The sequence below is a fragment of the Pseudomonas panipatensis genome (genome assembly GCF_900099785.1).
Classification (GTDB): domain Bacteria; phylum Pseudomonadota; class Gammaproteobacteria; order Pseudomonadales; family Pseudomonadaceae; genus Pseudomonas; species Pseudomonas panipatensis.
Genome location: NZ_FNDS01000011.1, coordinates 1 through 55,389, shown reverse-complemented (window position 1 = coordinate 55,389; position 55,389 = coordinate 1). Strand labels below are relative to the sequence as shown.

53 protein-coding genes and 3 pseudogenes are annotated in these 55,389 nt (G+C 64.2%); 30 read left to right on the top strand and 26 right to left on the bottom strand.

The window, feature by feature from the left end; all coding sequences use genetic code 11:
- Nucleotides 1–127 precede the first annotated feature (127 nt).
- The 4 genes from BLQ74_RS22275 to BLQ74_RS22260 all read right to left on the bottom strand — a co-directional run bounded on the left by BLQ74_RS22275 (nucleotide 128) and on the right by BLQ74_RS22260 (nucleotide 3,142).
- Nucleotides 128–817 (bottom strand): VIT1/CCC1 transporter family protein, encoded by a 690-nt coding sequence (locus tag BLQ74_RS22275; protein ID WP_090266627.1) that lies wholly within the window; start codon nucleotides 815–817, stop codon nucleotides 128–130.
- Between the two features lie 151 nt (nucleotides 818–968).
- Entirely contained in the window at nucleotides 969–2,216 is a 1,248-nt protein-coding gene (locus tag BLQ74_RS22270; protein WP_170842848.1) for an AI-2E family transporter, read from the bottom strand.
- A 93-nt stretch (nucleotides 2,217–2,309) separates the two neighbouring features.
- Nucleotides 2,310–2,804: an outer membrane lipoprotein gene (locus tag BLQ74_RS22265; protein WP_090266619.1), complete on the bottom strand. Its 495-nt coding sequence runs from the start codon at nucleotides 2,802–2,804 to the stop codon at nucleotides 2,310–2,312.
- A gap of 179 nt (nucleotides 2,805–2,983) precedes the next feature.
- Nucleotides 2,984–3,142 (bottom strand): DUF3309 family protein, encoded by a 159-nt coding sequence (locus BLQ74_RS22260; RefSeq protein ID WP_090266616.1) that lies wholly within the window; start codon nucleotides 3,140–3,142, stop codon nucleotides 2,984–2,986.
- Nucleotides 3,143–3,452: 310 nt separating this feature from the next.
- Here BLQ74_RS22260 and BLQ74_RS22255 point away from each other — a divergent pair, with 310 nt between their 5' ends.
- The 3 genes from BLQ74_RS22255 (at nucleotide 3,453) to BLQ74_RS27770 (ending at nucleotide 4,164) form a co-directional block, all read left to right on the top strand.
- Complete coding sequence (locus BLQ74_RS22255; protein WP_090266612.1) at nucleotides 3,453–3,701, top strand: hypothetical protein; 249 nt, start codon at nucleotides 3,453–3,455, stop codon at nucleotides 3,699–3,701.
- Nucleotides 3,698–3,907: a CsbD family protein gene (locus BLQ74_RS22250; protein WP_090266609.1), complete on the top strand. Its 210-nt coding sequence runs from the start codon at nucleotides 3,698–3,700 to the stop codon at nucleotides 3,905–3,907. Before BLQ74_RS22255 ends, BLQ74_RS22250 begins: the two co-directional genes overlap by 4 nt.
- A gap of 95 nt (nucleotides 3,908–4,002) precedes the next feature.
- The gene (locus BLQ74_RS27770) at nucleotides 4,003–4,164 is read left to right on the top strand and encodes a BON domain-containing protein (protein WP_244507247.1); all 162 of its coding nucleotides are present in this window, start codon (nucleotides 4,003–4,005) and stop codon (nucleotides 4,162–4,164) included.
- A 178-nt stretch (nucleotides 4,165–4,342) separates the two neighbouring features.
- On the opposite strand, the pseudogene BLQ74_RS22240 reads toward BLQ74_RS27770, so the two are convergent.
- Nucleotides 4,343–5,059, bottom strand: a pseudogene (locus BLQ74_RS22240) (Crp/Fnr family transcriptional regulator); the annotation flags it as partial.
- Nucleotides 5,060–5,208: 149 nt separating this feature from the next.
- Nucleotides 5,209–6,861, bottom strand: coding sequence for a phosphoglucomutase (alpha-D-glucose-1,6-bisphosphate-dependent) (gene pgm, locus BLQ74_RS22235; protein WP_090266602.1), 1,653 nt, complete (start codon nucleotides 6,859–6,861; stop codon nucleotides 5,209–5,211).
- 527 nt (nucleotides 6,862–7,388) lie between these two features.
- Here pgm and BLQ74_RS22230 point away from each other — a divergent pair.
- The gene (locus tag BLQ74_RS22230; protein WP_090266599.1) at nucleotides 7,389–7,658 is read left to right on the top strand and encodes a hypothetical protein; all 270 of its coding nucleotides are present in this window, start codon (nucleotides 7,389–7,391) and stop codon (nucleotides 7,656–7,658) included.
- A gap of 304 nt (nucleotides 7,659–7,962) precedes the next feature.
- Here the strand turns inward: BLQ74_RS22230 and BLQ74_RS22225 are convergent, their stop codons facing one another.
- The 4 genes from BLQ74_RS22225 to BLQ74_RS22210 all read right to left on the bottom strand — a co-directional run bounded on the left by BLQ74_RS22225 (nucleotide 7,963) and on the right by BLQ74_RS22210 (nucleotide 11,579).
- A complete protein-coding gene (locus BLQ74_RS22225) occupies nucleotides 7,963–8,301 on the bottom strand; it encodes a hypothetical protein (protein ID WP_090266596.1) in 339 nt (112 codons plus the stop codon).
- A gap of 120 nt (nucleotides 8,302–8,421) precedes the next feature.
- Entirely contained in the window at nucleotides 8,422–8,871 is a 450-nt protein-coding gene (locus tag BLQ74_RS22220) for a hypothetical protein (protein ID WP_090266593.1), read from the bottom strand.
- A gap of 54 nt (nucleotides 8,872–8,925) precedes the next feature.
- Nucleotides 8,926–9,138, bottom strand: a complete 213-nt coding sequence (locus BLQ74_RS22215; RefSeq protein ID WP_090266590.1) for a glycine zipper 2TM domain-containing protein — start codon at nucleotides 9,136–9,138, stop codon at nucleotides 8,926–8,928.
- Between the two features lie 353 nt (nucleotides 9,139–9,491).
- Nucleotides 9,492–11,579 (bottom strand): bifunctional DedA family/phosphatase PAP2 family protein, encoded by a 2,088-nt coding sequence (locus tag BLQ74_RS22210; protein WP_090266587.1) that lies wholly within the window; start codon nucleotides 11,577–11,579, stop codon nucleotides 9,492–9,494.
- A gap of 350 nt (nucleotides 11,580–11,929) precedes the next feature.
- On the opposite strand from BLQ74_RS22210, the gene BLQ74_RS22205 reads away from it, so the two are divergent.
- Together BLQ74_RS22205 and BLQ74_RS22200 are read left to right on the top strand one after the other, a co-directional pair.
- Nucleotides 11,930–12,823, top strand: coding sequence for a LysR family transcriptional regulator (locus tag BLQ74_RS22205; protein ID WP_090266581.1), 894 nt, complete (start codon nucleotides 11,930–11,932; stop codon nucleotides 12,821–12,823).
- A gap of 249 nt (nucleotides 12,824–13,072) precedes the next feature.
- Nucleotides 13,073–13,924 (top strand): aldo/keto reductase, encoded by an 852-nt coding sequence (locus BLQ74_RS22200; RefSeq protein ID WP_090266578.1) that lies wholly within the window; start codon nucleotides 13,073–13,075, stop codon nucleotides 13,922–13,924.
- A gap of 131 nt (nucleotides 13,925–14,055) precedes the next feature.
- Here BLQ74_RS22200 and BLQ74_RS22195 read toward each other — a convergent pair whose 3' ends face one another.
- The 5 genes from BLQ74_RS22195 to BLQ74_RS22175 form a co-directional block, all read right to left on the bottom strand.
- Nucleotides 14,056–14,280, bottom strand: coding sequence for a formate dehydrogenase subunit delta (locus BLQ74_RS22195; RefSeq protein WP_090266575.1), 225 nt, complete (start codon nucleotides 14,278–14,280; stop codon nucleotides 14,056–14,058).
- The gene (fdhF, locus tag BLQ74_RS22190) at nucleotides 14,277–17,153 is read right to left on the bottom strand and encodes a formate dehydrogenase subunit alpha (RefSeq protein ID WP_090266572.1); all 2,877 of its coding nucleotides are present in this window, start codon (nucleotides 17,151–17,153) and stop codon (nucleotides 14,277–14,279) included. Before fdhF ends, BLQ74_RS22195 begins: the two co-directional genes overlap by 4 nt.
- Entirely contained in the window at nucleotides 17,150–18,709 is a 1,560-nt protein-coding gene (locus BLQ74_RS22185) for a formate dehydrogenase beta subunit (protein ID WP_090266568.1), read from the bottom strand. Before BLQ74_RS22185 ends, fdhF begins: the two co-directional genes overlap by 4 nt.
- The gene (locus BLQ74_RS22180) at nucleotides 18,703–19,185 is read right to left on the bottom strand and encodes a formate dehydrogenase subunit gamma (RefSeq protein ID WP_090266565.1); all 483 of its coding nucleotides are present in this window, start codon (nucleotides 19,183–19,185) and stop codon (nucleotides 18,703–18,705) included. Before BLQ74_RS22180 ends, BLQ74_RS22185 begins: the two co-directional genes overlap by 7 nt.
- Before the next feature lie 342 nt (nucleotides 19,186–19,527).
- A complete protein-coding gene (locus BLQ74_RS22175) occupies nucleotides 19,528–20,181 on the bottom strand; it encodes a hydrolase (protein WP_090266561.1) in 654 nt (217 codons plus the stop codon).
- A 192-nt stretch (nucleotides 20,182–20,373) separates the two neighbouring features.
- On the opposite strand from BLQ74_RS22175, the gene BLQ74_RS22170 reads away from it, so the two are divergent.
- The gene (locus BLQ74_RS22170) at nucleotides 20,374–21,330 is read left to right on the top strand and encodes a GlxA family transcriptional regulator (protein WP_483153932.1); all 957 of its coding nucleotides are present in this window, start codon (nucleotides 20,374–20,376) and stop codon (nucleotides 21,328–21,330) included.
- Between the two features lie 172 nt (nucleotides 21,331–21,502).
- The gene (locus BLQ74_RS22165; protein ID WP_090266555.1) at nucleotides 21,503–22,891 is read left to right on the top strand and encodes an ATP-binding protein; all 1,389 of its coding nucleotides are present in this window, start codon (nucleotides 21,503–21,505) and stop codon (nucleotides 22,889–22,891) included.
- Here the strand turns inward: BLQ74_RS22165 and BLQ74_RS22160 are convergent.
- Nucleotides 22,857–23,240 carry a helix-turn-helix domain-containing protein gene (locus tag BLQ74_RS22160; protein ID WP_244507246.1) on the bottom strand — a complete coding sequence of 128 codons (384 nt, stop codon included), beginning with the start codon at nucleotides 23,238–23,240 and terminating at the stop codon, nucleotides 22,857–22,859. The genes BLQ74_RS22165 and BLQ74_RS22160 overlap by 35 nt on opposite strands.
- A 207-nt stretch (nucleotides 23,241–23,447) precedes the next feature.
- Between BLQ74_RS22160 and BLQ74_RS22155 the strand changes: the two genes are divergently transcribed.
- Genes BLQ74_RS22155 through BLQ74_RS22145 form a run of 3 tightly spaced genes read left to right on the top strand, consistent with a single transcriptional unit; the run spans nucleotide 23,448 to nucleotide 26,749 of the window.
- Nucleotides 23,448–24,017: an antibiotic biosynthesis monooxygenase gene (locus tag BLQ74_RS22155; protein ID WP_090266553.1), complete on the top strand. Its 570-nt coding sequence runs from the start codon at nucleotides 23,448–23,450 to the stop codon at nucleotides 24,015–24,017.
- A 51-nt stretch (nucleotides 24,018–24,068) separates the two neighbouring features.
- Entirely contained in the window at nucleotides 24,069–24,887 is an 819-nt protein-coding gene (locus tag BLQ74_RS22150; protein WP_090266548.1) for an alpha/beta fold hydrolase, read from the top strand.
- Nucleotides 24,888–24,907: 20 nt separating this feature from the next.
- Nucleotides 24,908–26,749, top strand: coding sequence for an amidohydrolase (locus BLQ74_RS22145; protein ID WP_090266545.1), 1,842 nt, complete (start codon nucleotides 24,908–24,910; stop codon nucleotides 26,747–26,749).
- 42 nt (nucleotides 26,750–26,791) lie between these two features.
- Here the strand turns inward: BLQ74_RS22145 and BLQ74_RS22140 are convergent, their stop codons facing one another.
- Genes BLQ74_RS22140 through BLQ74_RS22125 form a run of 4 tightly spaced genes read right to left on the bottom strand, consistent with a single transcriptional unit; the run spans nucleotide 26,792 to nucleotide 29,160 of the window.
- Nucleotides 26,792–27,259, bottom strand: coding sequence for a DoxX family protein (locus BLQ74_RS22140; protein ID WP_090266541.1), 468 nt, complete (start codon nucleotides 27,257–27,259; stop codon nucleotides 26,792–26,794).
- Between the two features lie 11 nt (nucleotides 27,260–27,270).
- On the bottom strand, nucleotides 27,271–28,026 hold the full coding sequence (locus BLQ74_RS22135) for an HvfC/BufC N-terminal domain-containing protein (RefSeq protein ID WP_090266537.1): 756 nt from the start codon (nucleotides 28,024–28,026) through the stop codon (nucleotides 27,271–27,273).
- Nucleotides 28,023–28,856, bottom strand: a complete 834-nt coding sequence (gene bufB / locus BLQ74_RS22130; protein WP_090266534.1) for an MNIO family bufferin maturase — start codon at nucleotides 28,854–28,856, stop codon at nucleotides 28,023–28,025. Before bufB ends, BLQ74_RS22135 begins: the two co-directional genes overlap by 4 nt.
- Nucleotides 28,857–28,872: 16 nt before the next feature.
- Nucleotides 28,873–29,160: a BufA1 family periplasmic bufferin-type metallophore gene (locus BLQ74_RS22125; RefSeq protein WP_090266531.1), complete on the bottom strand. Its 288-nt coding sequence runs from the start codon at nucleotides 29,158–29,160 to the stop codon at nucleotides 28,873–28,875.
- Between the two features lie 232 nt (nucleotides 29,161–29,392).
- On the opposite strand from BLQ74_RS22125, the gene BLQ74_RS22120 reads away from it, so the two are divergent.
- A complete protein-coding gene (locus BLQ74_RS22120; protein WP_090266529.1) occupies nucleotides 29,393–29,980 on the top strand; it encodes a sigma-70 family RNA polymerase sigma factor in 588 nt (195 codons plus the stop codon).
- Nucleotides 29,967–30,608: a DUF1109 domain-containing protein gene (locus BLQ74_RS22115; protein ID WP_090266526.1), complete on the top strand. Its 642-nt coding sequence runs from the start codon at nucleotides 29,967–29,969 to the stop codon at nucleotides 30,606–30,608. Before BLQ74_RS22120 ends, BLQ74_RS22115 begins: the two co-directional genes overlap by 14 nt.
- Nucleotides 30,609–30,615: 7 nt before the next feature.
- Here the strand turns inward: BLQ74_RS22115 and BLQ74_RS22110 are convergent.
- Both BLQ74_RS22110 and BLQ74_RS22105 read right to left on the bottom strand, forming a co-directional pair.
- Nucleotides 30,616–30,978: pseudogene (locus BLQ74_RS22110) on the bottom strand (hypothetical protein); the annotation flags it as partial.
- A 198-nt stretch (nucleotides 30,979–31,176) separates the two neighbouring features.
- Entirely contained in the window at nucleotides 31,177–32,469 is a 1,293-nt protein-coding gene (locus BLQ74_RS22105) for a tyrosine-type recombinase/integrase (protein WP_170842847.1), read from the bottom strand.
- Nucleotides 32,470–33,298: 829 nt separating this feature from the next.
- On the opposite strand from BLQ74_RS22105, the gene BLQ74_RS22100 reads away from it, so the two are divergent.
- Genes BLQ74_RS22100 through BLQ74_RS28230 form a run of 3 tightly spaced genes read left to right on the top strand, consistent with a single transcriptional unit; the run spans nucleotide 33,299 to nucleotide 37,082 of the window.
- The gene (locus BLQ74_RS22100; protein ID WP_090266516.1) at nucleotides 33,299–35,122 is read left to right on the top strand and encodes a Mu transposase C-terminal domain-containing protein; all 1,824 of its coding nucleotides are present in this window, start codon (nucleotides 33,299–33,301) and stop codon (nucleotides 35,120–35,122) included.
- A 10-nt stretch (nucleotides 35,123–35,132) separates the two neighbouring features.
- Nucleotides 35,133–35,987, top strand: a complete 855-nt coding sequence (locus tag BLQ74_RS22095; protein ID WP_090266514.1) for a TniB family NTP-binding protein — start codon at nucleotides 35,133–35,135, stop codon at nucleotides 35,985–35,987.
- Nucleotides 35,988–37,082 carry a TniQ family protein gene (locus BLQ74_RS28230; RefSeq protein WP_425287512.1) on the top strand — a complete coding sequence of 365 codons (1,095 nt, stop codon included), beginning with the start codon at nucleotides 35,988–35,990 and terminating at the stop codon, nucleotides 37,080–37,082. It abuts the gene before it with no gap.
- 4 nt (nucleotides 37,083–37,086) lie between these two features.
- Here BLQ74_RS28230 and BLQ74_RS22085 read toward each other — a convergent pair whose 3' ends face one another.
- Both BLQ74_RS22085 and BLQ74_RS22080 read right to left on the bottom strand, forming a co-directional pair.
- Nucleotides 37,087–37,974, bottom strand: coding sequence for a tyrosine-type recombinase/integrase (locus tag BLQ74_RS22085; RefSeq protein WP_139199103.1), 888 nt, complete (start codon nucleotides 37,972–37,974; stop codon nucleotides 37,087–37,089).
- A 138-nt stretch (nucleotides 37,975–38,112) separates the two neighbouring features.
- On the bottom strand, nucleotides 38,113–39,270 hold the full coding sequence (locus BLQ74_RS22080; protein WP_090266505.1) for a site-specific integrase: 1,158 nt from the start codon (nucleotides 39,268–39,270) through the stop codon (nucleotides 38,113–38,115).
- 87 nt (nucleotides 39,271–39,357) lie between these two features.
- Here BLQ74_RS22080 and BLQ74_RS22075 point away from each other — a divergent pair, with 87 nt between their 5' ends.
- Nucleotides 39,358–40,227 carry a DNA-binding protein gene (locus BLQ74_RS22075; RefSeq protein ID WP_090266502.1) on the top strand — a complete coding sequence of 290 codons (870 nt, stop codon included), beginning with the start codon at nucleotides 39,358–39,360 and terminating at the stop codon, nucleotides 40,225–40,227.
- A gap of 356 nt (nucleotides 40,228–40,583) precedes the next feature.
- Here the strand turns inward: BLQ74_RS22075 and BLQ74_RS27765 are convergent, their stop codons facing one another.
- A complete protein-coding gene (locus BLQ74_RS27765) occupies nucleotides 40,584–40,811 on the bottom strand; it encodes a class I SAM-dependent methyltransferase (RefSeq protein ID WP_280139891.1) in 228 nt (75 codons plus the stop codon).
- Between the two features lie 24 nt (nucleotides 40,812–40,835).
- Nucleotides 40,836–41,015: pseudogene (locus tag BLQ74_RS27760) on the bottom strand (IS5/IS1182 family transposase); the annotation flags it as partial.
- A 952-nt stretch (nucleotides 41,016–41,967) separates the two neighbouring features.
- Between BLQ74_RS27760 and BLQ74_RS22065 the strand changes: the two are divergent.
- The 13 genes from BLQ74_RS22065 to BLQ74_RS22005 form a co-directional block, all read left to right on the top strand.
- On the top strand, nucleotides 41,968–43,305 hold the full coding sequence (locus tag BLQ74_RS22065) for an NAD(P)/FAD-dependent oxidoreductase (protein WP_090266498.1): 1,338 nt from the start codon (nucleotides 41,968–41,970) through the stop codon (nucleotides 43,303–43,305).
- A 29-nt stretch (nucleotides 43,306–43,334) separates the two neighbouring features.
- Nucleotides 43,335–44,762 carry a gamma-aminobutyraldehyde dehydrogenase gene (locus tag BLQ74_RS22060; protein ID WP_090267045.1) on the top strand — a complete coding sequence of 476 codons (1,428 nt, stop codon included), beginning with the start codon at nucleotides 43,335–43,337 and terminating at the stop codon, nucleotides 44,760–44,762.
- 102 nt (nucleotides 44,763–44,864) lie between these two features.
- Nucleotides 44,865–45,893 carry an ABC transporter substrate-binding protein gene (locus BLQ74_RS22055; protein ID WP_090266494.1) on the top strand — a complete coding sequence of 343 codons (1,029 nt, stop codon included), beginning with the start codon at nucleotides 44,865–44,867 and terminating at the stop codon, nucleotides 45,891–45,893.
- 16 nt (nucleotides 45,894–45,909) lie between these two features.
- Nucleotides 45,910–46,932 (top strand): ABC transporter substrate-binding protein, encoded by a 1,023-nt coding sequence (locus tag BLQ74_RS22050; RefSeq protein ID WP_090266489.1) that lies wholly within the window; start codon nucleotides 45,910–45,912, stop codon nucleotides 46,930–46,932.
- Nucleotides 46,933–47,001: 69 nt separating this feature from the next.
- The gene (locus BLQ74_RS22045; protein ID WP_090266485.1) at nucleotides 47,002–48,078 is read left to right on the top strand and encodes an ABC transporter ATP-binding protein; all 1,077 of its coding nucleotides are present in this window, start codon (nucleotides 47,002–47,004) and stop codon (nucleotides 48,076–48,078) included.
- Nucleotides 48,075–48,959 (top strand): ABC transporter permease, encoded by an 885-nt coding sequence (locus tag BLQ74_RS22040; RefSeq protein ID WP_090266482.1) that lies wholly within the window; start codon nucleotides 48,075–48,077, stop codon nucleotides 48,957–48,959. Before BLQ74_RS22045 ends, BLQ74_RS22040 begins: the two co-directional genes overlap by 4 nt.
- 4 nt (nucleotides 48,960–48,963) lie before the next feature.
- Entirely contained in the window at nucleotides 48,964–49,785 is an 822-nt protein-coding gene (locus BLQ74_RS22035) for an ABC transporter permease (protein ID WP_090266480.1), read from the top strand.
- Entirely contained in the window at nucleotides 49,782–51,251 is a 1,470-nt protein-coding gene (locus tag BLQ74_RS22030; protein WP_090266477.1) for a 2Fe-2S iron-sulfur cluster-binding protein, read from the top strand. The genes BLQ74_RS22035 and BLQ74_RS22030 overlap by 4 nt, the downstream gene beginning before the upstream one ends.
- Complete coding sequence (locus BLQ74_RS22025; RefSeq protein WP_090266473.1) at nucleotides 51,248–52,417, top strand: NAD(P)/FAD-dependent oxidoreductase; 1,170 nt, start codon at nucleotides 51,248–51,250, stop codon at nucleotides 52,415–52,417. The genes BLQ74_RS22030 and BLQ74_RS22025 overlap by 4 nt, the downstream gene beginning before the upstream one ends.
- Nucleotides 52,418–52,502: 85 nt before the next feature.
- On the top strand, nucleotides 52,503–53,294 hold the full coding sequence (locus BLQ74_RS22020) for an IclR family transcriptional regulator (protein WP_090266469.1): 792 nt from the start codon (nucleotides 52,503–52,505) through the stop codon (nucleotides 53,292–53,294).
- 115 nt (nucleotides 53,295–53,409) lie between these two features.
- Nucleotides 53,410–54,444, top strand: coding sequence for a zinc-dependent alcohol dehydrogenase (locus BLQ74_RS22015; RefSeq protein ID WP_090266465.1), 1,035 nt, complete (start codon nucleotides 53,410–53,412; stop codon nucleotides 54,442–54,444).
- Between the two features lie 31 nt (nucleotides 54,445–54,475).
- Nucleotides 54,476–54,835: a RidA family protein gene (locus tag BLQ74_RS22010; protein ID WP_090266461.1), complete on the top strand. Its 360-nt coding sequence runs from the start codon at nucleotides 54,476–54,478 to the stop codon at nucleotides 54,833–54,835.
- A gap of 3 nt (nucleotides 54,836–54,838) precedes the next feature.
- A partial coding sequence (locus BLQ74_RS22005; RefSeq protein WP_139199102.1) for an aldehyde dehydrogenase family protein occupies nucleotides 54,839–55,389 on the top strand: 551 nt, incomplete at its 3' end.

The window sequence follows — 55,389 nt, the reverse complement described above, 5'->3', positions numbered from 1 at the left end:
CTATTCCCTGGAGCTTCAAACCTGTCCGCGGTTCGATCGGTGGTGATCCCATCCTTTAAGGATAGATCAGGCGAAAGCGGCGCCCCGTGCCGGCCGGCGGCAATCGAGCGGGCCGCCGGCGCGACACTCAAGCGGACACCCCGAACAAGGCGCCGACGCCGGCGGTCAAGGCCATTGCCAGCGCGCCCCAGAAGGTCACGCGCGCAGCGGCGGTCATCACCGAAGCGCCGCCCACGCGGGCGGCGAGGGAGCCGAGCAGGGCGAGAAACACCAGGGAGCTGGCCGAAACCGCCCACATGAGCGCGGATACCGGCAGCAGCATGACGACCAACAGCGGCAGCACCGCCCCCAGCGAAAAGGTGGCGGCCGACGCCAGGGCAGCTTGCACCGGGCGCGCGGCAAGGGTATCGGATATGCCCAGTTCATCGCGCCCATGTGCGCCAAGCGCATCGTGCGCCGTCAACTGGGTGGCGACCTTGGCGGCCAGCTCCGCATCGAGTCCACGGCGAACATAGATGGCCGCCAGTTCCGCGTGTTCATGCTCGGGGAAGGCCGCCAGCTCGCTACGCTCCCGCTCCAGATCGGCATGCTCGGTGTCGGCTTGCGAACTCACCGAAACGTACTCGCCGGCTGCCATCGACATGGCCCCGGCGACGAGGCCGGCAACGCCGGCGACCAGGATATTCGCCGATGTCGCCCCCGCGGCCGCCACCCCCAGGATCAGGCTGGCCGTGGAGACAATGCCGTCGTTGGCGCCGAGAACCGCCGCACGAAGCCAGCCGACGCGCTGCGTTCTGTGTCGTTCCAGGTGCCTCATGACGGCCACCCCGCTGCAAGCCGGCGGAGGGTGATCCGCAGCCTTGGCAAGGCGGGCCGTCGAGTGGGGCGTGGCAGTGGCGATGCCCTGTGTGTGCTGCGCTTCATGGGTCATTCCCTGGGAGTCGAGAGGTTCGCGTCAGGTGGCAAGATTAGCTGTCCACACCGGGACCGGCAGGTGGCTCCGGCTTGGCCGGCGAGCTGCGTTCTTCCTTGTGTCGATCGGTGGCGATTTCGACGGCGATGGCCGCGGCCTGCTCGGCAGGCATGCCTTCGCTCCGCCGCTCATACTCCGCCTCGCCGCGCTCGTCGCTCTTGCGCGTCGTCACGTCGGCCGCTTGTTCCTGCTGCCCCGGCAGCTCGACCCGCAGCTCCTGGATGAGCATCAGCAGCGCCGCCGCCACGGGCAGGGACAGCAGCGCCCCCGGTATACCCAATAGAACGCCGCCGGCCAAGAGCGCGAAAAAGATCACCGACGACGGCAGGCGCAACGCGCGTCCATAGATGTGGGGCACGATCAAGCGGTTCTCGACCTCCTCGTAGGCGAGCATCAGCAGCAGCACGATGCTGGTGACGGTGAAGCTCTTGCTGAGCGTGACCCCCACCACGGCGACCAACACCAGCAGGCTGCCGATGTAGGGCAGGATGTCGGCGGCGCCGGCGAACACCGCGATGGCCAGGGCGTTGGATACACCGCAGGCGGTCAACAACGCGAAGACGAACAGGGCCATGCAGGCCGAGGTGATCACTTGCCCGCGGATGTAGCCACCGACGATGGTTTCCAGGTTCAGCATGACTCGGGAAAGGCGCACGTGGTGGGACATGGGCAGCAGCAGAAACAGGCCGCCGCGCAGGCGATCCCGGTCGAGCATGATGTACAGGGCGAGAAACACGGCGCTGAGGATATACGCGAAGATCGCCACCACACTGCCGGAAAGCTCTAGCACGCTCGAGACGCTCAGCGTGACCAGGTCGCCGACGCGCAGCTCGCGGAGCATGTCCGCCAGGGGGTTGGTCAGGTGGAAGCCTTCCAGCCAGCCGGCCAGGCGCTCGCGCATGGCCGCCTGTTGATCGACGAGGCTGCTTACCTGCGCGATCAGCGCCGGAATCGTCAGGGTGATGAACAGCACGCTAGCCAGCATCAGCCCGCTGAACACAATGGCGATGCCCAGCCCTCGGCTGATGCGGCGTGCCTCGAAGAAGCGGACCGCGGGGCTCACGCTGCCGACGATGATGAGTGCGGAGACCAGCACCAGGACCACCGGCAGAATCCGATTCAGCACCCACAGGCCGGGGATGATGAGGGCCAGGAGAATCAGGGTGCGCGCAGAGAGTTCGATGCGAATCACCCGGCGCGGCTTTTCCTCCGGAGGGCGTTCATCGGGGGCGCCAGTGGACACCATTTCACCTCCGTTCCCGCAGGACCCTCGGGATCGTCGTGCGGCCTGCGCTGATGTGGCATGCACGCTCCAGGCTGCAAGACTGGCCGCGCATCAGTAGCGACGGATGCTGCCGTTTTCGATCCTGACCCGATCGCCCACTCTCAAGCCGCCGGTGCTGCTCTGGTTCAGCGTCTGATAGGAGCCATCGTCCATGCGGACCCTGATGTTGTAGCTGGTGGTCGGCGCCTGATTGCCTTTCTCGATCTGGTGCCCGATGTAGGCGCCACCCGCCGTGCCGGCGACCGTCGCGGCTGTCTTGCCAGTCCCTGATCCGACCTGGCTGCCGGCGATACCGCCGACCACGGCACCTGCCAGGGTGCCCAGGCCGTACCCCGTTCCGCCGATGCCTTGGTAGCTTTGCTGGACGGCGTCGATGGATTGCACCACGCCGGTACCGGAGTAGGTCGAGTTCGCCGGTGCGCTGGTTTGACCGTTGTAGGTCGTTGGACTCGAGCTGCCTCCGTTGGGATAAAGCGGCGCGCAGGCGCTGAGGGCAAGGGCGCAGACCAAGCCGACGATGAGGCTGGGGCTGATCATGATCCTCATGGCACATCTCCTCTACTGATGGTTACCAAGGGCGCCATGCCATGCTCAGTCGCTGCGGTAGGCCGCATCCTCACCCGATCTGCGAAGGAGCGAGGGCTGGCGAACAAGCACCTGGAAGAGGCCCGACCATTGAACCGCTCACGCCCGTTGGGGCATGGCTGCGCTGAGGGGCTTGCGGATCACAGGCGTCCCATCAGTACCAGGATGAGGACGATGATCAACACCAGGCCCAGTCCGCCACTCGGGTAATAGCCCCAACTGCGGCTATGCGGCCAGGTGGGGAAGGCGCCGATCAACAAGAGGATCAGCAGGATCAACAGTATCGTCCCCATGCCCATGGCGATCTCCTTCTGTGGGTGAATGCAACGCGCTGGCAAAACTGCGCCGCACCGAAGTGCGTATGAAAAGTCTGAGTTCAAAGGGGACTTGTTTCAGTTCGATAGCGCACATTGAGTGGCATGTATTGCGGCGTTGCATGGCGGGCGAGCCGCGGCGCGGATGGGGACGGAGGTTTATTCGTCGCCACGCCACGCTGACGCTCGAACGACTAAGTGCGTCGGCGCACCGACGCGCCGGTGCTGGCCTGCCACCGTTGCGCTCCCGGTTTCTTGCAGTTTCGCGAATACCGGGATGCATACAGAGGTCAGCATGAACAGAACGATCAAGCACAACGTCGCCAGCGGTTCGCCGAAGACCGGCAAGCCGAGTCGTCCGCAGTCCGCGACGAACACCCAGGTGGAGCGCGCGCCCGAGGCAACCTCCAGCATGGACAAGGATGTTCGCAAACCCTCGCCCAGGCATGGGCAGCAGCAGCCGGCGCTCAAGGCCCCGGGCAAGGATCGCCTCCGCCCGCCCGCGCAAGCGGCGGATTCCCGGCAGGGAGGGAAGAAATCGTGAAAATCCCCAGCTCGGATCAACTCAAGGGCAAGTGGAAACAGCATGTCGGCGCGGCCAAGGTCGCCTGGGGCGAATTGACCGAGGACGAGTTGCTGAAATCGCAAGGGCACAGCGAGAAACTCGCGGGCCTGATCGAGGAACGGTACGCCATTACCCGTGATGCCGCCGACGCGCAGGTCAAGCGCTTTCTCAACACCCTGCAATAACAACCACAGGTGCGATTCTGCCGGCCCGGCTTAGCCAAGTGTGCAACGCCGGGCCGGCAGCTCCCAGGGATGGGGCCGCCCAGGGCGGACGCAAGGTGATCCCTGTCAACAGCTCGGAAATCGCCGTGAGCACCCTCAACGGCATCGTCACCCTCAGCGGTGGGCTGGCCAGCCGCGCGGAGCGCAGCCTGGCCATCGAGCTGGCGTCGAACGTCCGCGGGGTCAAAGGGGTACAAGCGACGAGGCTGACCTACTGAGCCAGTCGCTTAAAGGACGTCCGAGCGGCGAGACCCGCTGCACGGCACCTGGCGCTGCGGTGGAGAGCCACCAAGCGGCGGCGAGGTCAGCGGGCGTTGCCCAAACGATGGCGAAAACCGTGCAGGCGCTGGGCTCGGCCGCATCGCTGCGGCGCTGGCGGCCGAAAGAAACGCCTGGTCGGCTGGGCACGTAAGGCAGCAGGCGATCGGTCTCCTTCTTCACCACCGCGTAGCATTCGCAACTCAACTCTTCCAGCCGGGCGCGGTCGAGCACGGTGATGTGTCCCCGGCTGTACTCGATCACGCCTTTCTTCTGCAGCCTGCCGGCCGCCTCGGTGACGCCTTCGCGGCGCACACCGAGCATGTTGGCGATCAGCTCCTGGGTCATGGTCAGCTGGTTGCTCGGCAGACGGTCGAGGGACAGCAGCAACCAGCGGCAGAGCTGCTGGTCGATGGAGTGGTGGCGGTTGCACACCGCGGTCTGGGCCATCTGCGTGATCAGCGCCTGGGTATAGCGGAGCATCAGTTGCAGCATCTCGCCGTGGCGATTGAATTCGTCCTTGATCCTCTGCCCGGATAGCCGATACACGGTGCCGGCGCTCTGCACGACGGCCCGGCTCGGGGTGCTTTCGCCGCCCATGAACACCTCGACGCCGATCAACCCTTCGTTGCCGACCACGGATATCTCCGCCGAGGCACCGTCTTCCATCACGTACAGCAGCGAGATGATGGCGTCGCTGGGAAAGTACACGTAGCGCATGGCGTCCCCGGATTCATAGAGAACCTTGCCGAGGGGGAGTTCTTGCAGTTCCAGATGGGGGAACAGGCGCTCCTGCACAGCGGCAGGCAGTGCGGCCAGCAAGTGGTTGTGCAGGGGGGAGGGGTTCTTTGACATAGCGGCACTGTTGTTTTCGGATAAACCGTTCCACCGCCACTCAGCATAGACCCGTTGCCGACGTCGGCCAGCCGCCGCGGCTGCGCCGCTGCCCGAAGCAGCGTCCGGCCGACGCACGGGGCCCCGGCCGCAGCGCATTGCAGGCGCTTTCAGCGCGCCTTGAGTGCGCGGTCGACCATCGCCTGCGCCTGCTGCAGGATGGCTTGCAGGTGGGTACGGCCCTTGAAGCTCTCGGCGTAAATCTTGTAGATCGCCTCGGTGCCGGATGGCCGTGCGGCGAACCAGCCGCTGGCGGCACTGACCTTGATGCCGCCGATCGGCGCCTGGTTGCCCGGCGCCCGGTCGAGCACGCTGGTGATCTTCTCGCCGGCCAGTTCGCCGCCGGCCAGTTCTGCCGGGGAGAGTTTCGCCAGGCGGGCCTTTTGTTCGGCGTCGGCCGGCGCTTCCAGGCGGTCGGCCAGCGGGTCGCCGAGTTCGCCGGCGATCTCGCGGTAGCGCTGGCCGGGATCGCGGCCGCTGCGGGCGGTGATTTCCGCCGCCAGCAGGGCCGCGACCATGCCGTCCTTGTCGGTCGTCCAGGTCGTGCCGTCGTGGCGCAGGAAGGAGGCGCCGGCACTTTCCTCGCCAGCGAAACCGAGGGAGCCGTCGAGCAGGCCATCGACGAACCATTTGAAACCCACCGGCACCTCGTACAGGCGGCGCCCGAGGCGGGCGGCCAGGCGATCGATCAGCGCGCTGCTGACCAGGGTCTTGCCGACGGCGGCGGCCGGGCTCCAATGCGGGCGGTGGCGGAACAGGTAGTCGATCATCACCACCAGGTAATGGTTCGCCGGCAGCAACCCGCTGCTGTGGCTGACGATGCCGTGGCGATCGTGGTCGGTGTCGCAGGCGAACGCCAGGTCGTAGCGCTCCTTCAGGTCGAGCAGGCGCTGCATCGCATAGGGCGAGGAGGGGTCCATGCGGATCTTGCCGTCCCAGTCCAGGGACATGAAGCGAAACCGCGGGTCGACGCTCTCGCTGACCACCTCCAGATCGAGCCGGTAGCGCTCGGCGATGGCCCGCCAGTAGTGCACGCCGGCGCCGCCGAGCGGGTCGACGGCCAGGTGCAGGCCGGCCGCGCGAATGGCGGCGAAGTCAATGACCTGGGCCAGGTCGCAGACGTAGGCGTAGAGGAAATCGTAGCCATGGGTATTGGCGACGAAGCGGGCGAGGGCGAAGGGTGTGCGCCGCACGTCCTTGAGGCCGTCGGCGAGCAGGGCGTTGGCGCGCGCCTCGATCCAGCCGGTGACGTCGCTGCCGGCCGGGCCGCCGTTGGGCGGGTTGTACTTGAAGCCGCCGTTGTCCGGTGGATTGTGCGACGGGGTGATGAGGATACCGTCGGCCAGTCCGCTGCTACGCCCGCGGTTGTAGACCAGGATGGCGTGCGAGACGGCGGGCGTCGGGGTGAACTCGCCACCTCGCGAGATCAGGCTTTCCACGCCGTTCGCGGCAAGGACCTCCAGGGCGCTCTCGAACGCCGGCTGCGACAGCGCGTGGGTGTCAGCACCGACGTACAGCGGGCCGTCGATGTGCTGCTGCTTGCGGTAGTCGCAGATGGCCTGGCTGATCGCCAGAACGTGCCACTCGTTGAAGCTGCGCTCGAACGGGACACCACGGTGCCCGGACGTGCCGAAGGCGACCCGCTGCCCTGGCTCGGCGGGATCGGGACGCAGGTCGGCGTAGGCCGCGAGCAGCTTGCCCAGGTCGATCAGTTGTGACTCGGGCGCCGGTTTGCCGGCGAGTGGGCTGATGCCGGTACTCATGCATGCGCCTCCCGTGGTGACGGCCGTGGCGGCCGCCAGGCGGGGCGAGTGCCCCAGCCAATGCTCATGGTGCGCAACGCCAGCGTGGTTCGACGTCTGTGCTCGTCTCGTCGATGCGATGCAGTGAACGCGGCGGATTCGCCACGCTGGCCAGCGCTGAAATCGGGCGGTTGGAGGAGGCGCTGGTTGGCGCGCAGAGCGAACGCTCAAGCGAGGTCCCACGGCGTACTTCATCGCTATCGGAAGAGTCGATCATCACCTAGTGCCGGGTCACGATTTATCCTGCGTCTACCCTGCGAGTGTAGGCGACGACTGTCTGTTCGGTAGCGTACCCAGGGCACCTCGCCTATCGCTCGGCTCCCGCCCCGGCCTTGCCCGGCGCGCAGCGCAAGCTGGTGCGGGCACCCCGCAGCGGAACGCGGCGAGGGTATGCGCGGTAGCGCACCGACGCGCTGGCCTTGGGTTGCCATTGTCTGTCGCCCGACACCTTGCACGCACGCGAGAGTGGGATGAACCCAGAGGTCTCTATGAACAAGTCAGGCAAATCAGTCTCGAACGACGCAACCGCCCCCTTGAAGGGGCAGTCCCATCCACAAGGCATCCGCAACCAGGCGCCGCGGCTGTCGAAAGCGGAAAGCTACTCCAACCCGAAAACCAGGGCTGACGCCGTGCTGCAACAGCCTGAGGCTGCCGCAGCGCCCCATCTGGCGAAGAAATCGAAAACCCCTGCCGCTGCGCCGCGGCATGCCGCCCGTGGTGATGACGACCTGATGAGCCAGGAGCAGGAGAAATCATGAGACGCACGGCGGCGGCAGGCTTCAGGCGGCAATGCCGGCACCTGCTGAACCTCTGCCGGCGGGCCTGGCGCCAACTGCGCGGAAGCCCATTCGGGAGAACCGCGCCTGGTGCTTCGGCGGCGCAACAAAGCCGTGCCGACCAGGTTGCCGCTCGCTATACCGAGAATGCGCGGAAATGCTCCGAGCACTAGCCTGTTGTCCGAAGTAAGCCTGATACCGAGAGAGGGCCTGCGTGCAGAACGCCGGCCCTCTCTCGGTATTTCGACGCGCTGGCAAGGCTGCCAGCGGCGGTGAGGGGCGATCGTCAGATCAATTGGTCGATCAGCACGGCATTGGTGTAGATCAGACTGCCGTCGCTGGCCCGGTGCCCGACCAGGTGGAATTGTCCACGCTGACTCTCGTCCAGGTAGACGCGCATCCTGCAGTCGGACAGGGGGCCGCATCCCGCCGGTAGGTTCAGGTCGAGCGTGGTCATGTCGACATCGACCATGACGTCCGGCTCATGGGTTCTTTGTAAGTATTCCTCTGCCTGCTCCAGATGCAGGTGATCGGTTCCGTTCAGGTAGAAATGGATGTCTTCGAGCGGAGTGGATTTCTGCTCGCTGCCGGTTTTGCACCAGCCTTCGATGGTCAGGGTACTCATGGTCGGGGCTACCTTCTGTGTACGTTCGCGGATGTGCCTGCTGGGTCTCCCGGCGCGGATCGGGAGATCCGCGCCGGGGCGCTAGCGGCATGGCGATGAGGGGCGGTGAGGATCGATGCGCTAGTCGTTCCAGTGGAAGTTCAGCGTGCCTGTGGACTTGCCATCGAGTGCAATGGTGTTCCTTTGTTGATTGCCGTTCAGCGTTGCCAGGACGATATATTTACCCGCTGGTAGTTTAACGTAGATCATGGGGCCGACCTGGCTCAAGGATAATAAGGAAGCTCCTTTCGTATCCTGGATCACGACATCAACGCTCCCCAAGTATTGATTGCTAGGCCCTGAGGAGAATGTCATGTGCAAGTTGTAACCCTGCGTCTGTTTCAGCGCCGTTGATTCATCCAGGCCAATGCCGCCAGTCAAATAGCTGATGCCGTTCTGTACTTGCGGCTGTAACTGTACCGAATTGTGATCGATCGGCTGATCGGCGGCTACGGCAAATGCGATCGAGGAAACGCCCAGGAATAATGAAAAAGCGATTCTCGAGAGTACGGATCGATGACTGTATTTCATGAGAACTGCTCCTAGATTCGTCTTCGAATCAATAGATTCACCACCTGCTCAAGGTCATTTCGCTTCGTGGCCTATGACGCCGCCAATTGCCGCCCCACCAAGGGTTCCCTTGGTGCTGCCTCCGGTCAGAACGGCCCCGCCTACGGCACCGACACCCGCGCCGATGGCGGTATTTCGTCCCTGCGTCGACATGGTCGGGCAACCTGCCAGACTGATGAGCGATGCGACGACCAAGGTGCTTAGCGTGAATCTATTGAAAACGTTCATACATGTTGTCCTGTTAACAAGCAGTGATCTGCTTATCAAACAGAATGCGCTCGGCGCGTGGCCAGGTCTGTACGCCAGGGCACACATGCCAGATAGTTTGCTTGCTGGAATATCGAAATGAACTTTTTGCGCTGCAGGACTTACTTTGGTGAGTTTTAAGTTGTCGATGGAATATCAATGACTGAAGTTTGGCTGTTGCCCTTTTATCGGCCCTATCGGTAATTCAATGATTCAAAGTCGCGCGACTAGATATATCCGCGCCGATCGAACGCTGGTCGATGTCTGTCGCCAAGTGTCCCGGGCAGCAGGCACGCCGCTTTTCGTGCCGTGTGCGTTGCCACGGGCGCTGGCCTTCAGGGTGAAACGAGCGGTGGCGCTGGTGCGTTTGCGCCAGGCAGCGGCACGCCCGCTCTGGCGTCAGTGCGCACGTCGCTATCGTGGGCCAGAACGACGCGGCCGTCCCAATGGGCGCTGCTGGCCGCGTCGCTCCGGGTAGCGAGGCGCGATGTGGCGAGGCTGGCGAGCAAGCGGTCGCGCGCCCGGTTCATGTCCGGCTGTCGCCATTCCAGGGTGAGCAGCGAGAGGTAGTGGACGAGCCGCTCCTCGACCACCGAACCGACCCAGAGCGACGCTGAGTCGCCCTCGTCGAGAGTGACGTCCGCGGGCCACAGGCGCAGCACGAAGCGAGACGCCTCGGCGGCGTCCGGGTCGGCCAATGCCAGGGTCAGCTCGGGTAGCCGCCCGCCGGCGAAAACCGCAATGAGCGGGCGTTCGCCTGGCGCGGCGCTGGGTGCCAGCCAGGCCAGGGCGCCGCTGCTGCTCCAGGGGACCGGGCGGTACCAGCCCTGGCGTTGCAACAGCGCCTGCAGGGCGCTCAGGCTGCCCGCCCATTGCAGAGCCAGGGGCTCTTCGATTTCCCCGGTGATCTCGACACGCCGAGCGGGAAGCTGCTGCCAGCCAGTGTTCCACCAGGTCTGCGTGGACATGCGCTGGGTCCGCTCTTGCTGCGCATAGCGCGCAACGTCGAAGGCATGCTGGCGATGGATGTGCAGGCCTCCGGCAAGACTCAGCGTGGCGACCGCGACGATCAACAGCCCGACGGCGCCGACCGCTTGCGCGGGCTTGCGCCGGTAGGACACACCGAGCGACGTGAGCCAGGCGCAGGCGAAGGCCAGCCCGCCGACCACGTCCGAGAACCAGTGGGCGCCAAGGTAGAGCCGTGACATCGCAATGCCGAGCACCAGGCTGACGGCGCAGACGGCAAGCGGCAGGCGCCAGAGCGGCCGCAGCGCGGGAATGAGCAGGACGGCGAGGAAGCCATAGAGAATGGCGTTGACGGTGCTATGGCCACTGGGGAAGGAAAACGCACTCCAGCCGGTATAGAGCATCTCCCCGGGGCGGGGGCGGTGCAGCGTGACCCTGATGACGCTGTTGAGCGCCGATGCGCCGGCGATTGCCACCAGCCAGTAGGCCGCCGTGCGCCAGGCGCGCTTGCCTGCCAGCCACAGGAGCACGGCCAGCGTCACCGCCAGCACCACGACGGTGTCGCCCAGTTCCGTCATGGCGATCATCAAGGCGTCGCCGGGGGCCGTGCGCAAGTCCTGCAGGGCCTGGTAGATCGCGCTATCGGCGCGCACCAGCGGATCACCGCTGACCACATCCTCGAGAATGCCGAAGAACAGCCAGGCGGACCCCACCAGCAGCACGGCCAGGTAGGCCAGGCCTCGCGCATCGGGGCGCGCCGGGTCCAGCAGGTTGAGGATGAGCCTCGCCCAGCGGTCGTCGCGAGCCGCCGCCCAGGTACGCAGCCGCTGCAGAGCGCCGCTCAGCAGCGGCAAGCCGCGAGCCAGCGTGAAGCGCACGAGATGGCTCGTCCCCCAGACCAGCAGGACCAGCAGGACGACCAGGGCCGCCAGCGGCTTGGCGGCCGCGCCGAACAGACTGAACGAGGCGCCGATCAGCACGCCCGGCAAAATGTGCACCGGGGCCCAGGTGAGCGCGGAAAGCAGGTTGGCGGCGTAGAAGCGTCTCGGCGGCATCTTCAGCACACCGGCCAACAAGGGCACGAAAGCGCGCACGCCCGGCGTGAAACGGGCGAGGAACACACTCTTGCCACCGTGCCGGGTGAAGAACAGCTCACTGCGCGCGATGAAGCCGGAAAAGCGCTTGAACACGCGGGCATTCAGGACCTCGCGGTGATAGCGATGCCCCACCCAGTACGACAGGCCGTCCCCCAGGATCGCCCCGGCCACGGCGGCGGCGAGCAGGGGCCAGAGCGTCACTGCACCACTCGGCACCAGCGCGCTGATCGCGATGATCACCGCCGTGCCAGGCACCACGGCGCCGATCACCGGGATGGACTCGGAGAGCGCCAGTAGCAACACCACCGCATACGTCAGCTGGGGGTGCTCGGTGATGAACGCAATGAGGGAAGAAAGCATCCGACCGCCTCAGAGAATGGGGGGAGCAGAGGAACCCGTCGGGTGCCATCGCCACGCCTGAAACCCGCCGCCCGCGCAAGGCGAACCCTTGGACCGCATCTGCCAGCGGAGTGCAAGACGACCAACGCTTCGCATCGATTGCTGCGCGCTCGACCGCTTGGATTCTCGCTCAGAGATTAGCTCCGTCGGCACGCTGAGGCTCCCGCCTCGGACCAGGAGGCGGGATACTGCCCCCTTACCCCCCCTTGGTTAGCCAGTCTTCATCAGCGTGGAGGCGGCTGTAACAGCGATTCAATTGATATAGAGTTCGAATGACATAATCACAGCCGACTCATACCAGAGATAGATAAATGCCCACTGAAAGCTACGACCAGATAGCGATTTTCTCAGTGGTTGCGCAAGAGCGCAGTTTTACCCGTGCCGCGGCCAAGCTGAACATGTCGCAACCTGCATTGAGCCGGGCCATGCGGCAGTTGGAGGAGCGACTGGGGGTCAGGTTGTTGGCACGCACGACTCGCAGCGTTTCTCCCACCGAGGCGGGGGAGCGTCTGCTGCGGGTCGTCGCGCCCAAGTTCGAAGAGATCGACAGCGAGTTGGCGTTGCTCAGCGAGTTTCGCGACAGGCCGGCGGGCACGCTGCGCATCACCGCCGGCGAGCATGCCGCGATCACGCTTCTGCAACCGGTGCTGGCGAAGCTGCTGCCCGACAACCCGGATCTGAACATCGAGATCATCGTCGACTACGGCCTGACCGACATTGTCGCCGAAGGTTATGACGCTGGCGTGCGCCTGGGTGAGCAGGTGGCCAAGGACATGATTGCCGTGCGCATCGGCCCGGACATGCGCATGGCCGTGGTCGGCTCCCCCGCGTATTTCCGCCGCTATCCACTTCCCAAGGTCCCGCGCGACTTGATGCAGCACAACTGCATCAATGTCCGCTTGCCGACCTACGGTGGCATTTTTTCCTGGGAGTTCGCCAAGAAGGGGCAGGAGGTGAAAGTGCGCGTCGAGGGCCAACTGGTATTCAACACCCTGGCCCTGCGCATGGAGGCGGCTCTCCAGGGGCTGGGGCTTGCGTATCTGCCCGAGGACCTGGTGCAGGCCCACCTGGCCGATGGGCGCCTGATTCGCGTACTCGCGGACTGGTGCGAAGCCTTTTCGGGCTATCACCTCTACTACCCCAGCAGGCGCCAGGCTTCACCGGCCTTCACCTTGTTCCGCGACGCCCTGCGCCATTCGGCTTGATTGCCGGGGCCGCGCCCTGGGCCAGCCTCAGAGCGATCCCCAAGAGAGCACGTTACCCGCGGCCGCTATTGATTGATGAACGGCAACAGTCAGATTCGATTCATACCAGATTCACATAAAAGCAATAGGCGTTCGACCGCTAATCAGGGGGGAGCGGCAGGTCTATCCTCAGCTGCGTATTCAGGCTCGGCATGTCGCGAAGACGTTCGCAGGAACAGGTCGTTGCCATCAGTCATCACGAGGAACCCTATGAACACCCTGACCCCGAACAATGGCGTCGATATTCCGCTACTGGGCTTCGGCGTCTTCCAGATCAGCGACCCGGCGGAGTGCGAGCGCGCCGTGCTCGACGCGCTGGAGAGCGGCTATCGGCATATCGACACCGCCGCGTCCTATCAAAACGAAACCCAGGTGGGTAATGCGCTGCAACGCAGTGGCCTGGCGCGAAGCGAGCTGTTCGTCACCACCAAGCTGTGGTTGCAGGACACCAACTACGAAGGCGCCAAGGCGCAATTCGAGCGTTCGCTGAAGCGCCTGCAGCTCGATTACCTGGACCTGTACCTGATTCACCAGCCCTACGGCGATGTACACGGCGCCTGGCGTGCCATGGAGGAACTGCAGGAGGCCGGCAAGGTGCGCGCCATCGGCGTCAGCAACTTCCAGCCGGACCGCCTGGCCGATCTGATGGCGTTCAACCGCATCAAGCCCGCGGTCAACCAGGTCGAGGTCAACCCCTTCAACCAGCAACTGCATGCCGTGCCCTGGATGAAAGCCAAAGGCATCCAGCCGGAAGCCTGGGCGCCCTTCGCCGAAGGCCGCAATCACCTGTTCACGCACCCGCTACTCACCGACATCGCCCAACGCCACGGTAAATCGGTGGGCCAGGTCGTCTTGCGCTGGGTCGTCCAGCGTGGCGTGGTGGCGCTGGCCAAAACCACTCGCAAGGAGCGCATGCAGGAAAACCTGGCGGTACTGGACTTTGCACTGTCCGACGATGACATGAACCGGATCACATCCATGGATACCGCGACCAGTGCGTTCTTCTCCCACCGCGACCCGGCGATGGTCGAATGGCTCACCGCACGAAAACTGGACGTGTGACTTCGCCCCTGGTCATGAAGCGGATGAGCGCCGACCGCGCGTTGCCGCTTTGACGCAAGCGGCAGCCCCCACGCGCGGACCCGCGACGGGGGCAGTCATTAGCGCCCGGGCCCGCCCGCCGACGGGCGCCGCTAGACCGTCTCGGCGGACTCCTTCAGCGCTGCCTGCACCAGGGGGTGCAGGGTCGTCGTCGCTTCGTGCTGCGCCAGCCAGGCCGCCAGCTCCCTGCGCATGGCCGGGGTCCAGAAGCTCTGCAGGTGTTGGCGCACGTCGCGCGCGGCCTGGGCGCTGTCCGGTTCGCTGGCGAAGAACTGGGCGATCTGGTTGGCCATCTTGATCAGGTTATCGGTGCTCATCGACGGACCTCGGCGTTCCCGCTGTGGCGGCGCTCCTTGAGCAGGCGCCGTTGTTCGTCACTGAAGGCCTGGTAGCGTTTCTGCCATTCCGAAGGCTGGTAGACCCGCACGACCTCTACCGCCGTCACCTTGTATTCCGGGCAGTTGGTGGCCCAGTCGGAGTTGTCGGTGGTGATCACGTTGGCGCCCGATTCCGGGAAGTGGAAGGTGGTGTAGACCACGCCGGGCGCCACCCGCTCGCTGATCCGCGCACGCAGCACGGTCTGCCCGGCGCGGCTGCCGACGCCGACCCAGTCGCCGTCGGCGATGCCACGGCTTTCGGCGTCGCTGGCGTGGATTTCCAGGCGGTCCTCCTCGTGCCAGGCGACGTTGTCGGTGCGCCGGGTCTGGGCGCCGACGTTGTACTGGCTGAGGATGCGCCCGGTGGTCAGCAGCAGGGGGTAGCGGCTGTTGACCTTCTCTTCGGTGGGCACGTAGCCCGTGAGCATGAAGCGCCCCTTGCCCCGCACGAACTGCTCGATGTGCATGGTCGGGGTGCCATCCGGCGCGGCGTCGTTGCATGGCCACTGCAGGCTGCCGTGGCGATCCAGCTCGGCGTAGCTGACGCGGGTGAAGCTGGGCGTCAGGCGGGCGATTTCGTCCATGATCTGCGACGGGTGGCGGTAGTCCATCCGGTAGCCGAGGGCGTTGGCCAGGGCCATGGTGGCCTCCCAGTCGGCCTTGCCGCCCAGGGGCTCCATCACCTTGCGTACCCGCGAGATGCGTCGTTCGGCGTTGGTGAAGGTGCCGTCCTTTTCAAGGAAGGAGCTGCCCGGCAGGAACACATGGGCGAACTTGGCCGTCTCGTTGAGGAAGATGTCCTGTACCACCACGCACTCCATGGCCGACAGGGCCGCGGTGACGTGCTGGGTATTGGGGTCGCTCTGGGCGATGTCCTCGCCCTGGCAGTAGAGCGCCTTGAAGGTGCCGCCCAGGGCCGCCTCGAACATGTTGGGGATGCGCAGGCCGGGATCGGGCTGCAGGGTCACGCCCCAGGCCTGCTCGAACTGGGTGCGCACCGCCTGGTTGGAGATGTGCCGGTAGCCGGGCAGTTCATGGGGGAAGGAGCCCATGTCGCAGGAGCCCTGGACGTTGTTCTGCCCGCGCAGCGGGTTGACCCCGACACCCTCGCGGCCGATGTTGCCGGTGGCCATGGCCAGGTTGGCGATGCCCATCACCGCGGTACTGCCCTGGCTGTGCTCGGTGACGCCCAGGCCGTAGTAGATGGCCGCGTTGCCGCCGCTGGCGTAGAGCCGCGCGGCGGCGCGGATCTGCTCGGCGGGCACGCCACAGACCGGACCCAGCACCTCGGGGGCGTTCTCCGGCAGGCTGACGAAGTCGCGCCAGAGGCTGAAGTCCGCCGCCTCGCAGCGTTCCTCGACGAAGCGCTGGTTGACCAGTCCCTCGCTGACGATGACGTGCGCCAGGGCGTTGAGCATGGCCACGTTGGTGCCCGGACGCAGTTGCAGGTGCAGCTCGGCGTGGGCATGCGGCGAGTCCACCAGGTCGATGCGCCGCGGGTCGATGACGATCAGCCGGGCGCCCTGGCGCAGGCGCCGCTTGAGCTGGGAGCCGAACACCGGGTGGGCGTCGGTGGGGTTGGCGCCTATCACCAGGATGACGTCGGCCTGCATCACCGAATCGAAGCTCTGGGTTCCGGCGGACTCGCCCAGGGTCTGCTTGAGGCCGTAGCCGGTGGGCGAGTGGCAGACCCGCGCGCAGGTGTCGACGTTGTTGTTGCCGAAGGCTGCGCGCACCAGCTTCTGCACCAGGTAGGTTTCTTCGTTGGTGCAGCGGCTGGAGGTGATGCCGCCGATGGCGTCGCGCCCGTACTTGAGCTGGATGCGCCGCAACTCGCTGGCCGCGTAATTCACCGCTTCGTCCCAGCTGACTTCCTGCCAGGGATCGTCGATGTGCTTGCGGATCATCGGCTTGGTGATGCGGTCCGGGTGCGTGGCGTAGCCCCAGGCGAAGCGTCCCTTGACGCAGGAGTGGCCATGGTTGGCCTGGCCGTTCTTGTCCGGGACCATGCGCACCAGTTGCTCGCCCTTCATCTCGGCGCGGAACGAGCAGCCCACGCCGCAGTAGGCGCAGGTGGTGATGACGCTGCGCTCCGGCTGGCCGATCTCCACCACGCTCTTTTCGATCAGCGTGGCGGTGGGGCAGGCCTGTACGCAGGCGCCGCAGGACACGCATTCGGAGTCGAGGAAGTTATCACCGCCGGCGGCCGCCACCCGCGACTCGAAGCCGCGCCCCTCGATGGTCAGGGCGAAGGTGCCCTGGATTTCCTCGCAGGCGCGCACGCAGCGGTTGCAGACGATGCACTTGCTCGGGTCGTATTCAAAGTAAGGGTTGGAGACGTCCTTCGCATCGCTCAGGTGATTGGCGCCGTCGTAGCCGTAGCGCACCTCGCGCAGGCCCACCTGGCCGGCCACGCTCTGCAACTCGCAGTTGCCGTTGGCCGCGCAGGTCAGGCAGTCCAGCGGGTGATCGGAGATGTACAGCTCCATCACGTTGCGCCGCAGGCTGGCCAGCTTGGGCGTCTGCGTGCGAACCACCATGCCCTCGCTCACCGGGGTGGTGCAGGAGGCCGGGTAGCCGCGCATGCCGTCGATTTCCACCAGGCACATGCGGCACGAGCCGAACGCCTCCAGGCTGTCGGTGGCGCAGAGTTTGGGAATGCTGGTGCCGAGCAGCGCGGCGGCACGCATGACCGAGGTGCCGGCGGGCACGCTGATCGCGCGGCCGTCGATGCTCAGGCTGACCTGCACCTCGCTGTCGCGGGCCGGGGTGCCGAGGTCGATGTCGCTGGTGGGGTCGAAGAGAGTGATCACTGGTCGGCCTCCGGGGTCGCCAGACCGAAGTCGGCGGGGAAATGCTTGAGGGCGCTGGCCACGGGGTAGGAGGTCATCCCGCCCAGGGCACAGAGCGAGCCGTATTGCAGGGTGTCGCAGAGGTCCGTCAGCAGTTGCGCCTGTGCCTCGCGGTCGCTGATGTCGGTGGCGGCGATCAGCCGGTCGACCACTTCCACGCCACGGGTCGAGCCGATCCGGCACGGCGTGCACTTGCCGCAGGATTCCTCGGCGCAGAAACGCAAGGCGAAGCGCGCCATACGGGCCATGTCCAGGCTGTCGTCGGCCACCACCACGCCACCGTGGCCGAGCATGGCGCCCATGGCGGCGAAGGCCTCGTAGTCCAGCGGCGTATCGAATTGCGCAGGCGGCACCCAGGCGCCCAGGGGCCCGCCCACCTGCACGGCCTTCAGCGGGCGACCGCTGGCGGTGCCTCCGCCGTAGCCTTCCACCAGCTCGCGCAGGCTCAGGCCGAAGGCGCGCTCCACCAGGCCGCCATGGCGGACGTTGCCGGCCAGTTGGAAGGGCATGGTGCCGAGCGAGCGGCCCATGCCGAAGTCGCGATAGAACGATGCGCCCCGCGCCAGGATCAGCGGCACCGAGGCCAGGGTGAGGACGTTGTGCACCAGGGTCGGCTGGCCGAACAGCCCCTGCAGCGCCGGCAGCGGCGGCTTGGCGCGGACCACGCCGCGCTTGCCCTCGATGGACTCCAGCAGGGCGGTTTCCTCGCCGCAGATATAGGCACCGGCGCCGACCCGCACCTCCAGGTCGAAGACACGGCCGCTGCCGCCAACGTCCGCGCCCAGATAGCCGGCCGCGCGGGCGATTTCCAGGGCCTGGTTGAGGGTGGCGATGGCATCCGGGTACTCGGAGCGCACATAGAGGTAGCCCATGCTCGCGCCCACGGCGAGGCCGGCGATGGCCATGGCCTCGATCAGCAGGAAGGGGTCGCCTTCCATCAGCATGCGGTCGGCGAAGGTGCCGGAATCGCCCTCGTCGGCATTGCACACCACGTATTTCTGCGCGGCCTGGGCATCGCGCACGGTGCGCCACTTGATGCCGGCGGGGAAGGCCGCGCCGCCACGGCCACGCAGGCCGGAGTCGAGTACCGCGGCAACCACATCGGCGCCGTCCATGCCGAGCGCGCGGGTCAGGCCCTCGAAGCCGCCATGGGCGCGGTAGTCGTCCAGCGACAGCGGCCGGGTGATGCCGGCGCGGGCGAACAGCAGGCGTTGCTGGCTGTGCAGATACGGAATGTCTTCCACCGGCCCGAGTGCGTGCGGATGGCTGGCGGGATCGCCAGCCAGGGCGTCCAGCAGGGCGGGCACGTCCGCCACCGTCAGCGGACCGAAGCCCAGCCGGCCGCCAGCGCTTGCCAATTCGACCAGCGGTTCCAGCCAATAGAGGCCACGGGAGCTGGTGCGCTGCAGATCGAGCGGCAACTGCCGGCGCTCGGCTTCGCGGACCAGCGCGGCGGCCACGTCATCGGCGCCGACAGCGCGGGCGAGCGAATCGCAGGAGACGAACAGCGTCAGCATGTTCCGTCCTCCAGGCAGTCACTCACCAGCTCGCGCAGGCGTTCGGGAGTGAGCCGTGCATGCACGCGGCCATCCAGCTCCAGGGCCGGTGAACAGGCGCAGGCTCCCAGGCAATAGACCGGGCGCAGGGCGATCTGTCCGTCGGCACTGGTGCCGTGGTCGTCCAGCGCCAACTGCTCGCGCAACTGCGCGGCCAGGCGCTCGGCGCCCATGCTCTGGCAGGACTCGGCCCGGCACAGGCGCAGGGTATGGCGCGCCGGCGGGGTGCTGCGGAAATCGTGGTAGAAACTGATCACGCCGCGCACTTCAGCCTGGCTGAGGTTGAGGGCATGGGCGATCTCTGCGATGGCGGCGGCGGGGATGTAGCCGCAGCCCTCCTGGATGGCGTGGAGGATCGGCAGCAGGGCTCCGGGGGTGTCCTTGTGGCGTTCCAGCAGGCGGTGAATCAGTGGCAGGTGAAGCATCTCATCAGGCATACAGCGTACCTCGGCATCACGAACGACACGGCCGCGTCGCGGCATCCGTTCGGTGTCTCCGGCTGCGGCGTACCGGCCACGCCACGCAAGCGTCGTTGATCCGGTCGCCCTCCCTGCACGCCGGCCAAGCGTCATTAGTGCGCCTGGTCCGGGGCATTCTGCAAGCTTGCCATCGTTGCCGCCCGAAGATTGCACCCAAGCGACCCATCGCGTCCTGAAACCGACCTGACGGTGCAGCGGCCCGCCGGCGAGCCACGGGCGCCGCCAAGACTGGGCGGACGCTGTGCTCATCGCCGGCCGCGGGAAGAGCAGGGAGCGGTATTGCCCGCTCCCTGGCCAGGCTCAGTGGCCTTCGCTGGCGTTGAACATGGTCTTGGCGTAGATCAGCCCCAGGCCGTAGGCGCCGCCGTGCTCGATGGAGGTCTTCACGGTCTGGTCGTAGGTCTCGCTGCGGGCCCAGTCGCGCTGCAGTTCGAGCAGGTATTGCAGCGCGGTCATCGGTCGCGCGCCGAGCTGGATCATGCGTTGCATGGCCATTTCGTGGGCCTCGTCGGAAACGTCGCCGCAGGCATCGGCGATGACGTAGACCTCGAAGCCCTGGTCCAGCGCGGACAGCGCCGGACCGACGATGCACACCGAGGTCCAGAGCCCGGCGAGGACGATCTTCTGCTTGCCGAATCCGTTGACTTCGACGGCGATCCGCGGGTCTTCCCAGGTGTTCATGCTGGTGCGGTCGATGACCTTGTGCTCGGGAAACACCGACTTGATCTCACTGAAGATCGGTCCGGAGAAGCTCTTCTCGGCAACGGTGGTGAGGATGGTGGAAACTCCGAATTCCCTGGCCGCCTTGGCGACCAGGGCGGCGTTGTTGCGCAGGGTCACGGCGTCGATCGACTTGGTGGCGAAGGACATCTGCGACTGGTGGTCGATCATGATCAGGGTGTGATCGGTGGGGTTCAGCAGGGTCTTGCCGGGAACGGCGGAAGCGGTGGCCATGGTGCTTTCTCCTCGGGATGGGGCGCGCCTCGCAGCACGCAAGGTGTCGCCGGCCGGAATCCGGCGGGCTGGCATGACTATCGCCTCGCCACCCGCGCATTTATTGGACCGCTGTGCTTGGCGCCCGGCCCGGAACGGCGGGTCGAGCGGCCACGGCATGCAAACTGGAACGCGATGGAGGAGGGTGAAGCAATGAAGACAGTCGCCATGGTGCTCTACCGCGATGTGTTGATGCTCGATGTGGCCGGACCGCTGGAAGTGTTCTCCATCGCCAACCGCTACCTTCCCGAGGACCAGCGCTATCGGCTGCTCACCCTGTCGGAAGATGGCGAAATGATTCGCGCCTCCTGCGGCCTCGGACTGCAGGCGGACCTGCGCCTGGAGCAGATGCCGGCCGGGGTCGACCTGCTGCTGGTGCCCGGCGGCCCAGGCGCCTACAGCGGCGAGAATCATGCCCTGCGCGCCTGGCTTCCGGCGGCGGCGCGCCGCGCGAAGCGCTATGGCGCGATCTGCACCGGGGCCTTTCTGCTCGGCGAGGCCGGACTGCTCGACGGCTATCGCTGCACCACCCACTGGAACTATCTGGAGCGCCTGGCCAGCCGTTTCCCGGCGACGCGGGTGGAGCCTGAGCAGGTCTACGTCATCGATCGCAACCTGATCAGCTCCGGCGGCATCACCGCCGGTATCGACATGGCGCTGGCGGTGCTCGCCGAAGACCATGACAAGGAGGTAGCGCTGGAAGTGGCCAAGGTGCTGCTGGTGGTGATGAAACGACAGGGCGGGCAGACCCCTTATGCGCCGCTGCTGGCCGCGGTGGTGCGCGACGGCTCGGCGATCGCCCGCGTGCAGGCATACGTGGTGGATCACATCGAGGAAGCCTTCACGGTCGGGCGCATGGCCGAGCTGGCGGCAATGAGCCCGCGCAATTTTTCCCGGGCGTTCCAGCGCGAGCTGAAGCTGACGCCGATGCAGTACGTGCAGAACGCGCGCATCGACCATGCCCGCAAGCTTCTGGAAAGCAGTGACCTGCCGCTCAAAGTGATTGCCTGCCGCAGCGGTCTCGGCAGCGCGCGGCACCTGCGCACGCTGTTCAGCGAACGCATCGGCATGACACCCAGCCAGTACCGTCTACAGTTCGGTTGCGGTTGACCGTCTTGCGCATCCAGATTGGCCGAATCCTTCCCTCTGGGTGAGTTGCGCTGTCACCGAGTGCGAGGAGAATACCCCTATCCACAGACAGGGGCGCGCCGCCCCGATCCGTCCGATGTCGCTCGGAGGCACGGAAGTAGGGCGATACGGCCGGTGATGGTGAGGGCAGGACATGAATCCGATCATCCAGCAACACGCCGAGACGGTACTGCAGTTCGGAGACTTCCAGTTCCATCCCTACAAACGCCTGCTGCTGCAGGGCGAGCGTCCGGTGCGCATCGGCAGCCGGGCGCTGGATATCCTCCAGGTGCTGATTGCCAGGCCCGGCGAAATCATCGCCAAGGAGGCGATCATTGCCCAGGTCTGGGGCGATACGGTGGTCGAGGAGATCAACCTGCGCGTGCACATCGCCGCGCTGCGCCGGGCGCTTGGCGAAGGCCGCACCGGTGAACGCTACATCGCCAACGTGCCATTGCGCGGCTATGGCTTCGTCGGCATGGTCGAGACACAGGTCTTGGCGGCCGGCCAGGCGCTGGTCTCCCCGGTCACTCCCGAAGGCCGCCTGCCGGTGATGCTGATGGGCTTGGTCGGGCGCGACAGCCTGATCCGGCGCCTGCTGGCGCAGTTGCCGCACACGCGACTGTTGACCCTGGTCGCCCCCGGAGGCATGGGCAAGACCTCATTGGCGATCCACGCCTGCGAGCGGCTTGCCGAACGCTACCGGCGCATCGGTTTTCTGGACTTGTCGAGCGAAGCGCAGGGCACGTCGCTGGTCGAGCGCCTGGCCGGGTTCTGCGGGACGGACACAAGCGCGTCAGCACTTTGCCTGCTCGACAATTGCGAACACCTGGCCGGTGCCTGCGCCGGGGCGGTCGAGCAGGCGCTGCGACAGAGTCCCGGCTTGACCATCCTCGCCACCAGCCGCGAGCCCCTTCACGCGGAGGGCGAACACGTGCTGCGCTTGCCCCCGCTGGACCTGCCGGAGCACAACGAGCTGTCGCTGGCCGAGGCGCTGAAATATTCGGCAGTGCAGCTGTTCGTGCTGCGCGCGCGCGAAGTCTGCTACCCATTGCGACTGAAGCCGGCACAGGTTCCCACGATCATCGAGATCTGCCGGCGCCTGGACGGTATCCCGCTGGCCCTGGAAATCGCCGCACGTCAGGTCGACATCCTGGGGCTGGACGGCCTGATGGCGCTGCTCGACTCGCCGGTGCACCTCGGCATGCCCGGCAGACGCACCGCCCCCGCGCGTCAGCAGAGCCTGCGCGCGACCTATGACTGGAGTTTCAGCCTGCTCAGCGCCGCCGAGCAGCAATGCCTGCGCCTGCTCGCCCGGCTGGGCAGCGCCTTTTCCCTGGAGGCGGCGGTCGACGCGCTTGGCGGAAGCCTGCTGTGCCAGGATTGCCGCTTCGCCGCGGTCTGCCGGCTGGCCGACAAATCGCTGCTGCAGGTGGAGCAGGGCGCGAATGGCGTGCGCTTTCGCATACCCAACACGGCGCGCACCTACATGCTGGAAATGCCGCCGCTCAGCCTGCCTGGCGTTGCCATCCCCGCGGCGTGATGCCTTCGAGCTGGCTGAACGTCCGGCAGAAGTGCGCCTGATCGAAGAAGCCGCATTCCAGGCCGATTTCCGCCAAGGTGCAGTGGGCCTGCATCAGCAGGCGCTTGGCCTTTTCCACGCGCTGGCGCCGTAGCCAGGCATGCGGCGACAGCCCGGTGCTGACCTTGAACTTGCGGGTGAAGTCACTGCGGGACAGGGCGCAGGCCTGCGCCAGGGCGCTGACTTCGATGCCCGCGTCGAGGTGTTCCAGCAGCAATGCCGTGGCGCGCTCCCGTTGCCAGTGGGCCAGGCCTCGCCGGCTGCCAGCCGGCGGGTCTTGGCAGGTCATGGACGCAATGCGGGTTTCCATCGGTGGCGTCTCCCGGCTTTCCGTGTTGGGTCCGATTCTTCGAGGGGCGCGCGCGGTGGGCCAGTTAAGCCTGGTTAAACCTGGTTAACGGCGCACGCCCGAGCCGCTCGTCGCCTGCCGCGCGGCAATGCAGCACATGCGTGCAATTCGGCGCGACGCGGCACGGTGATAGTTGATCCGACGACGGACAACTTCACCGGTACGGACATGAGTGCTACCAGCATCGATCTGAACAGCGTGGTTACACTGGTGATCCACCACAAGGTGCGCAGCGAGGCACTGCCGCGCTACGAGGCCTGGCTCAGGCGTGCGGTCAAGGAAGCGCGCAAGCAGCCCGGCCACCTGGGGGTCAACGTGATCCGCCCGGATGGCGAAAGCGGCATGTTCACCACCGTGGTGCGTTTCGCCGACGCCGGGCAGTTGCAGGCCTGGATCGATTCGGCCGAGCGCGCCGCGCTGATCGAGGAGGTATCGCCCCTCCTGGAGGAGGGCGACCACCCGCTGGTGCACGCCGACGCCGAGTTCTGGTTCACCCCGGAGCGCGGCGGGCGCGCCCAGCCGCCGAGGTGGAAGCAGGCGCTGCTGACCTACCTGGTGATCGCTCCGCTGACCATGCTGATACCCAAGCTGTGGGCGCCGGTATTCGCCCGCTATCCGCTACTGGGTGGAATGGTCCCGAGCAATCTGCTGATCACCCTGTGCATCGTCCTGCCAGTGGTGTTCCTGATCATGCCGTGGGTGACACGCCTCTGTGCCGGCTGGCTCAGCGCGAAATGACGCCCAGGCCGTTACGACCCTGTTCCTTCCAGACAACCACAGGAGTTTCCCATGAGCACCTTCCTCACCCGTGATGGCAGCGAGATCTATTACAAGGACTGGGGCAGTGGCAAGCCCGTGCTCTTCAGCCATGGCTGGCCGCTGGACGGCGACATGTGGGAAGTGCAGATGGAATACCTGAGCCGCCGTGGCTATCGCACCATCGCCTTCGACCGTCGGGGCTTCGGTCGCTCCAGTCAGCCCTGGAACGGCTACGATTACGACACCTTCGCCGACGATATCGCCCAATTGATCGAGCACCTGCACCTGCGCGAAGTGACCCTGGTGGGCTTCTCCATGGGCGGCGGCGACGTCACCCGCTACATCGCCCGCCATGGCAGCGCGCGGGTCGCCGGCCTGGTCCTGCTCGGCGCGGTGACGCCGATCTTCGGCCGCACGGCGGACTACCCGCAGGGTGTCGATGGCGCCGTGTTCGATGGCATCCGCGCGGGCCTGCGGCAGGACAGGGCGCAGTTCATCGCCGATTTCGCCAGCCCCTTCTATGGCATCAACCACGGCCAGAAGGTGTCCCAGGGCGTGCTCACCCAGACCTTGAACATCGCCCTGCTGGCGTCGATCAAGGGCACCATCGACTGCGTCACGGCATTCGCGGAGACCGACTTCCGCGCCGACATGCCCAAGGTCGATGTGCGTACCCTAGTGATCCACGGCGATGACGACCAGATCGTCCCCTTCGAGACCACCGGCAAGCTGGCCGCACAACTGATTCGCGGTGCCCAACTCAAGGTCTACGCCGGTGCGCCCCATGGCTTCGTCGTGACCCACGCGCAGCAGCTCAACGAAGACCTGCTGGCCTTCCTCGCCGGCTGAGACAGCCCTGGAGTCGACCTATGAACAGCGCTGATCTGATCCTGCACAACGGCAAGCTGCACACCGTCGATCCCGAGCGCCCGCAGGCCACTGCGGTGGCCATCAAGGACGGCAGGTTCCTCGCCGTCGGCAGCGACGCGGAGATCATGGCCCATCGCGACGCCGCCACCCAGCTCATCGACCTGCAGCGGCGCACGGTGATCCCCGGCCTCAACGACTCGCACCTGCACCTGATCCGCGGCGGCCTCAACTACAACCTGGAACTGCGCTGGGAGGGCGTGCCGTCGCTGGCCGATGCGCTCGACATGCTGCGTCTGCAAGCGCAGCGCACCCCTGCGCCGCAATGGGTGCGCGTGGTCGGTGGCTGGAGCGAGTTCCAGTTCGCCGAGCGGCGCATGCCGACCCTGGACGACTTGAACAAGGCCGCGCCAGACACCCCGGTGTTCGTCCTCCATCTGTACGACCGCGCGCTACTCAACCGCGCCGCGCTGCGCGTGGTCGGCTACACCAGGGACACACCGAACCCACCCGGCGGCGAGATCGTCCGCGACAGCAATGGCGAGCCCACCGGCATGCTGGTGGCGCGGCCCAACGCGATGATCCTCTATGCCACCCTGGCCAAGGGACCGAGGCTGCCGCTGGAGTACCAGATCAACTCGACCCGCCAGTTCATGCGCGAGCTGAACCGCCTCGGTCTGACCAGCGTGATCGACGCCGGCGGCGGCTTCCAGAACTACCCGGACGACTACCAGGTGATCCAGCAACTGGCCGACGCCGACCAGCTCAGCGTGCGCATCGCCTACAACCTCTTCACCCAGAAGCCCAAGGACGAACTGGCCGACTTCCAGCACTGGACCCGCACGGTCAGCTACGCCCAGGGCACCGACTATTTCCGCCACAACGGCGCCGGCGAGATGCTGGTGTTCTCCGCCGCCGATTTCGAGGACTTCCTCGAACCGCGTCCAGACCTTCCGCCGAGCATGGAGGCCGAACTCGAACCCGTGGTGCGCCATCTGGTGGAGAACCGTTGGCCGTTCCGCCTGCACGCCACCTACGACGAATCCATCTCGCGCATGCTCGATGTGTTCGAGAAGGTCGACCGCGAGATTCCTTTCAACGGCTTGCCGTGGTTCTTCGACCACGCCGAAACCATCACCCCGCGCAACATCGAGCGGGTGCGCGCACTGGGCGGCGGCATCGCCATCCAGGATCGCATGGCCTTCCAGGGCGAGTACTTCGTCGACCGCTACGGCGCCAAGGCCGCCGAGACCACGCCGCCGATCCAGCGCATGCTCGCCGAGGGCGTGCCCGTGGGGGCCGGCACCGATGCCACGCGCGTGTCCAGCTACAACCCCTGGACCTCGCTGTACTGGCTGGTCAGCGGCAAGACCGTCGGCGGCCTGAGTCTGCAGGCGCAAGGCCTGTCGCGCGAGCTGGCGCTGCAACTGTTCACCCACGGCAGCGCCTGGTTCTCCTCCGAGCAGGGCAAGAAGGGCCAGATCAAGGTGGGCCAGTTGGCCGACCTGGTGGCGCTGTCGGCCGACTTCTTCAGCGTCGAGGAAGAGGCGATCAAGCGCATCGAGTCGGTACTCACCGTGGTCGGTGGCAAGGTGGTGTACGCCGCCGAGGACTTCGACAAGCTGGCGCCGCCAAGCTTGCCGGTGCTGCCGGAGTGGTCGCCGGTGGCCAAGGTGCCGGGGCACTGGCGCCCGCAAGCGCCGTTGCAGCGCACGGTGCACCAGTGCGTCGGCGCCTGCGCGGTCCACGGCCACGGCCATGAGCGGGCGCGCACGAAGGACGTCCCGGTCAGTGACTTCGCCGGCTTCTGGGGCGCCTTCGGCTGCTCGTGCTTCGCCTTCTGAGCCGGACCAGGAGGGCAGCGGCCTCGCTTCTCGACGCGCGGGTCAGCGAATCCGCAACAGTCGATCCAGTGACCAGTTGCCGCCACCGCGGGCGATGAGCAAGAGCAACAGGCCCGCCCAGGACAGATGAGTGGGCCAGGCGTCGGGGTAGACGAACACCTCGATCACGCTGGTCATACCCAGCAGCGCCAGGGCCGAGAGCCTGGTTCCCAGGCCGAGTAGCAGGAGTAGCGGGAACAGGTGCTCGGCGTAGGCGGCCAGGTGCGCGGCGATGTGCGGTGGGATCAGCGGTAGCGCGTATTCGCTCTGGAACAGCTCATAGGTGCTCGGGGTGATGGTGAGGATGCCCTCGACCTTGGTGCGTCCGGAAAGGAAGAAGATCGAGGCAATGCCCAGGCGCGCCACCAGGCACAGGAAGGACTCGCCGAGCAGGCGCTGCAGGCCGTCGGCCAGGAGGTTCCAGCGCTGGCGCAGAGCGTGGCCGGGGTGGGGGAGGTGGATGATGTCCATGGCGGGCTCCTTCAGCGGGGCAGGGTGAGCGGGGCGAACACGGCGGCGCCGAGCAGGCGGCCGAGCAACGCGGTGAAATCGAGATCGGCCTGGGCCCGCAGCGCCAGGGACGAGGCGCTGTCGAGGTCGAGGCCGCTGCGGCACGCGTCGAGGAAGGCGCAGGCGCCACGCTCCAGGGGTTGCCAGGCGACACCCGCGGGGCCGCCGACCAGCAGGGCGCCTTCGCCGTGCCAGGGAATCTCCTCCGGCAGCGGCAGTGCTTCGCGGTTGTAGCGCCACAGGCTGTAGATCGGCTGCCCGGCGAACCAACGCCAGCGAACTCCGGCGCGCGGGCGCAGGCCACAGCGGGCGAGGTCGGTGGCGCTCATGCCGGCCAGATCGGCACGTTCGAGGCAAGGCTCCTGTACGGCGCTGAAGGCCTCCAGCCACAGGCGGTCCAGGCGCGCCACGTCGGCCAGGTAGGGCAGTTCGCGGCTGGCGTCGAGGTTGCCGAGGAAGTCGGCGAAATCCTCGCCATAGAACAGCAGGCGGGCATCGCTCGGTGGCGACTGCCGGGCGTAGCGGGTCGCGGCGGCCTCCAGCCAGGCGCGGCCGACCAGGCGTTCGACAGCGGGATGGTTGTCGCACAGGGCGTCGACACAGCCCTTGAACAGCGTGTTGCGGTAGACCGCGAAACCGGGCTGCGCGGTCAGCGCCGCCAGGTCGTCGGCGGGGCCTTGGTAGAGGGCGTCGATGAAGGCGTCCTGGAAGCGTCCCAGTGCGTTCATGCCGTGCTCCGTTCGAGGTTGAGGAGGGTCTGGGCGATTTCGCGCTCGCCGAGCAGTTCAGCGAAGGCCGGGATGTGGCCGTCGCGCTCGATCAGCGTCGGCCGTGGGCCGATACGCTCAACCAACCCCTGGTAGAGGGCCCAGACGGCCTCGGCAATGGGCGCATCGTGGGAGTCGATCAGCAATTCGCCACCGGCGTCGTGGCTGTGCCCGGCCAGGTGGATTTCGAGGATCGCCCCGGCGGGGAAGCGCGCCAGGTAGGTGCCGGCGTCGAAGCCGAGGTTGTGTGCGCTGACGTGGACGTTGTTGACGTCCAGCAGCAGGCCGCAGCCGGTGCGCTGCGCCAGCTCGGCGAGGAAGTCGATTTCGTCCCAGGCGTGGCCGTCCAGGCGCAGGTAGTGGCTGGGGTTTTCCAGGGCGATGCGTCGGCCCAGGGCTTCCTGGGTGCGTTCGATGTTGTCGGCGATGCGCAGCAGCGCCGCGTCGCTGCGCGGGAACGGCAGCAGGTCCGGGTGGTAGTGGCCGCGCCAGGTGGACCAGGCCAGATGTTCCGAGACCAGCGCCGGCTGCACGTGCTCGATGAGCGCGCGCAGGCGCTGCAGGTGCGCGGCGTCGGGCGGGGCATCCGCCGCCAGGGACAGCGACACCCCGTGCAGCGATAGCGGATGGCGCTCGGCAATGCGCTCCAGCCAGGCGAGGCGGGGGCCGCCGACCATGTAGTTCTCCGGGTGGACCTCGAACCAGAGGCCCTCGGCGTCGCAGGCCAGGGCCTCGGCGTAGTGCTCGGCCTTGAGCCCCAGCCCGGCGCCCAGATTGTGCGATGCGTTCATGGTCGGCGGCCTTCGATCAGGACTTCATCGGGGTCAGCGAGCCCATGCCGTGGGGCGTTTTGATCGAGGTGCAGGTGCCGGCCGGGACATTCTTCCAGTGCATGCCGTCGTAGTCCTTCTTGGCGCTGCCGGCGCAGGTGGTGCCAGCGCCGGCCTTGCAGTCGTTCTTGCCGGCCAGGGCCACGCCGTAGCATTTCTCCATGGCCGCGGCGGTGCCGGCCTGGGTGTTCATGTCGTCGGCCAAGGCGGCGCCGGCGAGGGAGGCGAGGGCCAGGGCGGCGGTGGCGAGGGCGATGCTTTTCATGGTGCGGTCTCCGAAAGGTGTGTTGGCCGGTGGTGGATTACCCTCGGCTCATGAACCAGTTCGTCGACTGCGCCGATCCGGTTACAGCGGCACGAAGATTTTTTTGAGATTTCTTTCTTGGCGCCCTAACGTATTGAACGGCTGCCTGTTTTTTTTCAGGCGGCGGGGTGCGTGCGCTGGCTGGTGCGCGCCTTCGAGAAAAAATTCCTCTGTGGTGTAACCAGGACGGCCGATGCAGCGAACTACCAGCCAGGAGCAGTTGAACGCGCGCGAAGCGCAGCTGCAGGCATTGCTGTTGCGCGGTATGGATGGCGATGCGGCGGCCTATCGGGAGTTCCTCGTCGCCCTGGGCGCGCACCTGCGCGCCTTCCTGCGGCGGCGCCTGGCGCAGCGCCCGGCGGAGGTCGAGGACTTGTTGCAGGAAGTCCTGCTGGCGGTGCACAACGCCCGCCACACCTATCGCGCCGAGCAACCGCTGACCGCCTGGGTGCAGGCCATCGCGCGCTATAAACTGACCGACCATTTCCGCGCCTACGCTCGCCGTGAGGCGCTGCAGGACCCGCTGCAGGCGGACGATGAACTGTTCGCCAGCGAAGATGATGAGCCGGCGCAGGCCAGCCGCGACCTTGCTCGGCTGTTGCAGCAATTGCCCGAGCGACAGCGTCTGCCGATCGTGCATGTGAAGCTCGAAGGGCTCTCGGTGGAGGAAACCGCGCGCCTCACCGGGCTTTCCATTTCGGCCGTGAAGGTCGGCATCCACCGTGGGCTGAAGCTGCTCGCTGGCATGATTCGAGGTAAGCGAAACGATGAAGACCGATGAGCTGATCGCCATGCTCGCCGCCGGCGAAACGACGGTGGACCGGCATGTCCTGGCCCGACGCTTCGCACTGGCGCTGCTGGGCGGAAGCCTCGGCGCGCTGCTGCTGATGGCGGCACTCTACGGCGTGCGCGCAGACCTCACCGAGGTAGCGCGTACGCCACTGTTCTGGGCCAAGGTCGCGCTGCCAGCCAGCCTGGCGTCGCTGGCGCTATGGCTTTCCAGCCGCCTGGCGCGCCCCGGGGTGAAGGGCGGCGGCGCCTGGCTCGCACCGTGCTTGCCGGTGCTGCTGGTTTGGCTGGGCGCTGCCCTGGCGCTGGCCGGGGCGCCGGTCGAGGCCCGCGCCGAGCTGATATTCGGTCGCACCTGGCGCACCTGCCCGCTGAACATCGCGCTGCTCTCCGTGCCGGTGTTCATCGCTGTGTTCTGGGCACTGCGCGGCCTGGCGCCGACCCGCCAGCGCCAGGCCGGTGCCGCCGGCGGCCTGCTCGCCGGGGCCACCGCGACGCTCGCCTACTGCCTGCATTGCCCGGAGATGGGCGTACCCTTCTGGGGCATCTGGTACTTGCTGGGCATGCTCGTCCCGACGCTGCTCGGCGCCGCCCTGGGACCGCGCCTGCTGCGCTGGTGAGGGTGGCTCAGGGCTTGGTTGGCGCGACTTTGTCGAGGATCTGCCGGGCCAGCGCGTGGTACAGCGAGACCGGGGCGATCCAGCCGGAGATGGCCGCGGCCATGACCGTCGCCGCGAGCATCGGGATCACCAGGTCGGGGCTGTGCGACAGCTCCAGCACGATCACCGAGGAGGTCAGCGCCGCGCGGGTTTCCTCGTAGCCGGTGCCGAACACATGGCTGCCCGAGGCCAGCCCGAACAGCGCCAGGATCAGTCCGGCGATGGTGCGCCGGCCGAAGGCATAGATGACTGCCGCGCCGACATGCAGGGTAGGCCCCTCACGGCCAACCGAGCCGCCCACCAGCGGGGCTCCGACCCAGAACGCCAAGCGCTGCCGCCACTCGCGCCAGCGCGGTCGCTTGAAGCGTCGCGGCGGAATGACGGCACTTTCGGTGGATTCGCTGGGCGAGGGGGCTGCGTCGAGGTGCTCTGACATCGCTGGGAGCTGGCATCGGCGGAGGGGTGCGCGATTATGGCCGCATTTTGTCCGATCTAGGCATTGCCGCTGGCGGACATGATTCTCCGACCGCTACCCCTTGATCTTCATCTTTTTGACAGAGTGCGCCCGCTGTTCGTCTAGAGAGTTGTAATAGGTGTTCTGGGTGGTACTTAAACTGTTATGACGCAGATCCGCCTGCAGATCTTTCATGTCGCGATGCGGAGCATCGAATGTGGCCGAGGTATGGCGAAGCCAGTGAAGTGACGCGGAGCGAAGCTGATCGACTTCGTCATCGCTCCATCCGTCCTCGCTCATCCTGCTGAGCGATTGATCGAAGACCTCTTGGAGAAGCAGCCTGATATGTCGATCGGACAGTCCGCCGCGCCCTTTGAGCGTGCTGAGCAATGGCCGTTTCTCATGGGGTGAGGGTAGGGCAGGCAGCTGCAAGTGTTTGCGATAACGCGTCAGATAGGACTCGATGAACTCATCGCGCACGCTGATCTTCGCTGCCTTATTGCCTTTCCCCACGACGTGAAACCACCAGTTCCCGGCGCTATCCCGTCGGAAGTCGCCCATCACCGGCTGCCAATTGTCACGCCCGACCAGGTCAGACACGCGCAGGTACATCGAGAACAGCGTGGCGACGATAAAAAGGGTTCGCTCATGTTCAGGGTTCGCAGCCGCCATAAGTTCGGCCGTCTCGATGACGAAGCTCCACTGCAGTTGCGTCAGCGAGCGCGAGGCGACGTCCAGCGTATTGCGTTGCTTGTAGATCGATTTCTGCTTCACGGCCCTGAAGGGATTTACCTCGGTGAAGCCTTCGTCAATCGCGTGTTGGAAGAAGCTGCCACACACCGCGAACACTTGGGCGACCGACCCCTGGGACATTTTGTAGGTGGTCGAGGGGAGGGCAGACAGGGTTTCCGAGGCGATTTTCCGCTCGCGTTTCGGCACGGTCGAGGCAAAAGGGCGCCAGCGCTCGTTCACGGAATAACCGTCGGACTCGCTTTTCGTCCTGCCTCCCTGGCGCACGAAACGCGACTTGACGACCGGGCCGATCCACTCCGAGGGAGGATTCAGGCAGAACTCCATGAAGGCTTCGGCATCCCGACGACGTAGTTCGATCAAGGGCTTTTCCGCCACCAGAACGGCCCAAAGCAGCAGCCGCTCGACATGGGTTCGGTAGGAGTTATAGGTGGCCTCATTGCCTGCGTAGGACTTGAGAAAGCCTCGAACGGCCAGATAACTCTCAATGGCCATGGTTTTCTCGGGCAATCCCCGCAGGTACCCGAGAACGACAGGCAACTCCGAGCTGAGCCCGAAGAAATTGAGTTCATGAAAACGGTCGAATGTATCGAACAGCGGCTGTGGCGATTGAGGCATGAGAGAAAATAGCGCCGGGCACGAGGCACTCTAGAATGGCGATTTCCCGGGTGTTACGCAATATCCGGGTCTAGCCATTATCGGATATTGCATTCATGTATCCCTCCATCCGGTAGGAGAGCCATCCAGTTGGAAAGCCAACAACTTAACCAGCCACACCGGTAATCGGCTGAGACGTGAAAGGATTCTATTGATTAATAACCAGAGGCCTGATTTCTACGCTTCAGCGAGCTTGAACCATAGCAGGCATCGGTATTACTGCGGACGGCTGAAAAATACAGAGCGTCTGCGGTCTTTAGTGACAGGCTCAGTATGGCGATGATCGTGGCTTAATTGATGAGCCGATCGCTGTACCAGCAAATGGATTCGAAACCAGTGCGCCATTAAATCCCAGCCATTCAAATGGGTGGAACCTTGTTCGCGATTGGCGCCATAAGTGCAACCACCAATTTCGGACGCAACAGCGATGGCCATTGGCATTTCAGCAAGCCGCCAGTGATCGCAACCAGTCGAGTGCGTGCAAATAATCTGTCATCGCCAGCCTGCGATCGAGCGAGGGCCCGGGTGGCACCAGCCGACACGACAGCAGTCGTGGTACAGAGAGCCCATGGTGCAGAACAGCCTCAGAATCGTGACGGCGAGGTTTTTAAGCCTGGTGTCGTAGATGCTTAATTAAAATAATTTACAAGCCTTTGTATCTAAAGGACTTTCCAGAGGACGCCTGAAGTGCGTTGATGGGATTTGGCATGATTTCTTGCTTTTAAGCTACATTCTGCTTGATTTATTGCCATATGGCGCACTGCATGTCGGCGGCAATGGCATATAAGTTATGAAGAAAATACATAAAGGGCAGGGGTTTATCTGGTCTGGCCAGGAGTGCATCTATGTTGCGTCGCTGGCTCCGGGAAGAGTCCAGATATATCTACAGCAAATCCAGCAGTACGAATCGGTCAACCTCGGCGAACTAACTCCGTTAAGTGTGAATAGCAAAACGAAAGAGATCGGTGACGTCTTCAAGGTTAGTGATGAGGCTTGGGGGAAAGCGCTATTAAGGTATGACTCAGTAGGGAAGTATAAGTGCGGCGACTGCTCGATTGATGAGTTAGCTCGAGAGCTTTCAGTCAGCGTCGCAAGAGCTTACGCGCTCGCAGCCACATACGACGAGGAGGCCGGCCCGCAATGCATGCTTCCCGCTGCAAGGGGACGAAAGCATGGCGTTCGTATGCTTCCTGTGCAGGTGGAAACTCTGATCAAGGAAGCAATAAAAGAGTACAAAGGCCCCGGGGTCACTTTCAAAAGTATATGGCGCGCTGTCCGGGGACAATGTCAAGCGGCTGGTCTGGCGGTCCCGTCGCAGGTGGCAGTTACCTCACGTATAATGGAGATGGATGAAGCCGAGCGTGCACGGCGAAGACTTGGTTTAAAGACTGCAAATGATACTCATCAGGCGCGCCCTGGAAAGGAAAAGATTAGCGCCCCGCTAGACAAGTGGGAAATGGATCACTGTGTTGTAGATTGCATTATCGTTGATGAGGTGACACGCCGAGCTCTCTGTCGGCCTTGGATGACATTAATTATTGATAAGCACACAAGAATAATTATTGGATACTACCTTTCGATTCATTCGCCTAATTCCTATAGCGTGGCAATGGCTGTAATGCATGCCGCTCTTCCCAAGGACAAGTGGCTGCGCGAACTTGGTGATAGAGATATAGATTACCCCTATTATGGAAAGCCCGAGGTCATAGGGGTTGACAATGCGAAGGAATTTAAGTCGCGAGTTTTTATTCGTGCGGCCGAAAAGTACGATATAAAAATAAAATGGCGCCCTATTGGGAAGCCGTGGTGGGGAGGGACTATTGAGAGATTAAATGGAACACTGAATATAGGGTATATAAACCTCCTCCCTGGAGCTACTTTGAGGAGTCATTTAATTCGCGGTGATTATGACAGCGAAAAAGAATCATGCATGACGTTTTCGGAGTTCAAGCTGTGGTTTGCGAGGGCGGTGCAGCAATATAATAATGAATACCATCGAATAATAAAGATGACACCTCATGAGAAGTGGGTAAAGTATTTTACAGATAATGGAGTCTTATCTCATCCTGCGCTGATTTCTAATCCTAGTGAGTTTAGTCTTGATTTTATGCCGGAGAAAGAAAGAGTTATTGGTAGATCGGGCATTGAGATGAATGGATTTATTTATTGGGCGCCGGAACTGGCTCCATATGTCGCTCCTGGGGTTGCTCGAAATGTTAAGTTTAATCCAAACTCAATTAGGCAGGTCTGGATTCAGATTCCGGAGCGAGGATATCTAGCGGTGCCATTTTCTGATCTTTCGCTATCGGATATGTCCCTTGAGGAGGCCAGGCTTGCGAAAAAGGATTTAAAGGAACACAGTCCCAATGCTGCAGAGACACGCGCAGAGCGAAGTCGAGCGATATCTAAACAAGCCGATAAAAATCGTGAGCTTATTAAAGAAGCTAAGATCTCGACCAAAAGGGCACGGAAAGCTTTTGAGAACGCAAGAAGTGATCGTGAGTCTCGAAAATCAGTTCCGTTCGTGGCGAGTGAAGTTGATGAAGTGCGTGAGAGTCCGCCAGTGGACGTTGATTATACGAAACCACCAGAAAAGTTTGAAATAGACCTCTGAGGGGCGAGCCGTGGCTGATTATGAGCATGTTTTGGAGGCCAGGCGTAACCTGGTGGACGCAGACGAGGAGACCCGGATCTGCGCCGTTCAAGAGGATGTTTGGATAAATTACCCGATTGCCGATCATGTCTTGCGTGTCGTTGGGGGGCTTCTAAAGGCGCCGATTAAGATTCAGGCAGAATGCTTGTTGGTTTCGGGCGCACCCGGGATGGGAAAAAGCGCTTTGTTTCAGCGCATCAATAAGCGTTATGGACTTAACTCAGAGGCTAGTAGCCGAATGGCGTGCTATAGCATGCTGGATGGAGGGGCCGGCTCATACAAGAGCTTTGCTGAACACATCGTTCGCGCGTTGACGGGGGGGCACTACGATAACCCTAGCCTACCAGACCCCGTGCTGCTTAACAGTGTGCGGGGGCTAGGTATAAAAGGGATAGCGATTGATGAACTCAATGAAATGCTTCTTTGCCCTTCGCGTGATGTCAGGAAGTGCCTGAGCTTGTTGAAAAAGATATCTGGCGCCCCATTCTCTATACCGGTGGTCGCTTTAGGGACCGAAGAATGTGAGAGCGTGATGGCCTTCGAAAAGCAGATGGCACGGCGATTCCAGCGCACGCAGCTCCCGCCGTGGAACGAGAGTGAGCACTTTCGTTCATTTCTAGCAAGTTATGAATCAACCTTGCCCTTAAAGCACCCTTCTAACTTGGCGTCGGAAAGCATTGTGAAGTTTCTAGTCCAAGCCTCGGAGGGAGTGCTTGATAATATGGTCAAAATCATATCGCACGCTGCAATTCTGGCGATCTTGGAGCGAAAGGAGAGAATAAGCATGGACCTATTGAGTCGAGGCCTTGTTCGTCCTGTATGCTGAGTGCATAGGGTGGATATATTGCCTGAAGAGTCAATGTCATCTTGGATCTTTCGCCAAGCTCATGCGAAAGAAATTTCCGCCAGCCACAGCGACGGGGCAGAGTTGCTTCGTATAGTTCAGGAAAAAGAGGATTTATACGACGTTGATTACGGATATGCTGTTAGCGAGCTCGAGCGTTTAACTGAATTGACCGGCGGGCTTCATGCGATGTCCCTTCCTGATCATAGCAGGCACTTAGTTTGGGGGATCAGCGACAATGGCTCCAGAGTATCATTTTGCTCGATCTGTATCGAGGACGATATCAGGAAGCACACTTTTCCAGTCTGGAGGGTTCAATGGTCATATTGCTGGTATACGGTCTGCCATCGGCACAAGTGTGCACTAACTACTCTCAGTGGAAATTATCGCCCAATAACTTTAAAAAATAGGGGACGTTGTGCATTCCGATTCACCGTAGAGAAAAATCACCCTTCATCTAAAGCATCCGCTGCCCCCAAAAGAAACGAACTGATCCCGAGGATTTCATTTCTATTGGAGCTGATCGAGTTGGCCTTCAAGATGCAGTCGCATATTGATAATCTGATTAATTTAAAGCACTCAGACCAAGCCTGGCGGGAGATATCCGCGATACGGGATTTCTGTGATGCCGCTATCTTTATAGAACGGGGCAGGGTCTGTCCACTCGCGCATGACTTGACTAAATACGCATTTGGAAGGTTGGCTAGGGAGTATCAGCTTGGGCCGCAGACGAGAAAATATGACCTGGAAGGTACATCTTGCCAAGAGAGGTGTGCCCGAACTCGATTGTCTGCACTTGCTGTTGCGGCTTGTGTATTTGGAGTGGAGGGGGCTTTGGATGGTTTGCAGAGACTTTCATCCGCGGGTAGAGAAATTGGAGTGCTAGTTCCCGTAACGATACCTTGGTTGTATACAGCGTCTGTAGGAGGGGTGGGCTCAATTTCCCGCAATTGGTGCCTTGACAGGGCGCGAGGTTACCCTATCGAGATAAGAGACAAGCTTCTCGAAATCTCCAGTGCACCTATAACCCCCAAGGAGATGGCGCCTACCAAGGGAATTCCTTACTCGAAAAGCTAAAAGCTTAAAGATAATTTTTATGATTGCGCATGGGGGTCAAGCCTAAGTGCTCAATTATCTGCTGGTAAGTCCATCCATCGTCCTTTGCCCACTGGGAGAACCCCTGTCGAAAAGACTTACTTGTCAAGTGCGTCTCTAATCCTGCTTGTATCGCGAGCTCCTCGATGATGTCGTTGATGCCCTGTGTTGAGATTCGATTTCGCTCAATGCGACCCCAGCGATTTATTTTTACGAAAAGAGCACCTTCCGACCGGCCTAGTATCTCTATCCAGGCTTTTAGTGCGGCCACAGGGCAATAATCAGCCATTGATGGAAGGTTGGCTACTCGCTCGCGCTCTGTGTCGCTGATAAGGATCTCTGCGCCTGAGTTTTTTCTGAGGTTTATATTTTCGATACGTAGCTTCGGAAAGTCGCAACCTCGAAGTCCCAGCCAGAATCCGACGAGTAAAATGGCTTGATTGCGGAGAGTGCGAGGATATTCTTGCTCAGCGAACTCGCGTGAATAGTTCTCTGCTCTTAGCTCTTGCGAGTTAATCATGTGCTTTATGGCGCCGAGGCTGAGTTCTTGGGGTTCATACTCGCTCCTTTTGGCTGTTCGCAGAGCCTCTCGCAGCAGTGCTTTCACTCTATAGGCGTCGAAGGGATGGTTGTAGCCGAAGTCCACGTGCCATGCTTTGATGGCAGAAATGCGCTGATTGATTGTTGAAGCGGTATAGCGTCCAAACATTGATGTTATGTATGAGCAAATGTCCTGCTCGGTTGCGGGGAGTTGGTATTTATGAGTATCTCGATAGTTATCTACCGCGCTGAGATAAACCCGATCAGTTGCTTCGCTGCGAGGAAGACGGCCTCTGGGACGAGGTGTGCTCGCTGGCTTAAGTTCAAATGACACGATTCGTCTCCCCAGGGCTTCTTGGCGGCACAAGATTCTCGGTCGGTTCTTCCATGGCGCACATGATTTATAGGACAGGTTAGGTAAGTGCGCAGGCTTTCGAACTATGCCTTCGGTCAGCCGCCTTGGGCTGCGGTCTTACGACGTAGTTGACGCGAGGACCTCAGTCGCGTGGAGGTCGATCGGATAGTCTGTGTTGACTTCTGCGCTGTTGTCCCTAGCGGTTATCGGAGGCAATAAGTCTGCAGCGCGACTGTTCAGCAATGAGCCAGCCTGGAAGTAGCCCATCACGGTAGGGATCGAACGGTGTTCTGTCATCGCCATCACCTCGCCCAGCGGCACGCCCTGGCGCCCGGCTTCGCTGACAAATCCCGACCTCAGACTGTGCGCTGCCCAGTCGCCGTCGAGCCCGGCCAGTTGCGCGCGACGCTGCACAATGCGCGCGACCTGATCGCTGGACAAGCCCACCGTTCCAACACGCCCGCCTTTATACACCCGCCGAAATAGCGGGCCCGTGGTGGCCGGTGCCGCTGTCAGCCAGGCGGTCAACGCCTGCGCGGCCGGCCCGCGCAGCGGCTTCTCCCGGCGCACGCCGTCGGTTTCAGTCTTGGTCGCGCCCAAGGCATAGAGCCAAGTGGCGGCGTCCAGTTGCCGCACATCGCTGACCTGCAGCCCTACCACTTCCGAGCGCCGGCGACCGCCGCCACTCCAGGCGAGGAGGAGGAGGGCCCGGTCACGCAGGCCGCGCACGCCGTCGCTGCAGGTGGCCAACAGTGCTTCCAGCGGTTCGCGTACCAACGCAGTCTTCTGGCGCACGCTGACACCCTGACGGGCCTGGGCCTTGCGCGCTTCGCGCAGCAAGGTCTTCACCGCGGCGCTGTCGGTCGGACTCGGCCATTTCTTCAGCCCATGCCACTTGGCGAGCACCGCCAGACGATGGCGCACGGTGTTGTAGCTCAGGGCGCCCGGTTTGGCCTTGACGCCAGCGCCGACCAGCGCGGCATCCAGGGTCGGTGGCAGCAACTGAACCCAATCACCGTCCTGCGGCCGGGCCAGGTGATCGACGATGAACTGTACCGCCACCGCCTCTGGCAGGGCGCCGGCGTCCAGGCCGCGGCCGTAGCGCAGCTGCAGCCAGGCGGCCCAGTAGGCGAGGGCGCTGCGGTAGCTGCGCAGGGTATTGGCGGCGCTGCCGGCGGCGACAAAGGCCGCCGCGGCGGCGCGCGCCTCAGCATCCAGGCGATCGGCGGCGAGCAGGGCGTTGTCGCTGAGTGGTAGCAGTAGCGTATGATTCATTACGTTAAACGTATTAAATAAACAGTTTTAATCGAATAAAGTCGGATAACATTCGTTTATCAGATCTAATATAGCCGGAGGCAGGCGATGGCGGTAGGCGTGGCGGAAGAGGCGGTGTTTGCCGCCGCCGATGCGGTGTTGGCGCGCGGCGAGCGGCCGACGGTGGAGCGGGTGCGCTTCGAGCTCGGGCGCGGCAGTCCGGCGCGGGTCGGAGCCTTGCTCGATCAATGGTGGGCGCTGTTGGCTCAGCGCCTACGCGGCGAAACGCGCCTACCGGCGCTACCGACGGAGGTGGCGCAGGCATTTGTCGCGGTATGGCAGCAGGCCGTGCTGTTGGCCGACGGCGTCGCCGAGCAGGCCTTGGCCGAGCGCCGCGCGCTGTTGGAAACCGAGCGTTTGCGCGTGGCCGCGGTAGAGAACGAGAGCCGTAAGGCCGAGGCACAGACTCGCCAGCAAGTGGCGGCCGCGCAGGCGGCGCAGCAGACCGCCGAGACCCGCCTGGCGGACCTCGAGCGTTTGCTCGAGCAACAGCAGGGGCGACTGGAGGAGCTGCAGAGCCGCTGCACAGTGCTCACCGACGAGCGCCAGGCAGCCCTGCAGGAAGCCAGTCGTCTGCGCCAGGAACTGCAAGCGGCGCAAGGCCAACTGATTCAGGAGCGCGACTCGACGGCCACCTATGTACGGGGTGTGGAGGATCGCGCGCATCGCGAAATCGATCGCGCCAGGGAAGAGAGTAGGGCAACCACCCTACAGCTTAAGGCCGCAGGTAAGCAGCACGAGCAGTTGCGCCAGCGTCTGGATACCGCGCTCGCCCAGCTCAGCGAAGCTCAGCAACTGGCCGCCGCTGAGGCGGCGCGCGCGGCCACCTTGGCGGAGCAATTGGCTAAACCAGTGCGTGCTAAGCGAACCAGCTCCAAGCCCGTCAAGCGACCGAAAAAGCCAGTCGTCCAAACTTAACCAGTGAGGTGCTGGCCGTCCTCGGTCTGCCCAGCGGAGTAGCGGGGGAGGTGGATCATGCGCCGCGGAGCAATCGCCAAGCAATGTCAACGACTGGGCTTGTCAGTGACCCGCGACTCGAGTGCAAATGCGCGACGAAAGTATCCTCCTGCCCCAGCCATTTCCGCTCAGGCCATCTGGATGTGCAGGAAAAGGTTCAGGCCGGCAGGCTCTGCTTCAATTCTGACTGACTCGCAGGCCAGGGCTGCTCGCCTCGCTAGGGCGATTAGCTGTTCGTCACTTCGATGCGTGAGGAACCAGCCGCCGAACTCCATGTAGGCTCGGGAATCGTTCGGTTCGGTGAAGTTGCCGACGACTTATTCTCCACCCGGGCGCAAGGTCTTCGACAGGACTTTGAGCATTAGCACAAACTCCCTGTCGTCTAGGTAGTCGAAAAGTCCGGCCGACCAGACGAGATCGAAGCGTCGGTGACCCGGCCTGAAGCGTAAGGCGTTCTGCATGTGGAGGGTGACATCTGCTCCACCGAGCAATGTCCTGGCATAGGCGATGGCTTTCTCTTCCTGATCGATGCATTCGAAGTGGATATGGCTTGCGGCGTGCCCCTGCAGGTAAGCGGGTCGACCGGTTTCTGCCAGGACGACACCGTTGAAGCCCAACCTGCCGAGGTCAAGCTCATCAACAAACACATCGACTACTCGAATCGGGTTGGTGTCCGCGACGTAGCCATCCAGGCTCTCGGGCAGCAACGTGCATTGACCTCGATGCTCGCCTTGGATGAAACGCTTCATGGACTGCCCCCGCTATGAGTGCCGACGACAGGATAGCAAGAGCACTGGCCACGTTTTTACACAGCCTGGGCCGATTGCTGTCGCTGGTGAGAGTCCGCCTTTGACCCCATGAGCACCAACACAGCGCCCACCCGCTGAATCATGCATGGACCGAAGAGTCTGAGATGCAGAAAGCGGGGCCTCTCTAAAGGCTCCGTTTTCTGTTCCAGCGAGCTGTCTCATGCCGGCAGGCAGGGCCCCGTGGGTGGTGATCCGGTTCCAGCAATCCCGGATGTGGTTGGCTCATGGCGCGGCGGGGGGGGGTAGCTGTCTTTTTGCCAGCCTCGGTGCAGTACGCCAGAACGGATTATTGGCTGCGAAACGGCGACTCCTATGAGGCGTAGGGCCCGTCGAGGTTTATCTAACTGAGGTCCCGAAAGCGCCTACCACCACGAACGCAGCCAAGCCTTTGCCTGAACGGGTAGCTCCGGGGACGCCTCGCCACCTTCGGTTACCGTGCCAATTTGAGCGGCGATTTCTTGTTGGTGGCCATTATGGCCTTTACCGAGCGCCCGTCATCGAAGGTGTTGATCCGGCCAGGTCCAGCGCGTCCGGGAGCTGCGCCTCCAACTCGGGACTAGCGGACGTTGAAGTCGGTTCCTAAGCGGGTAATGAAGATGGCTGGCGGGTAGGTACCTCTCCGGAAGGGCTGGTGCTTCCTTCTCCAGAGCGTCCCGTTATTGCCATTTAAGCGGCTAACGCACCTGCTCGACATACATGGCCCGGGGCAGCGCGGACGTCGCGACCTGTATCCGAATGTAGCGCTCCCTGCCTTGTCTTCCTGGGTCTTCAGGCCGACCAACAAGGCGTGCCTATCTTGGGTGTATAAAAACAATTGACGCAAATCACAATCATCAATAACGTATATGTAAAAGCGAACATCGAATATCGCACAGCGATACAGAGGTGCAAATTGTACGATCCGCTCGTTGATTCGAACCCTGGCCGTTCACAGCCGCACACCCCCTCCTACTGGGTCGATACGGCGGGTTCGCCGCCGCCGGACGACGGTCCCAGTCAGGGCAATTTGGAGGTCGACGTGGCAATCATTGGGGGCGGATACACCGGCCTCAGCTGCGCCTATCACCTGGCCCGTGAGCACGGGGTCAAGGCAGTCGTGCTCGAAGCGAACCAGACGGCGTGGGGATGCAGCGGTCGCAACGGCAGCTTCGCGCGGATCTCCGGTGGACGCGTGCCGCTGGCGACACTGGTGGAGAAATATGGCCGCGACGCCGCGAAGGCCTACTTCAACGAGATGCACCAGGCGCTGCAGACGACGCGCGACCTGATCCGCATCGGTGACATCGACTGCGACAAGCAGGCTGACGGCGTTTTCAAGGTGGCCAGTAAGGCCGAGCACGTTGCGGCACTCAAGCGTGAAGTCGGCATGTACAACAGCCTGCTCGATTACCCGGCGCGTTTCGTCGAAGCCGGGGACTTGCAGGGTGTGCATGCCGGGGCGGAGTCCTTCGGCGCACTGAACATGCCCGATGGTTTCAGCATGCATCCGCTGAAGCTGGCGTGGGGTATTCAGCGCATGGCCCGCGAAGCGGGAGCGAAGGTTCATCCCGGCAGCCCGGTGACGGACTGGTCCAGCAGCGCTGGCGGACATCGCCTGGTTACGCCGGGTGGGGTGGTCACCGCACGACGCGTGGTGGTCGCCACCAATGGCTATACCTCGCGTGAGCTGAGTCCGTCGCTCACTGGCCGCATTCTGCCGGTGCACTCGCAGATCATCGTAACCCGTCCGCTCCGCGCGCAGGAAAAGGCCGCCAGCCTGCCGGGCAGCGACTGCATGTTCGATACCCGCAACCTGCTGTTCTATTACCGCCGCCTACCCGATGACCGCATCCTGTTTGGCGGTCGCAGCGCGGTGAACGGCCGCGACGCGGAAAACCTGATTCACCGCCAGCGCCTGCTGGATGCGCTGTGCCGCAAGTTCCCTGTGCTGAACGGCATACAGGTCGACTACAACTGGGGCGGCTGGGTGGCGGTGACCAACAACTCTCTGCCGCACTGCTACCAGGTACCCGGCCTGCAGAACGTCTACACCGGCGGCGGCTACGCGGGCAGCGGCGTCTCGTTCTCGGTGCAGACCGGCAAGCGTCTGGCCCAGATGCTCAGCGGCGATTCCCGACCCACGCCCGTGCCTTTCCTTCACGAGGCGCCCAAACCCTTCCCGTTCCAATCCTTCCTGCGTGTAGGCCAGCGAATGGCATACGCCTGGTATCGCTTCAAGGACGCCGAATAAGGCGCACGTCCCACCTGGAGAAAGTGATGATCTACAGCGAATACCTCATCGACGGTGAACTGGTCCGCGGCCAGGGTGATGTCGAACGAATCCTGGCGCCCGCCGATGAAAGCGTGATTCACGAGCTGGCCGATGCATCGCCTGCCCAGCTCGACGCCGCCGTCGACGCGGCCGAGCGTGCCTTCCCGGGCTGGGCGCGCACGCCCCCGCGTCAACGTGGCTACCTACTGCTCAAGCTGGCCGACCGCATCGAGGCGGCGGCGACTGAGCTGGGTACCCTGGAAAGCCGTAACTGCGGCAAGCCGCTGCAGAAGGCCATCGGTCACGAAGTCCCCGCGGTGGCCGATGTGTTCCGTTTCTTCGCTGGTGCTGCGCGTTGCCTGCCGGGCAGTGCGGCGGGTGAATACGTTGCCGGCAGCACCAGCATGATCCGTCGTGATCCGCTGGGCGTGGTCGGTCTGATCGCGCCGTGGAACTACCCGCTGCTGATGGCTGCGTGGAAGCTTGCGCCGGCGCTGGCGGCAGGCAATACCGTGGTGTTCAAACCATCTGAACTCACCCCGCTGAGCGCGCTGTACCTGGCCCGCCTGTGTGCGGAAATCTTCCCGCGTGGTGTCGTCAATATTCTCTCCGGGCGTGGCGCCAGCCTGGGGGCCCAGCTCTCCGGTCACCCCAAGGTGCGCATGGTCTCGGTGACCGGCGACATCGCCACCGGCCAGGCCGTGGTTCGCGCAGCTGCCGGCAACCTCAAACGCACCCATCTGGAGTTGGGCGGCAAGGCACCGGTGCTGGTGTTCGCCGATGCGGACATTCCCGCAGCAGTGAGCATGCTGCGCACTGGCGGCTACTACAACGCCGGCCAGGACTGCACCGCGGCCTGCCGTGTGTACGTCGCCGAGTCGGTCCGCGAGCAGTTCCTCGACGCGCTGGTGCAGCAGGTTTCCACCTTGCACACCGGTCATCCCGAGGATGAGCGCAGCGACTTCGGTCCGCTGATCAGCCGTCGCCAGCAGGAGCGCGTGCAGGGCTTCGTCCAGCGCGCCGCCGCCTTGCCGCACAGCGAGGTGCTGGTGGGCGGGGAAATTCCCGACGGTCCCGGCTTCTTCTTCCAGCCCACCGTCATCGCCGGTGTCCGTCAGGACGACGAGATCGTTCAGAAGGAGGTCTTCGGGCCGGTGGTGTCTGTCACCTCGTTCGACGACGAGGAGCAGGTGCTGGCCTGGGCCAATGACAGCGAGTACGGTCTGTCCGCTTCGGTTTGGACCCGCGACGTGAAGAAGGCGCTGCGCACTTCCGCCCAGCTGCAATACGGCTGCGTCTGGGTGAACCAGCACATGACCCTGGCCACCGAGATGCCCCATGGCGGCCTGCGCCAGTCCGGCTACGGCAAGGACCTCAGCCTGTACGGACTGGAGGACTACACCAGCGTGCGCCACATCATGATCAGCATCGCCTAAGGCACGGCAACAACCTCACAAGAGTGCAGGGAAGGTAACGGGGACACGAGGTCCCGAGCGTTTCGCATCAACTGTCTAACTACAACAAACCAGGAGTTGAAAATGAAGCGAATCCAATGGCGCGTGCGTGCGCTGACAGTGGCACTGGGGTTGCTCGGCATGCATGTCCAGGCCGCGGAAACCGTCACTTTTGCCGGCTGGGGCGGCGCGTTGCAGGACGCCGAGCGCAAGGCGTACTTTGAGCTGGCGGCCAAGCACCACGGCCTGACAGTCAAGGAAGACACCATGGATGGCCTGGCAGCAGTGCGTGCTCAGGTGATGTCCGGCAAGCCCAAGTGGGATGTGGTTGAGTTGGCGTCCAACGATTGCGTGATGGCGGAGGCACAGGGGCTGACCGAGCCTCTGGATTACTCGGTGATCAACAAGGAGGGTGTGGCCGAGAACCTCTACGGCAAGAACTGGATCGCCAGCAACGCATACTCCACCGTACTGGCGTGGACCACCGAAGAGGATGCGGCCAAGCCTCGCACCTGGACCGACTTCTTCAACCCCGAGATAAAAGGCCCGCGCGCACTCTACCGCCAGCCATACACCACTCTGGAGCTGGCGCTGATCGCCGATGGCGTATCGCCCAAGGCGCTCTACCCGCTGGACGCCGACCACGCCTTCAAGGTGCTGCAGCGCATCAAACCGCAGGTGGTGAACTGGTGGAGCAGCGGCAGCGACTCGGCCCAGTTGCTGCGTAGCCGGGAGGTGGATTTCCTGTCGATCTGGGCATCGCGCGCCGATGAGCTGAAACGCTCCGGAGCCAAGGTCGATTACACCTACGACCAGGCGCTGCTCGACTATGACTGCGTGGTGGTGCCCAAGGGCGCCCCGAACAAGGCACAGGCCATGAAGCTGATTGCCCAGATCATGTCCGCGGAAAGCCAGGCCACGCTGGTCACCCTGATTCCCAACCCGCCGATCAACAGCAAGGCCTACGACACCGGTATCATTCCGGCGGACATGGCAGCACGCCTGCCCACCGCGCCGGCCAACGTCGACAAGGTCGCGTTCTTCGATCCGCGCTGGTGGCAGGACCACCAGGCCGAACTGCAGCAGCGTTTCGATCTGTTCATTCAGAACTGATCAGGGGAGGGGAAGCATGCACAGGATGATCCAAACCACCCTTGCCGGCGCTGTGCTGGCGAGTCTTTCCGTCATGGCACAGGCCGAGACGGTGACGTTCTCTGGCTGGGGCGGCGCCCTGCAGGATGCCGAACGCAAGGCCTACCTAGAGCCGGCGGCGAGCGCGCTGGGCATCGAGATTCGCGAGGACAACATGTCCGGCCTGTCGGCCGTGCGCGCCCAGGTGATGTCCGGCAAGCCCAAGTGGGACATCGTCGAGCTGGGCAGCAGCGAGTGCGCCCAGGCGGAAGAGGAGGGCCTGTCCGAGCCGCTGGACTACTCGGTGATCGACAAGGCCAACGTCGACCTGGCGGTGGTCAGCAAGAACTGGGTCGGCAGCCATGCCTACGCCACCGTGGTGGCGTGGGCCAAGGACACCGGGCACCCGGTGGCGCATAACTGGCAGCAGTTCTTCGACCCGCAGGTGAAAGGCGCGCGCGCCCTTTATCGGCAGCCCTGGCTGACCATGGAAGCGGCGCTGCTCGGTGATGGCGTAGCGCCGAAGGACCTGTATCCGCTGGATGTCGACCGTGCCTTCAAAGTGCTGGAGCGCATCAAGCCGCAGGTGGCCAACTGGTGGAGTGCCGGAGCGGATTCGGCGCAGTTGCTGCGCAGCCGCGAAGTGGACTTCCTGGCCATCTGGAACGGCCGCGTGGCGGACGTTAAGAGCCACGATGTCCAGGTCGACTACAGCTTCGACGGCGCCATCCTCAGCCATGATTGCCTGATAGTGCCCAAGGGCGCGGCCAACAAGGCACTGGCGATGAAGGTGATCGGCCAGATCCTCACGCCGGAAAGCCAGGCGCGCCTGGCCACGCTGATTCCCTACGCGCCGGTCAACAGCCAGGCCTACGCCACCGGCATCATCAGCGCGGAACAGGCTCGTCGGTTGCCGACCTCGCCGGAGAACGTCGACAAGGTGGTGATGATCGACCCGCACTGGTGGGTGAAGAACCAGACCGCCCTGCAGCAGCGCTTCGATCTGTTCATTACCCAGTAGGACGATGGGGCGCCTGCAGGCGCCCCGTCATAACAAGAAGCTTTACGCCTTACGGCATCGAGTCCGAGCATGTCCGATACCAAGCTTTCGACCTCCATCGATATCGAGAACGTCACCAAGACCTACGGCAGCTTCGCCGCCCTGGACAACGTTTCCCTGAACATCCGCAGCGGCGAGTTTCTCTCGCTGCTGGGGTCCTCGGGGTCCGGCAAGACGACGTTGCTCATGGCCCTGGCCGGCTTCGTCCGTCCCGACGCGGGGAGCGTGCGCTTCGGCGGTCGCGAGATGGTCTTCGAGCCCCCGCACAAGCGCGACCTAGGCATGATGTTCCAGAACTACGCGCTGTTCCCGCACATGAACGTGTTCCAGAACGTTGCCTATCCGCTGAAACTGCGTGGCTACAGCCGCGAGGAAATCCGCAAGCGGGTCGGTGAAGCGCTGGCCATGGTCGAACTGGACAAGCTGGTGGAGCGGCGCATCGACGAGATGTCCGGCGGCCAGCGGCAGCGCATCGCCCTGGCGCGTGCGATCGTCTTCGAGCCAAAGATCCTGCTGATGGACGAGCCGCTCTCGGCACTGGACAAGCGCCTGCGCGAAACCATGCAGCTGGAGATCCGTCGCCTGCACGAACGCCTGGGCATGACCGTGGTGTACGTCACCCACGACCAGCGCGAGGCGCTGACCATGTCCGACCGTATCGCGGTAATGAGCCAGGGCCGCATCCAGCAGGTCGATACGCCGGAGAACCTCTACGAGCGTCCGGCTAACCGTTTCATCGCCGAGTTCGTCGGCGAGTCGTCCTTCCTTCCGGTGTCGCTGCGCGAGGGCAAGGCATGGCATCGCGACCAGCCGCTCAACGCAGTGTTCAGCAATGGCAAGCTGGGCAATCCCCACCTGGTGATCCGTCCCGAGAAGCTGCAGTTCGTCGATGAAGGTGCGCAAGGTTTCAACCTGTTCCGCGGCCAGGTGCAGGACGTGATCTACCAAGGCGAGAGCCAGTTGCTGCAGATCGACCTGGGGCAGGGCGAGCAGGTATCGATCCGCCGTCCTTCGCGTAGCTCCTCCGGTGGCCTGCCTTCGCGCGGGGATGCCGTGGTGCTGGGCCTGCACCCGCAGGACTGCCTCATCGTAGGGGAATCGGCATGACCACCCTGAACCTCGACACGGCGCTGCACGGCAGTGCGCTGCGCCGCGCGACCCAGCGCCATGCGTGGCTGCTGCTGTCGCCGATGGTCCCCGCGCTGCTGCTGGTGCTAGTGACCTTCGTGATTCCCATCGGCTGGCTGTTCGGCCTGTCGCTGTTCGACGCGCAGGGCCAGCTGACCGTGGAAAACTACACGCGCCTGCTACAGCCGATCTACGTGCTGGCCTTCACCCAGACCTTCAAGGTCAGCCTAATCGTCACGGTCGCCTGCGTGCTGATCGGCTACCCTTATGCCTACTTCATGGTGCACGGCCCGCGTCGGTTGGCTGGCCTGGCCATGGCGCTGCTGCTGGTGTCGCTGTGGACATCGCTGCTGGTGCGAACCTACGCATGGCTGGTTCTGCTGCAGCGCCGGGGCGTGGTCAACGACCTGCTGATGTCGCTGGGCATCGTCGATGCGCCCCTGGCGCTGGTGCACAATCTGACCGGCACGGTGATCGGCATGACCCACATCATGCTGCCGTACATGATCCTGCCGCTGTTCGCCGCGATGAAGAGCATCAACCCGATCTACCTGCAGGCCGCCTCGACCTTCGGCGCCTCGCCCAGCCGGGCGTTCCGCGATGTGTTCCTGCCGCTGTCGCTGCCGGGCCTGGCCGCTGGCGCGACGCTGGTCTTCGTCCTCAGCCTGGGTTTCTACGTGACCCCGGCGCTGCTGGGGGGCGGCAAGGTACAGATGCTGTCGATGCGCATCGAGAGTGACGTGTCGATGTACGCCAACTGGGGTGCCGCCTCGTCCCTGGGGGTGGTGTTGCTGGTGGCGACATTACTGATCCTGTTCATCGTCAAGAAGATCGCCGGCCTGGGCCGGCGCAGCGAGTGAAGCCATGAATCGATCCTTCTCGCACCTGGGCGTGCAGCTAGCGCGCCGCGCCTGGCTCTACCTGGTGGTGGCAGCGACCATGCTGTTCCTGCTCACGCCGACCCTGATCGTGCTGCCGATGTCGCTGTCGGACGCTCGCTACCTGAGCTTCCCGCCCAAACCGCTTAGCCTGCAGCCGTTCTTCAACTACCTCGCCTCGGTGGAGTGGCGTGCCGCTACCCAGGTCTCGCTGATCACCGCCACTCTGACGATGCTGCTGGCGACCACGCTGGGTACGGCGGCGGCCTATGCGCTGCACAACAGCCAGCAACGCTACCTGGGTGTGCTGCGCGGTCTGATGATGGCGCCGATGATCGTGCCGTCGATCTTCACCGCCATCGGCCTGTTCTTCATCTATGCCCGACTGGACCTGAACAACAGCATCCCCGGCCTGGTACTGGCGCACACGCTGCTGGCGCTGCCCTACGTGATCATCAACGTGGGCGCCGGCCTGAAGAGCTACGACATGACCCAGGAGCACGCCGCCTGCATCCTCGGCGCCAGTCGCCTGCGCGCCTTCGTCGATGTGACCCTGCCGCAGATACGCTTTTCGGTGATCGCCGCGGCGATGTTTGCCTTTGCCGTGTCCCTGGACGAGGCGGTCATCTCGCTGTTCATCAGCGGCGGTGACAGCGCGACGCTGACCAAGCGCATGTTCAGCTCGCTGCGTTCGGAGATCGACCCGCTGATCGCCGTGGTCGCGACGCTGATGACCCTGCTGTCGATCGTCATGCTCGCCATCAGCCTCACAGCGCAACGTCGCGCCCAGAAGAGGGCGCGCGCATGAGCGCTGGCGTGCTCCGTCTGCCGGGCGCCACCGGGCAGGCGCTGTCGTTCAGCTGGAACGGACGGAAACTGACCGGGCTGGAGGGCGACAGCGTGGCCGAGGCGCTGCTGGCCAATGGCATTCGCGGTCTGGCGTTCACCCGCAAGGCGCATCGACCCATGGGGCTCTCCGGCTTCTATACCACCGGCGTGCTGGCTCGGGTCGATGGCGTGCCCAATGTCCGGCTGGACCAGTGCCGCTTGCGCGAGGGCATGCAGGTGTCCACGCAGAACTGCTGGCCGCAGCCGGGATTCGATCTGCTGCGCCTGGCCAGGCTGGTGCCTGCCGCCTGGATCCAGGGTGGCTTCGAGCACACCAACCTGGTGCCCAGCGGAGGTCGTCTGTTCCAGCGCTGGGAAGCCTTGCTGGCATTTCTCGCCGGGGTAGCGGAGCCTGCGTCCTCGCGGGCCCAGGTGGCCGTGCCGGAAGGTCGTCGCCTGTTTGCCGAGGTGCTGGTGATCGGCGCCGGGCCGGCCGGCTGTGCGGCAGCCAATGCCGTTGCCGCCCAGGGCCGGCACGTGCTGCTGGTGTCCCGCGGGAAGGCAGCTGGCGGGCTCGCCCGGCATGCGGGCGTCGATGTGCCCGGGCTGGACCCGCGTGTGGAGTGCCTGTTCGGCGTCGATGTCTTCGGGGCCTACCGGGAAGGCCAACTGCTGCTCGCTGCGCCGCTGGATGGCAGCGATGGCGCACTGGCCCTGGAAGCTGGCGAAGTGATTCTGGCCACCGGACGTCGTCCGGTGCCGCCCCTCGTACCAGGTACGTGGCTGCCCGGTGTGATGGATGCGCGCACCGCACTGGCGCTGGCCGCGGACCGGCGTATTGCGCCCGGAGCCTCGGTCGCGGTGCTGGGTACTGGTGAGCAGGATGCGCTGGCCCAACGCCTGCGAGCCCTGGGGGTGAATGTCGTGAGGGTGGCGCCTTTGGAGCGACTGCAGCGGATAAGTGGCTTCAACTGCGTGCGCGGCATCGAGCTGGAGGGTAAGTGCGCCTGCGATGCCGTGGTACTGGCCGGCACCGGCGCCTTCGACGATAGCTTGAGTTTCCAGGGTTCCGCCCAGGGGCGTCTGCAACTGGTCGGTGGTTTCAGCGCCTACCGGCGTGTCGGTGCCGCCGCCGATGCCGATGCGGCGTTGCCGGTCCGGCATTCCGCGGTGTTGCTGTGCCCATGCTTCGATGTGTCTGGCGCAGAGGTCGACCGCTTGCTGGAGCAGGGCGTCCAGGACCTGGAAGTAATCAAGCGCCTGACCTCCTGCGGTATGGGGCCGTGCCAGGGCCAGCCCTGCTGGCACTCTCTGCGCGATTACGTCGCCGCGCGCCTGGGCGTGCCACCGGCAAGCCTGAACAAACCCACCCTGCGCCCGCCGCGCAGGGCGCTGACCGTCGCCCAGGCTGCAGGCCTGGCGGATGTGGTGGAGCCGCTGCAATGATCGACCATCTTCCACTGCCGCCGCGCTGCTCGGTGCTGATCGTCGGTGCCGGTATCCAGGGCCTGTCGCTGGCCTTCAGCCTCGCCGAGCGCGGCGTGCGCGACATTCTGGTGCTGGACGCCGGCTATTGGCAGGGAGGTGCGTCGGGGCGCAATGGCACGCTCATTCGCGGAGCGTTCAGCTCGTCGGAGTGGACGCACTTCTTTGCTCATTCCAACCGCCTTTGGCTGGGCCTTTCGAGGCGCCTCGGCGAGAACGTGATGTACTCGCGGCGCGGCTACAGCATGATCGGCGAGCGCGACAGCACGGCCGAGCTGCTGCAGCGTACCCGTGAGGTCCACCGCGAATGCGGTATCGACTCGCAACTGCTCGATCCGGCGCAACTGCGCCACGTGCTGCCAGCCCTGGCCCATGAGCGTGTGAGTGCGGCACTGCACCTGCCCGACAGCGGCGTGGCGCCCCACCATGCGGCGATGTACGCCTTTCGCAAGGCCTGCGAGCGGCTCGGCGTGCGGATCGAGTACCGTACCCGTGTGGACGCCGTCGACCACAGCGCCGGGCGGGTGAGCGGCGTGCGTGTCGGGCAGCAGCGTATCCAGGCCGACACCGTGGTCCTGGCCGGCGGTGCGGACAGCAACGCGCTGGCGCAAATGGCCGGCGTGCCCCTGGAAGGCTACCCGATGCGCCTGGAGGCCATGGCCCTGGAGCCTACGCGGCCATTGATTGGCCCTGCCGTCGCCTTGCTCGACCGGCTCTGCTACATGCACCAGACTGCGCGTGGCGAAGTGGTGGGCGGTGCCGAGGTGGCCGAGCGGCCACAGGATAGCCTCGCTGCGGATGTGCCAGTGATGGCGGCCACGGCCAGAGCCTACCTGGAAATGTTTCCGCAACTCGGCCAGGCCCGTATCCTTCGCCAATGGGCGGGACTGGTGCATATTTCGCCGGATTTCGGCCCGATGCTGGGTGCGCACCCGCGTGTGCCGGGGCTGTTCATCAGCGCAGGCTGGTGCTACGGCCACGCCGGTGCGCCCGCCGCCGGCGACCTGTTGGCGCGCGCCATCGTCGAGGGAGTGGTGGACGAACGCATGCAGCCCTTCGCGGTCGATCGTTTCGAACGCGGCTGCCCGGTCGTCGAGCCGGGCATCGTACTGAGCCATTTTGAATGAATAACCGTGAACCGGAGCGTTGGTCCGGACTGGCCGAACGAGCCAGGAAAAACGCTCCATCTGCTGCCTTTCAAGGAACCCCGCCATGAGCGCCGTCGAAGATTCGCCTCTGTTTGTCACCGCGCTGTCCAAGGGCCTGTCGATCATCACTGCCTTCCGCAGCGGTCGGCCGAGCATGAACCTAGTCGAGCTGGCCGAGGCCACCGGACTGAACAAGAGCACGGTACAGCGGTCGGTGTTCACCCTCGAAGCCCTGGGCTATGTGGGCAAGGACCCCGACACCAAGCGCTATCGGCTGACGCCGCGCTCGCTGGACCTGGGGTCGGGCTACCTGCAGACCAGCGACCTGGTGGAGCGCTCCAACCCTTACCTGCACGAGCTCAACCGCGGGACCGAGGAGAGCTGCAACCTGCTCGAGCCTTGTGGCCTGGACATGCTCTATGTCGCACGTTTCCCCAGTCATCGGCAGATTTCCATCCATGTGCCGCTGGGTCGTCACCTGCCGATGTACTGCACGGCGGCCGGGCGTGCCTATCTCGCCGCGCTGCCGCCGGCGGAATGCGACGCCATCCTCGATGCGTCGGAGCTGGTCGCCCACACCGCCAGCACCATCGTTGATCGCCAGCGCCTGGGCGAGGTGATCGATCAGGCACGGCGCGACGGCTATGCCTTCGCCAACGAAGAGTTCTACGTCGGCGACATCAGCGTCGCCGCTGCCGTGGTTAACGCCAATGGCTATCCCCTCGGTGCGGTGAACGTCGCCGTGCCGTTCAGTCGCTGGTCGCTGGACGATGCAAGGCGTGACCTCGCTCCGAAAGTGATCAACACAGCCCGGTCGATCTCCAGCGCGGCGCGCAGCCTGCGCCCGATGACCTGACGCCAGGGCGGCAGCGCCGCCCGCTACCTCGACTTGCCCGCACTGTGCGCCTCCGGGCGCGCAACGGGAGCCTTTTGCTCCGCGAAAGAGGAGCGCCAAACTTGGGAGAAAGGATATGCGTGAAACCATGAAAGCGGCTGTGCTGCACCGTATCGGCGAGGCGTTGAGGGTGGAGTCGGTTCCGGTGCCACAGCCGGGGCCGGGCGAGGTGCTGATCAAGATCACCGCATGCGGCGTATGCCACAGCGACCTGCACGCCATCGATGGTGACTGGTCCTCGTTGCCGAGCCTGCCGCTGATTCCCGGGCATGAGATCACCGGTCACGTGGTCGCGCAGGGGGCCGGAGTGAGCGAGCCGGCTATCGGCGCGGCAGTGGGTTTGCCCTGGATGTACAGCGCCTGCGGAACCTGCGAATTCTGCCTGGGCGGCATGGAAACCATCTGCTCGAAGCGCGAATCCACCGGCTACAGCCGCCCTGGCGGCTACGCCGAATACATGGTCGCGCCGGCGGCCTTCGTCGCCAACATTCCCGACGGAGCGGACCTCTACGAGTTGGCGCCGATCCTCTGCGCCGGCGTGACAACCTATCGCGGCCTGAAGCGCTCTGGCGCCCGTCCTGGCCAGTGGGTCGCGGTACTCGGGATCGGTGGCCTCGGCCATGTCGCCGTGCAGTACGCGGTGGCCATGGGGCTGCGCGTGGCCGCCGTGGATGTCTCGGTCGACAAGCTCGAACTGGCTCGCAGCTACGGCGCGGAGTGCCTGATCGACGCCCGCAGCAACCCGGTGGAGACGCTGCGTGAACGGATTCCCGGTGGAGTGCATGCCGCGCTGGTGACGGCAGTGGCGAACGCAGCCTTCGAGCAATCGGTAGGCATGCTGCGGCCGGGCGGCACCGCGGTCTTCATCGGTCTGCCCGGCGGTTCGGCAGACACCGTGCGGGCGTCCATCTCGGCCATCGCCGGCTGGGAGCTGAGCATCACCGGCTCGAACATCGGCACCCGCCTGGACCTCAACGAAGCAGTGGCCTTTGCCGCTGCCGGCAAGGTGCGCGCGCAGATCGTCCGCGAGCCCCTGGAACAGATCAACGACATCTTCGAGCGTATGCGCCAAGGCAATCTGGTTGGCCGCACCGTGCTCGAAATCGCCTGAAAAACTGATGACCCACTGAAGGAATCCATCCATGAGCATTTCCCGCTTCCAGCCCAACAACGGCCGCCTCAGCCATGCGTTGGTGCACAACGGTATCGTCTACGTCACTGGCCAAGTGCCTGTAGATCGCACCCAGGATGTACGCGGCCAGACCGCCCAGGTGCTGGCGCGCATTGACGAACTGCTGGCCGAAGCCGGCTCCGACAAGGCGCACATCCTCTTTGCCCAGGTCTGGCTCAAGCACGCGGTGAAGGACTTCGCCGAAATGAATGCCGCCTGGGACGCCTGGGTACCTAAGGATGCGCTGCCGGCGCGCGCAACGGTCGAGGCTAACCTGGCCGCGGAGAACATTCTAGTCGAGATCGCCGTCCAGGCGGCGGTGCGGAGCTGATTCATGTCCACGGTCCATCACCTCATCAACGGCCAGCAAGTGGCTGACACCGGCCGCAGCGCCGACGTCTTCAACCCGTCCACCGGCGAAGCCGTGCGCAAGGTCCCGCTGGCCAGCCGCGAAACCGTGCAGCAGGCCATCGACGCCGCCAAGGCCGCCTTCCCGGCCTGGCGCAACACCCCGGCGGCCAAGCGCGCCCAGGTGCTGTTCCGCTTCAAGCAACTGCTCGAAGCCAACGAAGAACGCATCGTCAAACTGATCAGCGAAGAACACGGCAAGACCCTCGAAGACGCTGCCGGCGAGCTGAAGCGCGGCATCGAGAACGTCGAATACGCCACCGCCGCCCCGGAAATCCTCAAGGGCGAATACAGCCGCAACGTCGGCCCGAACATCGACGCCTGGAGCGACTTCCAGCCGATCGGCGTGGTCGCCGGCATCACCCCGTTCAACTTCCCGGCCATGGTCCCGCTGTGGATGTACCCGCTGGCCATCGCCTGCGGCAACACCTTCGTCCTCAAGCCGTCCGAGCGCGACCCCAGCTCCACCCTGCTGAT

Bases quoted from the DNA above. Each gene is read 5' to 3' on its own strand.
- BLQ74_RS22275 (WP_090266627.1), bottom strand. From the start codon at position 817: ATGAGGCACCTGGAACGACACAGAACGCAGCGCGTCGGCTGGCTTCGT.
- BLQ74_RS22265 (WP_090266619.1), bottom strand. From the start codon at position 2,804: ATGAGGATCATGATCAGCCCCAGCCTCATCGTCGGCTTGGTCTGCGCC.
- BLQ74_RS22260 (WP_090266616.1), bottom strand. From the start codon at position 3,142: ATGGGCATGGGGACGATACTGTTGATCCTGCTGATCCTCTTGTTGATC.
- BLQ74_RS22255 (WP_090266612.1), top strand. From the start codon at position 3,453: ATGAACAGAACGATCAAGCACAACGTCGCCAGCGGTTCGCCGAAGACC.
- pgm (WP_090266602.1), bottom strand. From the start codon at position 6,861: ATGAGTACCGGCATCAGCCCACTCGCCGGCAAACCGGCGCCCGAGTCA.
- BLQ74_RS22230 (WP_090266599.1), top strand. From the start codon at position 7,389: ATGAACAAGTCAGGCAAATCAGTCTCGAACGACGCAACCGCCCCCTTG.
- BLQ74_RS22225 (WP_090266596.1), bottom strand. From the start codon at position 8,301: ATGAGTACCCTGACCATCGAAGGCTGGTGCAAAACCGGCAGCGAGCAG.
- BLQ74_RS22220 (WP_090266593.1), bottom strand. From the start codon at position 8,871: ATGAAATACAGTCATCGATCCGTACTCTCGAGAATCGCTTTTTCATTA.
- BLQ74_RS22215 (WP_090266590.1), bottom strand. From the start codon at position 9,138: ATGAACGTTTTCAATAGATTCACGCTAAGCACCTTGGTCGTCGCATCG.
- BLQ74_RS22210 (WP_090266587.1), bottom strand. From the start codon at position 11,579: ATGCTTTCTTCCCTCATTGCGTTCATCACCGAGCACCCCCAGCTGACG.
- BLQ74_RS22205 (WP_090266581.1), top strand. From the start codon at position 11,930: ATGCCCACTGAAAGCTACGACCAGATAGCGATTTTCTCAGTGGTTGCG.
- BLQ74_RS22200 (WP_090266578.1), top strand. From the start codon at position 13,073: ATGAACACCCTGACCCCGAACAATGGCGTCGATATTCCGCTACTGGGC.
- BLQ74_RS22195 (WP_090266575.1), bottom strand. From the start codon at position 14,280: ATGAGCACCGATAACCTGATCAAGATGGCCAACCAGATCGCCCAGTTC.
- BLQ74_RS22185 (WP_090266568.1), bottom strand. From the start codon at position 18,709: ATGCTGACGCTGTTCGTCTCCTGCGATTCGCTCGCCCGCGCTGTCGGC.
- BLQ74_RS22180 (WP_090266565.1), bottom strand. From the start codon at position 19,185: ATGCCTGATGAGATGCTTCACCTGCCACTGATTCACCGCCTGCTGGAA.
- BLQ74_RS22175 (WP_090266561.1), bottom strand. From the start codon at position 20,181: ATGGCCACCGCTTCCGCCGTTCCCGGCAAGACCCTGCTGAACCCCACC.
- BLQ74_RS22170 (WP_483153932.1), top strand. From the start codon at position 20,374: ATGAAGACAGTCGCCATGGTGCTCTACCGCGATGTGTTGATGCTCGAT.
- BLQ74_RS22165 (WP_090266555.1), top strand. From the start codon at position 21,503: ATGAATCCGATCATCCAGCAACACGCCGAGACGGTACTGCAGTTCGGA.
- BLQ74_RS22160 (WP_244507246.1), bottom strand. From the start codon at position 23,240: ATGGAAACCCGCATTGCGTCCATGACCTGCCAAGACCCGCCGGCTGGC.
- BLQ74_RS22155 (WP_090266553.1), top strand. From the start codon at position 23,448: ATGAGTGCTACCAGCATCGATCTGAACAGCGTGGTTACACTGGTGATC.
- BLQ74_RS22150 (WP_090266548.1), top strand. From the start codon at position 24,069: ATGAGCACCTTCCTCACCCGTGATGGCAGCGAGATCTATTACAAGGAC.
- BLQ74_RS22145 (WP_090266545.1), top strand. From the start codon at position 24,908: ATGAACAGCGCTGATCTGATCCTGCACAACGGCAAGCTGCACACCGTC.
- BLQ74_RS22140 (WP_090266541.1), bottom strand. From the start codon at position 27,259: ATGGACATCATCCACCTCCCCCACCCCGGCCACGCTCTGCGCCAGCGC.
- BLQ74_RS22135 (WP_090266537.1), bottom strand. From the start codon at position 28,026: ATGAACGCACTGGGACGCTTCCAGGACGCCTTCATCGACGCCCTCTAC.
- bufB (WP_090266534.1), bottom strand. From the start codon at position 28,856: ATGAACGCATCGCACAATCTGGGCGCCGGGCTGGGGCTCAAGGCCGAG.
- BLQ74_RS22125 (WP_090266531.1), bottom strand. From the start codon at position 29,160: ATGAAAAGCATCGCCCTCGCCACCGCCGCCCTGGCCCTCGCCTCCCTC.
- BLQ74_RS22120 (WP_090266529.1), top strand. From the start codon at position 29,393: ATGCAGCGAACTACCAGCCAGGAGCAGTTGAACGCGCGCGAAGCGCAG.
- BLQ74_RS22115 (WP_090266526.1), top strand. From the start codon at position 29,967: ATGAAGACCGATGAGCTGATCGCCATGCTCGCCGCCGGCGAAACGACG.
- BLQ74_RS22105 (WP_170842847.1), bottom strand. From the start codon at position 32,469: ATGCCTCAATCGCCACAGCCGCTGTTCGATACATTCGACCGTTTTCAT.
- BLQ74_RS22100 (WP_090266516.1), top strand. From the start codon at position 33,299: ATGAAGAAAATACATAAAGGGCAGGGGTTTATCTGGTCTGGCCAGGAG.
- BLQ74_RS22080 (WP_090266505.1), bottom strand. From the start codon at position 39,270: ATGAATCATACGCTACTGCTACCACTCAGCGACAACGCCCTGCTCGCC.
- BLQ74_RS22075 (WP_090266502.1), top strand. From the start codon at position 39,358: ATGGCGGTAGGCGTGGCGGAAGAGGCGGTGTTTGCCGCCGCCGATGCG.
- BLQ74_RS22055 (WP_090266494.1), top strand. From the start codon at position 44,865: ATGAAGCGAATCCAATGGCGCGTGCGTGCGCTGACAGTGGCACTGGGG.
- BLQ74_RS22050 (WP_090266489.1), top strand. From the start codon at position 45,910: ATGCACAGGATGATCCAAACCACCCTTGCCGGCGCTGTGCTGGCGAGT.
- BLQ74_RS22045 (WP_090266485.1), top strand. From the start codon at position 47,002: ATGTCCGATACCAAGCTTTCGACCTCCATCGATATCGAGAACGTCACC.
- BLQ74_RS22040 (WP_090266482.1), top strand. From the start codon at position 48,075: ATGACCACCCTGAACCTCGACACGGCGCTGCACGGCAGTGCGCTGCGC.
- BLQ74_RS22035 (WP_090266480.1), top strand. From the start codon at position 48,964: ATGAATCGATCCTTCTCGCACCTGGGCGTGCAGCTAGCGCGCCGCGCC.
- BLQ74_RS22030 (WP_090266477.1), top strand. From the start codon at position 49,782: ATGAGCGCTGGCGTGCTCCGTCTGCCGGGCGCCACCGGGCAGGCGCTG.
- BLQ74_RS22025 (WP_090266473.1), top strand. From the start codon at position 51,248: ATGATCGACCATCTTCCACTGCCGCCGCGCTGCTCGGTGCTGATCGTC.
- BLQ74_RS22020 (WP_090266469.1), top strand. From the start codon at position 52,503: ATGAGCGCCGTCGAAGATTCGCCTCTGTTTGTCACCGCGCTGTCCAAG.
- BLQ74_RS22015 (WP_090266465.1), top strand. From the start codon at position 53,410: ATGCGTGAAACCATGAAAGCGGCTGTGCTGCACCGTATCGGCGAGGCG.
- BLQ74_RS22010 (WP_090266461.1), top strand. From the start codon at position 54,476: ATGAGCATTTCCCGCTTCCAGCCCAACAACGGCCGCCTCAGCCATGCG.